This is a genomic window from Crocinitomix catalasitica ATCC 23190, assembly GCF_000621625.1.
Taxonomy (GTDB): Bacteria; Bacteroidota; Bacteroidia; order Flavobacteriales_D; family Crocinitomicaceae; genus Crocinitomix; species Crocinitomix catalasitica.
In genome coordinates this window covers 1-57,671 of sequence record NZ_JHXV01000025.1, presented here as the reverse complement: position 1 = coordinate 57,671, position 57,671 = coordinate 1, and the positions used below count along the sequence as shown (strand labels likewise).

Below are 57,671 nucleotides of genomic sequence, written 5' to 3'. Positions count from 1 at the left end.
CAGGGAAACGAATCTTGTTGGTCTCTGAAAAAAGAGCGGCGCTTGACGTGGTACATACAAGACTAAAGAAAATTGGGATTGATAAATCTATAGCCTTTTTCAACGCAGAAAAGGATGAGAAAAAAACATTCTACAGTCAATTGGGAAAAACGTATGAGACTGTCAAGAATGCTGACGCTTTCAGTCAGATAGATAGAGCTATTTCAGCTGATCGTCCTTTAGTTCAATATTATCCGGCTTTATTGCTGAATGAACGTGCAAAGCATGTCACATTAAACAAACTAATCACATTACTTCTAGATAGCTCATTGTCCCTAGAGAATTTAAAGGCAAAAGGCAAATTTCCAGACTATTCTACTTGGTTTAATGCATCGATTTTTTTAGAAGATTTTGAAACAAAAGTATTGCCAGTTTTTGCTGTAAATACTTTGAGTCAAACCCCCTTTTATAACCTCAATAAAGCTGTGTTTAATGAAGACGAACCGATTCAAAAATTGGAATCCTTTTTATTGCAACTGGAAGAGGTTTTAGAAAAAATAATTATAGTACAAAAGTCCTATAATTTAAATCATACGATATTAAGTCTGACAAGGGTTTCAATTACTGCAAGTGTTTTGAATATGGTAAATAAATTGCAGCTCGATTTATTGAATAAGGACCATAAATCTTACAAAAGTTTTAAAAATTGGGCCAAAAAATATCAGCTCACTGCGCAACAATTGAAGCGAGCGGAACAGGCGAATAAAGACTGGAAAAATAAACCGAGTCAGACTACTATTACTGTTTTGCTAGACCTCATTCAGAATAAACAGAAACATAAAAACCGGAAAGGCATCTTTTATTTACTAAAAAGGAATCCGGAACAATTGCGCACAGCTTTTACCGATTTCGACCCGAACATAAGTGACGAAGCTAAAATTTTATTGTTAGAAAAACTCAAGTTAGAATGGCAATTAAGGAGTGAATTAGAAGAGATTAAAATCAAATTGAAACACAATCTCAATATCAACGATCCAGAGAATGAGATCGATTTAATCTTTAGCATTCGTGCAAAACTCGATGATCATTCGACGGATGAGTATTTGGAGATTTTAGGCAGAGAAGATCATGAAAAACTGATCGTAGATTTGGCAAATCTTCATCCTGCAATTGATCGGTTTAATGCTATTTATCGATTTGTGTTTAGGGGAGATAAACAATTGAAAATCATTGATGTTCAGGAACAGATTGCCAATATTAAAAAGATGATTCCTGCTATTAATCATTGGTTACCAGAAATCAAACATTTCTATAAATTACCGAATGATTTACAAGAATTTATTGGTAATAATCCGTTGCCAATAAGGGAGTTAAAATATATTGTTGCTTATGAGAATTTATTAAAAGAGACGCGATTCGAGTCTGCTTTTAAGGATCTCAGTGGTTGGGCCCTTTCAACTGCGTTAAAAGAGGAATTACAAGCAGATAAATGGATCTTCAAATCGAATATTGAAACGATTAAGCAAGCGCAAAGAACGGTTTATCAATACAAAGAAAATTTATTGGCAACGCCTCAGCATAAACTGAATGAAGCAGAAAAGCTAGAGAAAAAGAATTACAAAATTCAAAAAAGGGTTTTATTACACGAAATCAATAAAAAGCAACAGCATTTACCAGTTAAAGATTTGGTTGCTCAAACGGGAGAGTACCTAATGGCGCTTCAACCTGTTTGGATGATGAATCCATTAGCTGTATCGGAATACTTGCCGAATACCCCCGATCTTTTTGATCTTATTATCTTTGATGAGTCGAGTCAGATTCCTTTAGAGGATGCTATTCCTGCAATTTATAGGGCAAAACAAGTGGTTATTGTGGGTGATAGCAAACAAATGCCGCCGAGTCAGTTTTTCACATCGAATTTGAGTAATAAAACGCTTTTAGACCAAGGGGAAATTAGTTTTCCTCAAGCGATGTTAAAATGGCATTATCGCAGTAGTCATCCTGATTTAATTCGTTTTTCAAATCAGGAATTCTACCAAAATGAATTGGTTTGTTTGCCGCCCGAAACGGAAGAAATACCAATCGAATTTGTCTTAGTAGATGGTAAATTCGATGATGGTAAAAACTGTATTGAGGCGGAGCGAATTGCAATGTATTGCGCAGCCATTACAGCTTCATTTAAAGGGACTATTGGCATTATCACATTTTCTAAAGAGCAAGAAAAAGAGATTGCAAAACAATTAGCAAATCATAAGGTTGATTCGATGGATCAAATTGTGATAAAGAATTTGGAGAATGCACAAGGTATTGAAAAGGATATCATTCTAATATCTATTGGCTATGGGTATAATTCTGCCGGTGATTTCCGAATGAATTTTGGGCCAGTTAACCAAATTAATGGTGCGAATAGATTGAATGTGATGTTCACGCGAGCGATTCAAAAAATGGTTGTATTCAGTTCTGTTACAGCTAAAGATTTTAAATTATCAGACAACCAAGGTGTGCAAGTTTTGAGTAGCTTTTTACAGTTTACTGAAGAGATCATAAAGAATGAGTATTTGCCAGTCGAGCTGCCAAAGGCGCATCAAATTGTTGCGGATATATTATCTAAAAATGACACAGTAAATACTTATTATTCATCTAAAAACGGCATTGCAATTTCTTGTTTTATTTTACATCAAAGTCGCACGATAATTTTGGTTGATCCATGCTTGGATAAAAATGACAACCAGGATCTGAAAAGTATGATGCGGATATTGACAACTAATTTTAAAACAGTTAAAATTGTTTTGGGTGTTGATATATGGTTACATCGTGATCGAGTTGAAGCAGAAATTGGGCAGTTGAATTAAATTAAAATCGGCAATAAGATAGTTTCTGAGGTGAAAAAAAGTATATAATCGGCTAACCTATTGGGGTTTATTTACGTGTTTGCATTTGAGTGCCTAACTTATTATGTGAATGAAAAAAAATATTAGAAACTTTCTCCTACTGTTTGTGTTCTTTTTGCAGTTCCCTTTAAGCTTGTTTTCGCAAGTGGAATTTACATCATCTAACCTTCCAATCATTGTAATAGAAACTGGTCCTCGAATTATTTTTGATAAAGTTCGTTCTGTGGTTGATATGGGTATTATCAATAATCTTAAGGGGGATAGAAATTATATTACTGATCCTTTTACCGATTATGCTGGCCAAATAAATATAGAATTTCGAGGTTCAATGTCGCAATCGTTTCCGAAAAAATCATACGGATTTGAAACGCAAGATGAGCAGGGGAATGCGTTGGATGTTTCTTTATTGGGGTTGCCTGCTGAAAATGATTGGGTATTATATGCTCCTTATTCTGATAAAACGTTGATAAGAAATGTGCTTTCCTACGAACTTTCAAGGAGGTTAGGCCATTATGCTCCGCGAACAAAGTTATGTGAATTGGTAATTGACGGTTCCTACCGTGGAGTTTTTGTTTTGATTGAGAAGATAAAGAAAGATGAAAATAGAGTAGATGTTTCTGGTCTAAATTCTGACGAATTAAATGGTGATGATTTAACTGGCGGATATATCCTTAAGATAGATAAAAATACGGGAAGTTTTGATACGATTTTTCGGTCGAATGTCGGAGATATTCCATTTCAATTTGTTTATCCTAAGTTTGATTCTATTGGTGCTGAGCAAATTGTTTATATTAATGATTATATCAATAGTTTTGAAGCCGCTTTAAGTTCAGATAGTTTTACTGATTTAGAAGACGGGTATCGAAAATATATTGACGTCAATTCCTTCATCGATTTTTTTATAATTAACGAAGTTTCTAAAAATATTGATGGTTATTTCTTAAGTACCTTTTTACATAAGGATAAGGACAGCAACGGTGGTAAACTTAAAATGGGGCCAGTTTGGGATTTTAATCTGACGTTTGGTATGGCCCATTATAGGGCTGGATTTAAATCAGACGATTTGCATATGAATAGTGAGCCTATACCCTGGTGGTGGGGCAGATTACTTGAAGATCGATTATTTAAAATCCAAATATGTAAGCGTTGGAGTGAAATAAGACAAGATCAGTTTAGTGATGAATCTATAATGGGAATGGTAGACTCATTAGCACATTTATTAAATGAATCTCAAATTAGAAATTTTGAAAGATGGGATATTCTTGGAGAAGATATTTGGCCCAATTTTTATATTGGTGATACTTATGAGGATGAAATAAATTATCTTAAAAATTGGACATTGGATAGGTTAGAATGGCTTGATGATACATTGTGTCATGACAATCAATTGGCAACTTTAAACGTTTATCCCAATCCTTTTATAAATAAATTGTATTGTAGTTTTTCATTAGAGAAGCAAGGAAGTGTTTCTTTAATGCTGTATGATGTGAATGGTGTAAAAGTTAAAAGTTTAATTGATGAGACCTATTATTCAGAAGGTGAATATGTTATCGATTTTAAGGTAGATGAATTGTCCGCTGGATTGTACTTTGCAGTACTCAAAGTGAATGATGAGATTGTAGAAAATAAAAAAATATTAAAAACGAATCAATAAGATTTTAAATGGGTGAAAGATTAAGTTGATTTTTTTAGTATTGCAAATGTCTCAATGTCAGTAAGTGACTGCTTTTAACACCTCTTTAACAAATCCTATGTTTTATTAACCTTATCTTTGCATTTAATTGGTCAAAATCTCTGTACGACTAGTAAACTAAAAAATATTGAATATGAAAAGAACACTACAAAACATTGGTATAGCATTGACTTTGCTTTTATCAGGAAATGCTTTCGGACAATCTTGTGAAATGACTGCAATTGAGGAAGATCTTTATAGTCCTTCTTTAATCATGACATGTGATTTTAACGGTGATGGATCTGAGGATATTGTATTTTTAGATTCTGTAAGCTTTAACGTTTTTTGGAAAAGAAATACGGGGAGTGATAATTTTGCTGCTGCAGTACCATTAATTGGTGGTGCTGAAATGAAGTTCTTAAAAGCGGCTGATATGAATGGTGATGGTTATGATGAAATCATTATTGCAACTTCTTCAACTATCTATTATATCGTTTATACAGGACCAACAACTATTGATTTTGCAGAATTATACACTGTTCCTGTTCTACATAATATCGATGCAATTGCCATTGGTGATTTTAATGTAGATGGAAGTGAAGGGATGGTTTTTGCGTATTCAAGACCTTCTACATTGAGAGCTTATGCAGATGTTATAGTGAGTGATGATGGTGACCTTTCTTTAGAGAATATTTTTGAATCTGTAGTCGGTGAAATTTCTGATTTAGCTGTGGGTGATATAACGGGGAATAGAAGACCTGACATTGCAATGGGTGGATACAATAATTTTTGGTTCAGAAATACAGGTATCGGCGCATTTACTGAAGCTAAAGTAATTAGTTCTGGTTCTGGTGATTTTGGTCATATTGCAATTCATGATTATGATGGTGATGATGATGCAGAATTGATTGTACTTGATTATGAAGGTGTTTTAAAAGCATATGGAATTGATTTATTAGATGAAGGTTGGAGATATGATCCAATTACATTGCGCACTGGTTTGCCAACAAATCCTCAAACGTGGGAACATACTTCGTTAAATGGTTCTGATGTGCTTTTATTATCTTCTGATGATGAGATTATCGGTCTTTCTCATATCGGTCGTGGATATACTGAGATTTCTTATTGTTCGGGTATTTCAGATTTAAATGGATTGGCCCTTTTTCATAGAGAAGACGGTTTAATTGAGTTCGTTTTGTCAAGAGAATCTGAAGGAACAATTGAGAAAATAAATGATGCTGAAACAAATAGCGTTGATGATATTGTTGTTAATCCTTGGGAGGTTTATCCAAATCCAACGCGTGATTTAGTCTATATTGTTGCTGAAAATAATGCGCCAATTGAAAATGTACAAGTGATCAATACATTTGGACAAATTTCTGGAATCAAAACTATGGGTAACAATCAATACTCAATTCAAGATTTAGCAAGCGGTTTATACCAATTGGTTATCACAGATACGGAAGGTAATGTATTTACGAAGTCGGTATTGAAAATCGACTAGTAGATTAGATTTTTATAATGTCCTGCCGAATTATTTTACAATAGTTCGGCAGGATTTTTTTTGCAAGAATATTTTACTTTACTTCCCACACTTTTCAGTTTCGCTAGCAAGAATAGCTTCGTAATCTTCTGCTGATATATACTGAGGTGTATATAATGCCTCAAGTTCATCAAGTTTTGAAACAAATGATCGCATATGGTTTCTTGATCCACAGCTCAAATTCTCGTAAACAAAAGTTAAATCGTATATACTTGTATGCGTCATTAAGGTATTGATGTCATGAATGTCTAAGTCCTCAATTGTTGCGCCAACTTTCAATGCTTCTACTAAAGAACTATCAACTAATACAATCAAATTATCATACAAAGTTTGCAATTCTATATTCTCAAAAACACCTTCATCATTGCCCTCATTAGGGTTGGGGATACTGTATTTAATTAATAATTCTTCCACCTTATCCATGTGCTTTTGTTCGCTCGATGATATATTATTAAATATGGCATCTCCATGTTTGTCAAAAGCATAGATATAGACATCTCTAGCCAATTTTTCTTCTTGAATTAAAAAGGTTAAATCATCCTGTTCTTCAACCGATAATTCTTCAAGTACAACTTCTTTTTCTTCCTTTTTACATGCGCTAACCGCTAATAAAATCATTGCTGCTGCTATTGCTATCTTTTTCATATCTGCTGTTTTTATTTAATCGTAAGGTAGGTATAGATTAACGAGTATACAGTAACATTGGTTACAGTTCTGCAAAGATCTTAAATACTATTATAAATTGTACCTAAGGCGTATTTGGTTTTAATCTCTGATTTTCTATTCGCTGTAATGCGATCGACGAGCTTTAATTGGGCTTCAATAAAGGATTTTTCGCGATTATTCACCATGAAGAGTGAGCTTTCTCCGGTTTGATAGAGCAGTTGTTCGCTTTCAAGCAAAGTGAGATAACTCTTGGTTGTTTGTTCCCAAATAACGATTTGTTTATAGGTTGTCGCCCATTCATTAATTGTTAAATCTACTTTATAATTGATCTGCTCGGTTTTAAAAGCCAAATCGGCTTGCATATTTTCAATTTTTAGTTGATTGATTTTTAAGTCACCCCGTTCTTTTCTCAAGAATAATGGGAACTTTAAATCAACGCCCCAAACGTAATTGTTGGGACTGTAATTGGTCAAAATATCGTTGTTGTCAGTATAGGATAAAGCATTGTATTTGAAGTTTAAATCGGGCTTCAAATTTTCTTTACTCAGTTGTAGATCAATTTTAAGTTGGTCGATTTTATAGCTGGTTTGCATCAATTCGGGATGTTGTGTTTTTATCGAGTCGATTTTAAAAATCAATAGGGGATCAATTTGCCTGAATTCAACTTCGGGGGAAAGTGGTGGTGTTAAATTTGTATCAAGTTCCATTGGTGCCATACCATTGTCCCATAAATATATTTCAAGTAGCGTAGTGCTGTTTAGGTATGCTAGTTCTGCATCTAAATAATTAAATAGTCTACTTTGCAATTGAATATTTGCTTCTAATGTGTCGATGGTTGGTTTATCGCCGAATGTAACACTTTGTTTAACGGCGTCAAGTCGATCTAAAGCATTGTTCACAGCATCTTGATAAATAATCATTTTATTGTAGGCTTTAAACCATTCCCAATAGGCCAATGATGATTGCAGATAGAGTTCGTTCAACATCTTGTGTTGTTCCTGAAGACTGCTTTCAATAAAAATCTTGGCTTTGCGGTATTCTGCTCTTCGTTGATCGATAATCAAACCTTTACCCAATGCAATATTTACACCAGCATACCATAATCCTTCGTCTGGTGTTAGGTTCTGAGGATTGAGTTGTGAACCAGTATTTAAGTCATATCCACCTTGAAACGAAACGCCGTACCAGGTCGGGATTTTTAAGCCAGCGCCTAGAATATTATAGTATTCTTTGTCTTTAAAATATTTTTGATTTAGTCCTCCAAATAGGTTGGGATCAAACGCTCCTTTGGATTTTAGGTAGTACACTTCACCTAATTCCATTTGGTTCTGCGCTTGTTTAGCAATCGGATGATGTTCTTTCACAATTTGCATGAACTGGTCATAGGTCATCTGCAAATTATCATTTTGAGACAAAGCGCTGCCAAAGGATAAAAAGAAGGTGGTAATAAATAAGATCTGCTTCATTTTTATTTGTTTTCGGCTGTTTTGGCTGCTGCCTTATCCATATAATAATTCGGTGGGAATCCGTTAATTTTTCGCCATAATTCGTACCAGATTGGTACGTCTTCTAATAAAATCATGGTATGCACGCCACCACCGAATCGCAAAGCATCTGGCCAAGGATAATCATCAGGATCTTGCTCCACCAATAAGCGGTATTTTCCATTCGGAGAAATGTATTGATCGATGGCATAAACTTTAGCGCCATATGTGCCTTGACTGATATTCGGCCAGCCTGAAAAAACGACTGCAGGCCAACCATCGAATTGTAAACGAAGTGGACTGCCAATTTTAACGAGTGGAAGATCGATAGGGTCTACATAAATTTCTGCGGCCATTTGATATTGCGTTGGCATGATATTCACAATTGCTGCTCCTTCTTTCACTGTCTCTCCAATTCCATTTGCGATTAATTTGGTGACATAACAATCTTGTGGGGCAAGAATATAATAGAACGAATTCCGCTTTTCATAATTCGAAAATTGATTTTCTAATTTTGATACATCTCCTTGTGATTGTAGTTTGCTTGATACGGCAGAGAATTTGTCTGACCGCGCTTTTGCAACGCTAGTTTCGTAATTCATTTGAATATTAGACAGTTCAATTTTAGCCGCAATTAAATCAGATTTTGAAGCAAGTAAATCGTTTTCTGCTTTGATGAGGTAGGAATAACTGTCTTGTAATTTGATGTTTCTGTTTTCAAGATCCGTTCTAGATTTTAATCCTTGATCAAATAATTCTTGAAGTCGATCATATTGCTTACGCGCAGTTTGGTAAGTCACATCAGCGGCATAAAAAACAATGCTGTCATTGGTTACTTTAAGTTTGGCTTGTTGTAATTTAATTTGACCTTGATCGAGCTTTAATTTTTTTTGTGTTGTTAAAGCTGTAATCTGTTTGTCGAGGTTATTGATCTTCTCTTCGTACGATGTTACGCTAAGTTTTTTAAACTCGGTTTGATCGGTTGTTCTGTTTAAAAGTTGGCTATCAAAATATTCGGCTTTCACTTCTGACATAAATGCAATGGTGTCACCTTTCTGTACAAAATCGCCCTCTTTTACATACCATTTTTCTATTCTACCTGGAATGACGGAATGAATGCTTTGTGGGCGTTGATCAGGGTTTAAAGTCGTAGTCGTCCCATTCGACCGTATGTTTTGAGTCCATGGAAGTAATAGGATTAATACACCAATCACAAAAGTTCCCGTCATTAACCTTAAGAGCACACGACTTGACTTTTTACTTTCTACTGAACTGAGTGTCTTCAAATCCTTCACTCGAATTTGATCACTAACGCTATAATCAGATATATTTAGCATATTAAACGAGTTTATCTTTCATTTTTTGATAATTACCTGTCTCCAAAATTGCCCCTTTTTCGAGTAGTGCAATACGGTCAACACTTTGTGCGATATAGTTATCGGAGGAGATAAAAACAACTGTCCATTTTTGGTCTTTATGCAATAAGAAATCGATGATTCTTTTCTTTTCAGCAGGTTGAATTGATTGAAAAATATCATTGATCAACAATAATTTTGGTCGTTCGGCAATACATCTGGCCAGAATTAATTTGTCAGTAATTCCTTTTGAGAATTTTATCCCCTCAGGATCGATGATGGTCTTATAGCCATTGGGTAATGATTTTATAAAATTGGACAAGCCTAAGCTTTCAATCGCCCACTGTACGTTTTGAAATGTTGCGTTTTTTCTTCCAATTGCAATGTTTTCTAAAACAGAACCTACAAATAATTGCCCGTCCATTAAACAATCGCCAATAACTGATCTTAAATTTTGCGGTTGAAGATTCCTGTGTGGGAATTCGTTATATGAAATATTGCCACGATTAGGCAAATAAACACTCGCCAATAAGTTGAGTAAAGTCGACTTGCCTGAACCGTTATGTCCTGTCAATAAAATACGTTCGCCTTCATTGATTTTTAAGTTCAATCCATCAATCACTAATTTATTTGTAGTAGGATAACTAAATGATACATTCGTCAATTCTACTGAAAGACCAGGAGTTGTGCAAAAGTTTGAAATTAAAGCACCTTCTTCCGATTCTAATTCGAGATCAGTTACTTGAGCAAGTTTTTCGAGTGATGTCAATACATCATAAATCGTTTCTAAACTAATTACCAATTTTTCAATCGCGCCAAGTACCATTAGAATGATGATTTCAGCGGCAACAAATTGGCCAATATTCATTTGTTGTTGAATGACAAGTAGACTTCCGATTATGAGTAAACCGGCAGCAACTATGACTTTAAATCCAACCATTAAACTGAATTGTTGAATGAGGACTTTAAAATGTTTTTCTCTAAATGTGATATAATCTGCAACCTCTTCGTCAACTCTTTCTAATGGGAGGTTGGTGTCTCCAGCTAATTTAAAAGTGACGTTGTTTCTTGCAATTTCTTCAAGCCATTGTGCGACTTTGTATTTGCTTTTCGATTCTAAAAGACTTGTGGTTAAACCACGGCGTGCTGTGATCTTGAAAATAAAGAAAATTAGTAGTACTAAAATAAAACTAAAGATGATGAAAAAAGGATGGTACAATGAAAGTAAAATCAATCCAAAAATGACTTGAATACTTGCTGAGGTAAATTCTAATAATATTTTTGAAAGCCCTTTTTGAACGGAAATAATATCGAAAAAACGATTCATCAATTCAGGTGCGTAATATTTGTATAGAGCTTCTAGCTTAATGCGTGGAATACGATAGGCAAATTCGAAAGCAGCACGGGTAAATATCTTCTTTTGTAAATTCTCTACAATATGCATTTGACTGATTGTCAAAACCCCGTTTATGATAAGGCCTAGCAGTACAAATACAACAAGAATAACCCAGGATGTACTGACCAATCCTCCCTGAATTAGGTTAATGATCGCTTGAACGCCAATTGGTAATGACAGGTAAACCATTCCGTTAAAAAGCGCGTAAAAATATACGTTTCTAATTTCTAGTTTGTCTGGTTTAAGTAGCAGCCAAAACCTTTTTAGGGGTTTGTTGATGTCAATTTTTTCCATTTTAATCTTTTAATTGGGTAAGGGCCATCTTTTGATAAAATGTGGTCACTGCGTCCTCACCATTTACTATATCTGTTAATCGCGGTAAATGTTTGGCGAAATAGCGCTGATGATGTGCGCCTTCAATGATGGTTGATACCAACATATGCGGGTATTTATAAGTTGGATTGATTTCTAAAATTATTTTAACGACTCTTTCTACCAGGCGTTTGTAGGCTAAGAAGAATCCTTCTGAATTCTCGTTATCAACACTTTTATTCAAATATATTTTTGAGGATTCGCGAATGACAATGCGGTGCAATTTTACTTTGTTGATATGGTTGAAATCTTTGTCTTCCTCAATGACTTCGGTCAAAGTTTTAACGGCTATTGTTAACCGCTCTTCTGCCGATTCAATATTCATTAATTTAAAAACAATACGGTATTCCATCCATCCCCAATACCATAATGTGATATAAACCAATAAATGATGTTTGCTGTCAAAGTACCGGTAAATTGAGGCTTCACTCGTTTTTATTTCTTTTGCTAATTTTTTGAACGTAAACTGCTCAAAACCGATCTCGTCAATTAAGCCGATTGTTCCTTGAACAATTCTTTTGCCTAATTCTGAAGATTCTGGATCTTTTATAAAAACTTTATCGTTGACCTTAATTTTAATATTTGATAGTAGATTGTCCATATAAAAATAATTGAATGCAAATATAGTAGTTTTACTATCATATATGTTTGTTTTGCTCCAAATATTTTTTAAAACAGCATATTAAATAATGTTAATTAACGGTTTGTCAGGTGGTTGTGTCGGTGTTATTTTGTTTGGTAATTCATTTTATTTCTGTCTTTTCTACTTAAGATCATTGTTTTACCCAAAAAAAACGGACAACTTTTTAAAAAAAGTCATCCGTAAATCAAATATTAAAGCTGATTTGAGTTGGGAAAATGAGGAAGGTTCTGGATAATTATTCAATCACAATTCTTTCATTTAATGAGATATCTTCACCGGCAATATGCAAGATGTATAAGCCTGGAGCCATTTCTTCAAGGTTAATTGAATTGGAGCCTTGGTTTAAATGGCCCGAACGAATTTCTTTTCCGCTCAGATCATGTAAGCTAAATTGATCTGCTTTTTGCTCAATCTCTATCGTTAAAAATTCCTTTGCTGGATTGGGATAGATTTGATAATTAATTACCGTTGAGCTTGTTGCTGTTAAAGTATTGCAATTCTCTCTAAACGATACAATTTCGTCTACCTCTGTCCAGGCATTTTCCGAATAAGTTGGGTTGTCAACAGCGATGCAATAAAGATTAGGATTGTCTCGAATGAAAAAATCGAATTCGGATTCAATATTTTCGTTGTTTCCATTGCGAATGCTCAGTGAGTTTAACTCTGTGCCGACCGACTTAACAACGTCAAGTTTCGAGTTGTGATCGAGATTTAAGGTCGTGATATCTGAGTGTGAGCAGTTGATAAATCTCAAGGCTAAATTTTGGCTTAAATCTAAACTTGATAATGGGTTGTGCGAACAGTTTAAAAACTCAAGGTTTGGCGTGATCGTAAGGTCGAGTTCGTTGATATAATTGTTTTCGCATTCTAAACTGGTTAAAAGTGCATTATTGGATAAGTCTAGCGCGGATATTTCATTAAATCTGCAGGATAAAAGGAGTAAATGAGATTGCGAACTTACATCAAGTCCTCGTAAATAATTTTTACCACATTTTAATTTGTGCAAATTAGGGTTAGCGCTTATATCTATACTCGTAAATAAATTAGAGGAACATTGTAGATAGTATAAGTTTTCACAACCAGAAAGATCTATAAAGGATAGTTGATTGTCTGAACAAATTAATTTAAGCAGATTTGGGTTATGCCCAAGATCAATTCTGTCTATATAATTAAACGAACAAGTGAGGTAGATTAGATTTGTATTGCTTGTGAGGTTCAAATAGTCCAAATAATTGATCTCGCAATTGAGGTTTTCTAAAGCTGTAAAATCTTCAATGCCACTTAATGAAGCAATCGCCATTCTCGGAACATGCAAAGTTTTTAATGTGTCTATATTTTCAGTCAATACCAACCCATCAATTTCGTCGTCTAAATCAAGATAGATTAATGCTTGCTCAAAATTATTGTCTGGAATACTTGTGTATTGACAGTACAATGATCCCGATATAAACGTGAGAACAAAAAAACATATTTTATCAATCATATGGAGGAGCTTTGATAATAAAGTTATCGTTTTTATCCTTTTCTATCAGGTGGTTATCAGTGAAATAATCACTAAATTATAGCAGTCTAAACGTTTCTTCGTCAAATGAATTGTTTGAGAACGTGTTTATTTTGGTGTTGAATTATTCTAAAAACTACGTATCATTTCACTATTCATAGTTTATAGTGAATCAAAAAAAACGGACAACTTTAAAAAAGTCATCCGAATTTTAAATTATAAAACAAGGGTAATCGGCAATTTTATTAGCGGTCATTCAATTATAATTTTTTCAGTTATGGCTAAATCACCCGCAACGATATTTAACATGTAAATACCTGGCGAAAATTCATCAAGTTCTATTGTATTTGAACCTTGGTTTAGTTTTCCTGTTCGAATTTGTTTTCCGCTTAAGTCGTAAAAGTTATATTGGTCCGCTGCTTGATCAGTTGCTATTGTCAAATAACTTTTCGCTGGATTGGGATAAATGGTAAAGTCAATAAATATCGAAGGCAATATGTTTAATGGATGACAATTTTCACTAAAACTTATGGACTCATCTATTTCCGTCCAAGTGGAAGTCGCATAATCAACATTGTCTACGGAAACACAAAATAAATTGGGGTTTTCGCGGATGTTAAAATTTTCTGACGTTTCAATGCGGTAATTGTTGCTGTTGCGAATGCTAAGTGTTTCTAATTTACCATTGTATGCGTTGAATAACATTAGAGATGTATTGTCGTCAAGGTTTAAATTTTTGATGTCAGTTTGCCCGCATTTTAATTCCCGCAAATTTGTATTGTTCGTAACATTTAGTTCGCGAATGGGGTTGAGTTCACATTCTAAAAATCTAATATTGAGTTGTCTGTCTAGAATAAGGTTAGTCAGGTTGTTGTTATTGCATTTTAGGATAATTAATTCGGTGTTAATCGTTAAATCAAGGCTGGTTATTAAATTATTATCACAAATTAGCACCTGTAATTCTGGACAACCTGTAATATCGAATGTGGTTAATTCATTGGCTGAACAGTTCATGATTTTTAAGTTTTCATTGATACCAATTTCTATACGATTAATCGTATTATTTGAACACGAAAAATTGATAAGATTTAGGTTGGCAGAAAGGTCGATTAAATTCAAATTGTTTTCGCTACAATCTAAGATTTCCAAGTATATAAAATCTTCAATTCCTTCCAAAGAAGTGATTGCTTTTCGTGAAATGAATAAGGCGGTGAGCGTATCAATGTTTGAGGTTAAAACATAATCGTCAAGTTCATCATCTAAACCAAGATCAATTAACGCTTGTTCAAAATTGTCATCTGGCACGAATGTAGTTTGTCCTAATATTGTGCCTATAGATAATGTAATGCTAATAAAAAGTATGGCATATTTCATAATAAAAGGTTTTAGACTGTTTGTAATAGTTTGTAATGTAGGGAATTAAACTTCTCTTGAAAAGTGCTTCTTTTTCAATTAATTTATTTTTTATAGTAGTCTAATTGTTGCATTTAGGTCGGTAATACTTATATTCGAATGGAATTAATAGTGTTGAATAATTAATGGTTAGCCTTCTCAAGTATTTGCATCAACATCCTGAAAAACTATTCGTTTTAGATGGTGTAGGAGCTTTGTTATCCGCTTTTTTATTAGGTGTCGTTTTGGTGCCGTTCGAAGCGGTGTTCGGTATACCTAAATCGAGCTTGTATTTCCTCGCTTTTCTACCTATTCTTTTTACATTGTTTGATTTTTGGGCCTATAGAAATAACTCCGGCAATACAAAATCATTGCTCACTATCATCGCTATTATGAATATGATATATTGCTGTATTTCGATAGGTTTTGCAATGTTTCATTACAAATCGATTACTATTTGGGGGTATTTATACATTTTTGCTGAAATATTGGTCGTTTTGTCAATCGTGCAGCTCGAATTGAAAGTCGCGAAAAATAAGGTGAGTTAAATTATTGTTAAACAACAATGATTGATATATCAATAAATTAATATATATTTGTGCAATGCAAAAAATTGAAGAGGTCATTTTATTCCAAATTGAGCAAACGAGTAAATTGTCTAAACAATATTCGCAAAGAGAGTTTGATGAAAAGAAATTGGGGATTACAGTTGATCAATGGGTGATCATGAAAATTGTGCAAGAATCGACGGATCTCACGCAACGTGAACTCGCTAAAAAATCTCGTCGCGATCCTGCTTCAATTACGCGCACAATTGATTTATTAGAAAAGAAGAACCTGCTGACAAGAGTGGACGTGCCAGATAGTCGACGGACTTATCATATTGAATTGACACAAACTGGGCAGGATTTTATTGCTAAGCATCTGCCAATGGTAAAAGCACAAAGGAAGAATAGTGTTAAAGGATTAAGTAAAGAAGAATTAGAGATGATGAGCAAAATGCTCGCAAAAATGAGAGAAAATATGTCATAATATTTTTTTGAATTATAAATTGATATATCAACAATTGATGTTATGAAGTATTTGATTTTTTTTACCCTGTTAGGGTTCGGTCATATTGAAAAGAATAAAATGAAAGTAGATTGGTCGCATGCTGACAAACTAATCCATTTCACAATATCTGCACCTGCTGATGGTTGGGTAGCCATTGGTTTAAATAACAAACAAGGTATTACAGGAACCTATTTATTAATGGGGCGCGTTAAAAATGGGGTAGCAGAGGTCGTAGAACATTCAACTTTATCACCCGGAAATTATAAATCGTTTAAAAAAATAGGTGTCTCCGATAATGTTTTGAACATAAGTGGAACCGAAGATGCTGCCGGAACAAGAATTCAATTTTCATTGCCTGTAGAAATAAGAAATAAATATCAAAAATCCTTAGAGAATGGCAAGCAATATTATCTCACAATTGCCTACAGTCAATCTGATGATTTTCAACACCACTCAATAATGCGAACACAAGAAAAAATCACACTTTAAGTTGGCAAGATGAAAGAACTAGAATTTTATTAATAAAGTGTGAATCACTCATAAATCAGTTAAAAATTAATTAAAACAAACAAATATGAAATATTCAAAAATTATTGCATTGGTTTTTACGGTTTTCCTATCGATAGGAGCAAATGCACAAAATGGAGATATGCAAAAAGTTGAAGCAACAATTAAAGCCTTTGTGCTGGCAGGCGATAAAAATAAGGCAGATGAAATAGGTAATTATTTGGATGATAATTACCGTATTGTAATGAACCGGCTTTTTGGAAGTGAATCAGTTTCTACAATGGACAAGGCGACTTATGTGGAGAAAATTAGAAGTAAAGAATATGGTGGTGACACACGTAAAATTACTATCCTAAATCTAAGTTCGAACGGGAATTCGGTGAGTGCAACGGTAAAATTAGTGGGAGAAAAAATGACCGCAACGTCCATTTTTATACTGCTTCAAGACGCTAAAGGCAATTGGAAAATTGTGAGTGACACCGTAATGATAGAATAGTAGCTTATGGCGTAGAGGAAAGAATGCATCACTTAATGGGGTGCATTTTTTTTGTGAAATTTTTTATTTATGTGTTTCGCAACATAGAATAGCGTACCTTACTAAAAAAGCAAATGTCAATTGAGTTGAAAGTGCGGGAAGTGGAGCAGTTATTTCGCGATTTAGATAGTGAAATAGGGGTTTTTCAAGTGAAAACAGGATTGAGTTGTGCGCCAGGATGCGGAAAATGTTGTACTCATAATCAAATTGATGCTTCACCGCTCGAATTCTTGCCTTGGGCTTTTCATCTTTACCTCAATGGAGAATGTGAAGCGATGTTGGAACAGCTCTCAGATAAATCGGATAAAACCTGTCATATTTATCGCCCAATTGGATTGTTAGAAGAGGGGAAAGGGTCTTGCAGCAGTTATATCCATCGCGGTTTAATCTGTCGACTTTTTGGTTATGGTGCCAATACAGATAAATATGGTCAGTTGCGTTTGGCAACTTGCAGTCTTATTAAAGCCGATCAGCCTTTGGCATTTATTAATGCTCAGAAGATGATTGATGCCAATTTACCTGTGCCTGTTTTTACCCATTATTATATGCGTCTTTCACAAATTGATTATCAAATGGGTAGTACAATTGTACCAATTAATACGGCTTTAAAAATGGCGATCGAAGCAGTTTTTCGTTATTATACTTATCATCCTTTGGGAGATGTTGTTAAAGGTGTAGCCTAAATTAATCGCTTTTTATTTTCTAATTATTTGCTGCTTAATTTCTTGTCGTGCTATATGAACGCTATATTATTAAAATGACGTGTTTGTTAAAATATAGCTAACGTTATCTTGACAATCGCTTTGGTTTTTCTTAATTCAATTCGCCTGATTTCGCTTTTTTCTCTCCGTAGCTTTGCAGAAAATTTAAAAAAAGCAAAATGAAAAAAACTTTACTCGCACTCATTTTATTGAGTTCATTCCAAATTTTCGCACAGGTCTTGATAACGGATCCTGCCGAAATTTATACCCAAAACTTTAATTTGTTATCTCCTGTTACTTTAGAAAATAGTCATGAAACTTTACCATTGGGTTGGGAATGTACCGAGTATGGTACCAATGCTAATGATGAGTATCGTGCAGCTGAAGGTGAGTTTGCTGGTGGTGATTTATATAGTTTTGGTGATGCCTTAGGTGCTGACAGTACTGAACGTGCTTTGGGAAGTATCGGTACTGGTTCGTTACACAATATCCATTATGGTGCCTCTTTTGTTAATACTTCTGATGAAACAATCAACGCAGTGACTTTGTCATATAGCGGTGAATTGTGGAGAGTAGGGAATGCAGAGCGCGCTACAGGCCCTGATACTTTGCATTTCTTTTATAGTGTGAATGCTGACAGTATTGATAATCCTGAATTTACTGCTTTAACTGATCTTAATTTTATCAGTCCGGCAACTCCTGGTGATCCACGGAATCAAATAATGGTTGATGGTAATGCTGAAGAAAATACTGTGATTATTGAATATACTTTTGATGTTACTATCGCTCCAAATGATACACTTTGGTTAAAATGGTTCGATGTTAACTCTTCTAGTTTTGACGATGCTTTAGGTATTGATGATCTTTCAATGACTTTCCATCCTGAACCGGCAGAGGTTTCTCATTTTGGTGTATTCTCAATGATGGATGTTTATAATTATGAGGATTTTAATTTACTTGGAAATGAATACAACGAATTTTACGGATTCTCTTCGCTTCCTATCGCTTGGTTTGCTAAAGAATATGGCGTAAATGCAAACGAAACTTATCATGCGCTGCCTGGTGACAATGCCAACGGTAATATTTATAGTTTCGGTGAAACTTTAAGTGATGAAAGAGCTTTAGGTTCTATCGGTTCTGGTGGATTATCAACCGCTATTTATGGTTCTGCTTGGATCAATAATACAGCCGAAACTGTTGAGAATGTTGAAGTGAATTTTACTGGTGAAATGTGGCGTCAAGGTCGACCGTTAAGAGCGACTGGACCAGATACTTTATTCTTTAGCTATGCAAAAAATGCTGAGAACATTGGTGAAGGTGATTATAATGGATTTGGTTTATTGGATTTTTATTCTCCCGTTGAGGAAGGTACATTAGGAATTCCAACTGATGGAAATGATGAAATGTATCGTACAGAAAAATCTGCAGTAATTGGTGCACTTAATTTAGCGCCTGGTGATACACTTTGGATTCGTTGGACGGATCACAACTCGAATAGTTTTGATGATGGTTTGGCAATTGATGATTTTAGTATCGCGCCTTTGAGTACTGCGGATATCTTAACTGTTTCTTTTCAAGATGAGCATACTTACTTTAACGAAGATGACGGTATTGTTGCTTTGCCAATTGTTTTGGCTAATGGAAACGAGTTCTTAACGCAAGTTGAGGTGCAAATCGAATCTTTAGGAACGGTTGAATTAGGGGTTGATGTAAATGTTGTTCCAGCAGTAGTTTCTTTTGCTGAAGGTCTTGCGGATGAAACGAGTTATTTCTATTTCGAAATTATCAATAGTGAACCTTTAGAGGGTGATGAGTATTTTGTATTGAAATTAACGAATCCTGCGAATGCATTTTTAGGAGAGATTGTTTATGATACGATTCATATCGCTAACTATATCTATCCTTCAACGCCTATCGAAGATTTACGTGGTGTAGATGCAGATGGAATTGCTGATGAAATTGGTGCAAATGTACTAATTGAAGGTATTGTTCATGGTGTGAATTTTAACTATACTGGTGGTGTTGATTTTTATGTAATCGACGGCGAATTCGGTATGGATGTTTACAATGCTGAAGGAACAATGGGATACGATGTACAAGAAGGTGATGCCGTAAAAGTTTGGGGTAAAGTAGGTCAATTTAGAGGGCTAACAAGATTGGAAAATTTAGATGCAATTGAATTTGTATCTGCTGATAACGACTTAGCAACTGCCATCGAATTGAATACAGTTGAAGAGGAGAATGAAGCGGCTTATATCGTTTTAGATTCTTTAAAATTATATCCTGCAATTACTTATTGGCCATCTAATATTGCGGTACAAGCAGTGAATATTGCAACGGAAGACACGATCGCCATTTATATTTCATCGAATGGTACTTTGTCAGGCGAATTAGCACCAACTGGACCATTTAGATTATATGGTTTAGGATCTCAAAAAAGTGAATTTACTTTTGCACCGTTCAACGATGGGTATAGAATAATGGGATTGTCAACAGAGAATCAAAGTTTTGCTAGCATTAATGTCGATGAAGACAATGGTTTTAATGTCTTCCCTAATCCAGTATCGAATCAATTAACGGTAACTGGTGATATTGAAGGTGGATCTTTAAAATTAATGAGCATCACAGGGCAAACAATCAGTACAGTTAACAACTTAACCAATAATATGGTGAAATTGAATGTAGCTGATTTAGTACCTGGAATTTACTTTGTTTCTATCACAAAAGCAGGTACTGTACAAACAGTTAAAATCATTAAAAAATGAGAGAAATAATCAAGACAATTTTATTGGCGATACTTTTCGTGCAAGTGAATATTTCTTTTGCCCAACTGTCGTTTACACATGGACCGGGTGAGGAGATAGAACCAGAATATTTTAACCCAGAGCTGGCGCCGTTTTACCACGGTGTTGCTTCTGGGGATCCATTACAAGACCGCGTAATTATTTGGACGCGTGTCACACCAGTTTCTGATACGATTGTCCCTGTAAAATGGGTAATGGCAAAGGATACTGCTTTTACTTATATTGTTGCAGAAGGCGAATTAACAACGGATTATACGAAAGATTATACCGTAAAAGTTGATGTTACTGATTTGGAACCGAATGTAACCTATTACTATTATTTCACCGCTTTAGAGAAGAATAGTATTGTTGGTCGAACGCATACTTTGCAAGGTGCTACGGCTTCACATTTACGATTTGCAGTGGGTTCTTGTAGTAATTATCAAATGGGTTATTTTAATTCTTATAAGCAGATTTCAAAACACAACGATTTGGATGCTGTTTTACATTTGGGTGATTACTTATACGAATATCCAACTTATGACTATGGTTATTCTGTTGAGGTTGATCGTCAACACCGTCCAAACGATGAGATTATTAGTTTGGATGATTACCGTATTCGCCATAGTTTTTACAAGTTAGATCAGGATTTGATGGCGGCACATCAACAACATCCTTTCATTTGTGTTTGGGATGATCATGAGATCGCGAACAATACATACGAAACTGGCGCAGCAAATCATTCTGAAGAAACAGAAGGTGACTTCATCACCCGTAAAGAAAGTGCGATTCGTGCTTATATGGAGTGGATGCCGATTCGAATGCCAGAATATGTCGGTGGAAAGCCTCAAATTTACCGTTCGTTTGAGATTGGTGATCTGGCAGATATCATTATGGTGGATACGAGAGTTGAAGATCGTGATAAGCAAGCATACAGTGCAATTGATCCTTTATTTGCTGATACTACAAGAGAGATTTTAGGAGAAGAACAACGTGAGTGGTTATTCGATAAGATTGATGCGTCTAACGCTACTTGGAAAATATATGGCAATCAAGTGATGATGTCGGAAGAGGGAGAAGATAGTCCTGATGTTGATGCTTGGACAGGTTATCCTTTTGAAAGAGAAAAAGTGATTGATAAATTGATTGATACGGGTGATAAAAACCATGTTGTTCTTACTGGTGATACACACCGTTCTTGGGCTTTTGATTTAACAAAACATCCTTTTGATACGGCTTATTATCAACCACTAACTGGTCGTGGAACTTATGGGGTTGAATTGGCAGCACCGAGTTTAGCGTCTCCAAATAGAAATGAAAGCAGCCCTGGAACATCACCTTTGCCTTTTCAAGCTGAATTGTTAGTCGAGAATCCTCATTTAAGATATTCTGATTTGGACAACCACGGTTATTTTATCATGGACATCACACAGCTAAAAGTACAAGCGGATTATCATTATGTCGACACGAAATTCAGATCGGATAGAGACAGCATTGCACAAGGTTGGTTTACTTTAAAAGATCAAGGTTTTTTGCAACAAGCACTCAGTCCGTCTATTGGAAAAAATTTGCAAGCCATTCCTGCTCCAATCAACCCAAGGGTTTATGTTGAGGAAGAAGATCATACAGGTGTCATCAATGAAAATAATAACTTATTCATCAGTGGTGTTTACCCGAATCCAACTTCAGATTATTTGACAATCGGTATGTCTTTAAATCAAGTTGAGAATGTATCTATTCAATTATTAGATTTCACCGGCAAAGTCTGCCATGAATTGTCAATTGAAATGATGCCAGGTAACCAAAAACTAACGGTTGATTTGCCTGCTGGTTTAGCGACAGGTATTTATCATTTGAATATTCATACCGATAATAATTTGCGACCAATTTCAAAGCGCATTAGCATTCTAAAGTAGTTTAGATTTATACAGAAAAAAGCGTTCATCATTCATTTGGTGAGCGCTTTTTTTGGTTTGGGAAAATTTTCATAAATTAGACTGTTAATTAAGCACTTAACCCAAATAATGTGTTTTGAGAAAAATTAGACAAGTAAACAATAAGCCCGGACTCAAGCAGTATCGTAAAGATCTGCGCAATGGTGCAACACCAGCAGAGGTTCATTTATGGCAATTCTTAAAAGGTAAACAATTGGAAGGGCGAAAGTTTAGACGCCAATTCAGCGTTCATAATTTTATAATTGATTTCTATTGCCATTCCGAAAAATTAGGAGTTGAATTAGATGGTCAAGCTCATTTCACGCCAGAAGGCCAAGCCGCCGATAAAATTCGAACAGAAATAATTGAAGCCGAAGGCATCAAAATAATCAGATTTGAAAACAAATTAGTTTTTCAAAACCTTTCACACGTCCTACAAGAAATAAAAAACAATTTCAAAACCCTCCCCCCAAACATAAAAACACCCAAATAAAACACCCTCCCCTCCCAGGGGAGGTGCCGCAGGCGGAGGGGTCAACCTACAAAATACATACCCCTTAATACCCCAACAGCCGAAGGCAAAATGCCGAAGGCGTTCCAACCCCAACAGCCGAAGGCAAAATGCCGAAGGCGTTCCAACCCCAACAGCCGAAGGCAAAATGCCGAAGGCGTTCCAACCCCAACAGCCGAAGGCAAAATGCCGAAGGCGTTCCAACCCCAACAGCCGAAGGCAAAATGCCGAAGGCGTTCCAATCCCAACAGCCGAAGGCAAAAAAACACCGAAGGTGTTCCAATCCACAAAAGCCGTAGGCGTTTACCTTACTCCACAATAAACCAATTAAATACAAACATGTTTCAAGAAAATTAAATTAAAAAATTTTAGTTTTATTTATATTAAGCGTAATATCCCAGGATCACCCCCATCCCCTCCTAAAAGGAGGGGCTATGGGTGGTGGTAATTAATTTATAACCAATCTATTTTAACCCCAAATCCCCTAAAATTTAAAATAATAAATTATCTTGTCGAATCAAACGTATAACCCATACGTGCTCATAATAAACGTGTTCCAACAAATAATCCCGTGCATTTAATCTTTTATGCAAATAATTAATCGACTTATAGATTGTGGTGTTCGACCAGAAATGGAAGAATTTAAAGCGGAACGAAAGAGAACTTATAACCGGGTGTCTTTGGTTTTGTTGGGGACTTATTTACTGACCTTTATAATGGGCGTAATTATTAGCTCTCCGTTTCTATCTATTATTGTTGCGGTAAGTTTTGGCTTGGGATTACTCAGCTTTTATTTTTGCTCGAAAGATCGGATGATATTGTCACGTGCTGCGCTGACTGTTAGCCCTTGGATTGTGCTCACGGGATTGTCCATTTATTTCGGAAAGGGATCAGGGGCAGCGTTTGCACTTTTTACAACAGCGATTCTCTGGTTCATCATTTTTAATCGACTGAAGTCCATTATTGTTATTGAGGTATTGAATTCTGCGGTGTTTGTAGCGAATCTTTATATACAAGAATTCCATGTACCCATGTTTACGGGGGACGAATTTATTGTTGATTGTTTACAGATCTTTATCGTACTCGCCTCCATCTTTGTTGTGATGATTGTGATGGTGATGTTCAAAAGAAATAGTTATAAGTTTCTGTCTATGGTCAGGAATCAGAAAGTGGAGATTGAGGAGCGTCAGAGTGAGATTGAAGCCAGTATTCGTTATGCAAAGAATATTCAGGCGAGTTTAATGCCAAGTGAGGAAACAATAGCATCAATTATTAAAGATTATTTCATTTTATTTAAACCTAAGGAAGAGGTTTCAGGGGATATGTATTGGGTAGGTGAGCAAGATGAACGGACATTTATCGTCTTGGGCGATTGTACTGGTCATGGCATTCCTGGTGCGATGATTTCTATTTTGGGTTTAGCAAGTATTGATCATTTTTTCACGAAGAAGAAAATCAATTCTCCGGCGATGTTCTTAGAAGAATTGAATGAGGAATTCCGTTTAAAATTGTCTCAATCTAATTTGAATGATGGAATAGACATGTCTGTTGTGATGTTTGATTCAGCTACCAAGAAATGGAGTTTTAGCGGAGCGAATAATTGTTTGGTGACCGTGAGTGAGGATGTGTATACTATTTTGCGTGGGGATAAAAAACCAATCGGTTTAAATAGTCGGCATACAGATCCTTATTCAAATATGCATGTGGAAGTAGCAAAGGGGGATTCGATTTATTTATTCTCTGATGGCTACCGCGATCAATTCGGTGGTGAAAGAGGGAAGAAGTTTGGTTTCAAACCTTTTAAACGATTGTTGCAAAAAAATGCAAGTTTAAAATTCGAGGAGCGAATGCCGCATTTAATTGAGGAGTTTAATAAATGGAAAGGTTGCCAAGAACAGATTGATGATGTTTCAGTAATTGGAATTAAGTTGTCTTAGGTTCCTCGTCCGATTTGTCTTCGTTCAACTTCGCATACATCGCTTTTAACTTCTGTTTTCGAGCGACCTCTTTATCTACAATTTTTTGCTTCTTCTGACCAATCAATTTGCTGTGCAATTTTTTGTTCTTTCCGTCACGTAACTTTTTACTCATATTGCAAAATTAGGGGAAAGATTAGGTTTTTGTTGCAGTGTCATCGTACCGATTTCTATCGTAATTCTCACGTTGGTAGGTTTCGTGCGTTGCGGTTACTTGTTCTGGGTTTTAAATTCCGTCTCGGGCAAATGAATTGTTATAGTTAAGATTAAAGTTTAACAAATTTAAAATGAAAGATTTGCTCTTTTTGATACAATTGAATTAGGTAAGTGCCAGAATTGAGTTGGTCAATTTTGATCATTGATGTATTGTTACTGTGCCTACCCTGCACTATTTCAGAACCTGCTGCATTAAAAATTTTATAAGTGAATTCATTTTCAGCATTTATATATAGCAAATCTTGTGCTGGGTTAGGATAAATTAAAATTTCAGGATCGTCTGAGCCTGTTAAGGATAGAAAACTCAATACTTCATAAGAATCTGAATTGATACAACCTAGATTATCCTTTATTCTAACAGTATAAAGTCCTTCAGTTAAGTCGGTTAAGTCTTCTGTGTCATCAAAGTCATCAATTTCGTCTCTATCCCAATCGAATGTATACGGTGGGTTACCTCCTTCACCTCTGATATCTATTGAACCATCTTCACCCATTAACTCATGTGATATAACAGGATCTACTATTCGCGGCAATTCGTGTGTATTGATAAAAATAGTATCTCTATTGCTACACCCGTAATCATCGATGCCTGTTAAGATAAATCTTTCGTCGCCAACTTCATCAGGTTGGTGATAGGTATCAGAGATGTATTCTGGTTCCCACAAATAAGTTGTAGCACCGGTTGGGTTCAATATTAATGAATCTCCAATACAAATGTCTTCGCTTAAAACATGAATAGCTACATCAGGAAAATTGTGCACTTCCACGTTAATTGAAACCTCGTCCTGACATCCCAATGAGTCATAAGCAATAAGTGAATATGAATACGATCCAATAGTGTCTGGTCTGAAAGTTAGACTATCAGTCATATCTACAGGTAGCCATGAATAATCGATTGCAAACGTTGTGTCAAATTCCAGTCTAACTGTGTCACCAATACATATATCTGAGATCTCTGCAGAAAGCTCAGCAACTGGATAATCTGGTATGGCATCTTGAAGACGAATGAGCATTGCTTCGGTATGCATACCTCCTCCTATACCGGTAAATCTAATACTGCCAAAGCTACAACTACCAGAATAATAACCAGCGGCATATGCGGCTCCATTATTGTCAACAGTCACACCAATGAATTGATCTGAAAAAATGGTTCCTCCTCCATGGCCTAACCATGTCGGTGTACCAACACTATCTGTTTTAACAATAAATGCATCACCTCTATTGCCTGCGTCTGCCGAGCTCTCTCTAAAAAAGAAATCTCCAAATCTAGTACGGTCCTCAGTCCTGCCAACTAAATAATAATTACCTCTGCAATCTTCCGCTATATCAGCAATGCTAAGCTCTGTAAATTGGCAAGGTTCATATTCGCGATAATAAAACGCTATCCAATCAATTTCAAAATCGTCTGTGAGGCCTGCAAAAATGAATTTACCACAGTCAGTTGCATAACTGGTATCACCAAGAATTGGTTCATCTTCAACCAAAGCGGATGATTTTCCAGCAACTAGAACATTGTTATCATTGTTATACTCTACAATTAATGTATATAAAGAATTGGGAATTGAATTTAAAAGTACCGTACCATCAGGGCTTATTTCAAATATTCCAGAATAATCAATTAAACCTGGATATGTAGAGTATAATATATTGCCGTTGACCACAAGGTTCATGGGAGTTTGAGCTGCCAATAAAATATTTCCATCTGATGATATATCAAAATCCTGAATTAGTAAACTGCCCACATGACAATAGATATGATACAGATCTAGAAGTTCATTGTCGTAACTTATTTTTGTGATATAATAATCGCTGCTACCAATTGTTGGCAAAATGCCACCAAAAGGATTTTCAATATCTTCTCTAAAATCAATCATCACGTAAAGTGCGCCATTGGCTATTTGCATTTGCCTTGTGTCTTTTATCATGGTATCATCTAATACACGTTTCCAGACGATTTCACCAAATTTGTTGATTTTAATAATATATGTTTTAGCTGTTAAGTTAGGAGCATATAATGTATCGTTATTGAGTACGAATGGATCGCGATTAGCACCAGTAAAACGCACGTATGAATTATCTTCTTCATCCACAACGACTTCGCAGATATCCATATTGTCATTCCCTTTAAAGGTGACGAACCATTCTACATCAGTAAGTTTATTGTTAAAACAAATAATAGATTTAGTTCCTGAATAATCTACATGAGAACCATAGCCAACAGGCAGCTCAATTCCGATGTTGTCCCATTCCGTATTAAACGTGGTAACTATATTGCCATTGGATAATGCTTCAACCGAATTAAAAATTTCATTTTGACTAGAATGCATACTTGCGCCTTGTCGAAATGATTGTCCAAATACATTTTGTACATTTACGAAAAGTAAATAGAGAATAAATAAATAGCTTAAAATCTTCATTGTACAATTAATTTTTGGGTATAAATTATTTCGTTAGCCAAAGCAACCTCTATAAAGTAAATGCCACTCGCAATATCTAATTCGATGTTTTGATCAGGACCAATAATGGTTGATTTAATGGTTTTACCCATAATGTTTTTTATATAAATAGTACTGTTAACATAGTCGCCGGGTGGACTCTTAATGTGGAATAAGCCTTGCGATGGATTTGGGTAAATTTGATATTGCCTGTTTGGGATACTTTCTGTTGAAAGTCCAGCGATCTCAAAACAAGCCGAAGTATCAGTACAAACACCATCAGATATGATAACAGCATATGAACCATTTGTAGTTGGCGTATAGTTTGGATCAGTTTCGTCTATAACTTCGGCATAACTTGCATTGCAATCCACCCATTGGTAGGTTAGTCCGCTAGCGACGGCTGTTAATGTGAAGTCTGTTTGGTTTACTTCTGTACCTAACGCATCGTTAATTTCAAAATTGGTGATGATAATGCTGTCACAACCGTAAATATTGGTTAAAGTGTCTGCGTGTACGCCTGATTCAAAATAGGTCGTGTCTGCACCTTCTGGTGTATATGAAATACATTCATTGATAGCTATTGAGGTAGACTCATTTGATCTAATCTCTAGTTCGATCGTTAGGAATAGATCGCAACCACCGTCACCTAAAATGGTGTCATTATAAATACCGCTTTCATAATAGGTCTCATCTCCGCTATCCACTGTATATGAATAGCAAGCAGTATCTCTTCTTGTGTATTCTGAAATTCCACAATCGGATAACTTTAAAATGAAACTTGAGGTACCAGCTGTCGTATTAAAATGTTCACGGGGACCGGTATCGTAATCGTGCGTACCGTTCGTTGTACCTGTAAAATAAATATTACCGTCATCATCTCTATAAGTATCATTTACAGTTGTGCCTGCGAAATTGTATATTTTTGACCAAATTAAATTTCCATAAGTGTCGAGTTTTTCAAAATACCCACCGCTTATAGATTCCCTTCCAGTGTCATAATAATCTGCTATAATAGGACTAGGATGGACATCTGCTAAACCTCTAAAATATCCCCCGAAAAAGACATTGCCAGCATCGTCAATTTCTACGGTGTTCGCTACATCCCTACTTTCTCCACCGAGTCTGCGCGCCCATGCTAATATACCGTCTGCATCTAGTTTGAAAATAAATGCGTCTCTTTCTCCTGCAGGAAACAATGTATAATCAAAAATACCATAGTCAAAAAAGATAAACCCATCAAAGTACCCCGTTACAAATACTTCACCATCATTATTTACGGCAATATTTGTTGCAATATCATCTCCACCTCCACCAAAAGATTTTGCCCAGATCAAATCACCACTATTGGTGAGTTTTGATACAAAAATATCTTTACCTCCTACTACTGTTAATAGATGTTCGTCAACTCCTGGATCAAAATCATAGGTCCAACTAAAGGACCCTGTTAGTATGATGTTATTTTCCGAATCAAACGTAAATTTTGGATAAGGAACGCTACTGGCGATGATTCGGGCATCAATAAATTCAGCGTCCGAAGTGATTTTAAGCAGAAAAAGATTACCGTTTGAATTGTCCAAAATAAATTCGTCTGGTCCCATATCCATGTCTACTTCACTTAATAAAGTGCCAATCATATTTACTACGCCAAAAGCATCTATATTAACATCGTACGCTATGTCGTTGCGAAATCCTCCCACTGTATAAACCCACAAAAATTCACCGGCAGGACTGAGTTTGAGAACATAAGCGTCACGATCATGGACTGCTGTCCTATTTTCAATGCCATCCCCCGGATCAAAATCAATCGTTCCTGTAAAAAATCCGCAGATGTAAATATTGTTTTCTGTATCGGTTTCAATTCCGTAAACCCAGTCATGTTCGGAGTTTCCGTATGAAATTCCCCATACAAAATCTCCTTCATTTGTTGTTTTTTGTACAAAAACATCATCTTCTCCATTAGACGTTACTATCGTTTCTCCAGGTCCGTCTTCGATATCTTTTGTTCCGGAAAAAATTCCAATTACAATAACATCACCATTACCATCCACGGCTATCCTATCTCCTCTCGAAGCAGAGCCTTCTTGCTGGGAGGTTATCCACTCGAGATGTTGTGCGTAAAGTTGACCTGAAAAAATAAGTAATAGCAATAGTGGTGTTAGGCGTTGCATTATGGATAATATTTTTAGTTACAACGCTAGTTATTTACTATTGGTTGGCGCTGTAGGTTTTAAAAATAACCTTTTTTATAAATATTAATGGTTTTATCATGATGAAAAAGTATTTTTAGTGCTATTCCTCAATCTCATCATCATTCCGCTTCGTTCTCGACTTTAGCCGCTTATTCTGTTTGAGGCTCTGCGTAATCATCCATTCCAATTGTCCATTCACACTACGGAATTCATCATCAGCCCATTTCTCAATTTGCTTAAATGTGTCTGGATCAATCCGCAATACAAACGACTTCTTTTTACTCATACTATCCGTTTAACGTTCCTGCATTTACAACAGGTGTTACTTCTTTATCACTGCACAAAACTACCATTAAATTACTAATCATCGATGCCTTTTTGTCGTCATCAAAATCAATAATTCCATCATTCGATAATTGTGCTAATGCATCCTCAACCATTCCAACGGCTCCTTCTACAATTTTTTTACGCGCTGCAACAATCGCAACGGCTTGTTGTCTTTTTAACATCGAACTGGCAATCTCCGGAGCATAAGCCAAATAGCCTATTCGCGCTTCCATCACCTCAAGCCCGGCCATCGATAATCGCTCCGTGATTTCATGCTCTAATGCCGTGTTGACCTCGTCCATACCCGAACGCAATGTGATGTCTGCTTGCTCGTCATCAAAACTATCATAAGGATAAATACCCGCTAATTTTCGAACGGCTGCATCTGTTTGTACACGAACAAATTCTTCGTAATTGTCCACATCAAAAGCGGCTTTAAATGTGTCACTCACTTTCCAAACCAAAATCACATTAATCATTATCGGATTGCCGATTTTGTCGTTCACTTTTAAACGATCACTGTCAAAATTCCTTGCTCTCAATGAGATTTTTGTCCGTGAGAAAAAAGGATTCGCCCAAAAGAAACCGTTCTCTTTTACTGTGCCTTTATAAGCACCGAATAAAACCATGACTTTAGAACTGTTAGGGTTAACTGTAAAGAATCCCCTGGCTAAAAATAACAATGCCAATATAAGGACTAAAAATATAGGATTGTCGAAAATGGCAATGCCACCAATAATCACCACCAAAGTGATGAAGAATAAAAGGAGAAAAACATATCCATTGCTCGCCTTTCTTGTTGTTTCGTTTTTCATAATAGTATCATTTTGATATCACAATGATAAGTATAATTTATTGATTTTGTGGTGCGATAGCGAAGTTTTTATATATTCGAACTCTGAATTTTAAATTTTCACACTTATGAAACTACGCTTTGTTTCCCTATTTTTTTTAATCTCACTTTTATCGAATACTGCACTTTCTAGTGAGGATACGACCATTGTTTTTTGTAATGGTTTGTGGGAAACACAGGAAGAAGATGTTGCCAATTATTATATACAATCTTATTCGAATGCGGACGAATCATTTCAGGTTGAAAAATTCAAACGACCGAATAGAATGAAGGAATCTATTTCCTATCAATCTAAAAAGCAAGAGGTGAAACATGGGTTGTATCAGCGTTTTGGTAGAAATGGGAAACTTGATTTAACAGGACGGTATGAAGAGGGTGAGCGCATTGGTGAATGGGAATATTTCCATGCCAATGGGGAAACGAGTGCTAAAGGCAGTTATAAAAACGGCGTTAGGGAAGGGGTTTGGCAAAGTTGGGATGAAAAAGGAAAACTAGATGAGGAAAAATTCTATGTAGCTGGGAATTTAGAGGGTGAGTATAAGGAATGGAAAAACAAAAAATTGATTCAATCTGGGCAATATAAAGCAGATGAAATGAATGGTGAGTGGACAAGATATTGGGAAAATGGTAAGGTAGACGAAAAAGGAACCTATGAGAACGGTAATAAAGTGGGGGAATGGAATTACTATTTTAAGTCTGGTCAATTGGCAGCGCAAGAACTTTATGTAGAAGGGGAAATTCCTACAACCTTGTGGTGGAATGAAGATGGAACGACAAAGGCTTTTGATGCAAGTATAAGTGCCGATCCTCAGTTTCCCGGAGGACAAGATGCAATGATAAGATTCATTCAGAAAAAATTAGTCTATCCACCCGTTTCAATTGATTCGGATGAACGTGGAAAGGTTTTTATAAAGTTCACTGTCGAAATTAACGGAAATATCAATGATGTCGATATCGTAAGAAGTGTCACTGAAGATTTAGACGACGAAACAATTCGGATTATTAAAGCCATGCCTAAATGGACGCCCGGAACGGATCATAACCGCGTTAAACCAACATTGTTTGTTTTACCAATTAGCTTCAGGTTGGGGTAGCGTTGTCGGTGGCTTCGTTGACGGTGCCTTTGAGTCCCGTGCTTTGCACGCCTCAGTCACCTATGTTTTGTTCTAAATTGTCAAAAAAATGTTGTCGGTGGCTTCGATCCGGTGCTTTGCACGCCTCAGTCACCTATGTTTTGTTCTAAATTGTCAAAAAAATGTTAGCGGTGGCTTCGTTGCCGGTGCCTTCGAGTCCCGTGCTTTGCACGCCTCAGTCACCTACGTTTTGTTCTAAATTGTCAAAAAAATGTTAGCGGTAGCTTCGATCCGGTGCCTTTGAGTCCCGTGCTTTGCACGCCTCAGTCACCTATGTTTTGTTCTAGATTGTCAAAAAAATGTTAGCGGTGGCTTCGATCCGGTGCTTTGCACGCCTCAGTCACCTATGTTTTGTTCTAAATTGTCAAAAAAATGTTGTCGGTGGCTTCGAGTCCCGTGCTTTGCACGCCTCAGTCACCTATGTTTTGTTCTAAATAATCTAAAATATGTTAGCGGTGGCTTCGATCCGGTGCCTTCGCGTCCCGTGCTTTGCACGCCTCAGTCACCTATGTTTTGTTCTAAATAATCTAAAAAATGTTAGCGGTGGCTTCGATCCGGTGCCTTCGAGTCCCGTGCTTTGCACGCCTCAGTCACCTATGATTTGTTCTAAATTGTCAAAAAAATGTTAGCGGTGGCTGAGGCGCGCTTTTGCGCGGGACTCGAAGTCACAAGCGGAATGTCTAGCGGTGCCTTCGTGTAAAGAAAAGTCATTTTTCTATATGTATTGTTTATAACGTGTAAAGAAAAAGCGAAAATCTTTACATGAAAAAGGAATGTGTTGGTCCTTCACTTCTGCAGGTTCAGTACATCGCAGTTAAACACATCATAGTTGTATAAACTTCTAAACAGATTATGCAGACACTGTATGCACTTTTCAAATCATCAAAAAACCAAAAACAGGGGGTAGTGTCCCACGAATTGAAAATGACCTCGTCAAGTTTTAGCTGGCTTACGATGTGAGCGTGTCCGCATTCATGACGTGGCAAGTCTCTTAGTTAATCTCATTACTTACCCAGTTTTCCAATTCAGCTGAAATAATTACCTGTTTTCTCATGCAATTACCCATTTTTCAAGCACTAAACATTAAGTCATTTTCACCTATCTTGTATTTTATTAAGCTTTTTTCACCCGAATTAAGTAAAATTCACCTATCTTGTATTAAATAAATTTCATCAATAAGCATGAGTATTAAATGTTATTCACCTGAATTAAGTGTTTTTCACGGCAGAAAGGTACCTGCAGAAGGTGTTATTGTGGGGTATGGCGCAATCATTGAAGCGTATCAATTGCAAGTACCAATTCCGAAGCAATTATCATTTGTGAGTCATAAAAAAAGACGCGCTAAAACTGAATATTGGCAAGTGTTTGAAGCAAGATATTTACCAGAAGAAAACTTATATAAACAACTCATTTTTGCACTCAAATATGAAGGTGTGAATCTGCTAGTTTTAAAAAAATTATTCGAACAAGTTTCCACAATTGAATTAGAACAAATGATCCAGCAGGAGATGCTCGGGCAATACAGCCGTAGAATCTGGTTCTTATACGAATGGTTAATGTCGGATAAATTAGATATTCCTGATTTGAAAACAGGGAACTTAGTGCCTGTTGTAGTCGAAAAATTACAATATGCCATTAAAGGCGAAAGTTCGCCACGGCATAAAGTCATCAATAATTTACCAGGCACAAGAAACTTCTGTCCATTAATTCGAAAAACAGAAAAATTAGAGAAATATATCCTATCAGATATCCGAAAACAAAAGAACACCTACCTTAATAGCGTTCGTAAAGATTTATTACAAAGAGCGTCGGCTTATCTCTTATTGAAAGATTCAAAAGCTTCATTTACTATTGAGGGCGAAAAGCCACGTAGTAATCGAGCGGCCAGATGGGGAAAAGCGATCGGGCAAGCGGGCATAAATGAATTAGATGTAAACGAACTCAATCGCTTACAACAAATTGTGATAGAGAACACACGTTTCACAAGAATGGGAATTCGCGAACAGCAAGGATTTGTTGGAGAACGAGATGAAGTAAGTCAGGAACCAATTCCAGATCATATTTCGGCCAAATTTGAAGATCTCTCCACCCTTTTGGAAGGATGGATTGATACCAAGAATTTATTGATGGAGAAAGAAATGGATCCTGTATTAGTCGCTGCAGAAATAGCTTTTGGGTTTGTATTTATTCACCCTTTTGTAGATGGCAATGGTCGTCTTCACAGATATATCATACATCATATATTGGCCAAAATGAATTATACCCAGCAAGGTGTAATTTTTCCTGTTTCAGCTTCAATTTTAGACCATGTTAAAGATTATGGTGAAATACTTGAACAGTATTCGCATCCAATATTGGAACACATTAATTGGAAGCCTACTCCGGATAATAATGTTGAAGTCCTCAACGATACTATTGATTACTATCGCTATTTTGACGCAACCGTACAAGCCGAGTTCTTGTATGACTGTGTGCAAGATACAATAGAAAACATCATTCCGAATGAAGTCAATTATTTGGAAAAATATGAAGCGTTCAAAAGATACATTGATGATGTATACGAAATGCCTGATAAAGAACTTTCCTTACTTGCAAGTTTTTTGAGACAAGGACAAGGTGTTTTATCAAAATGCGCGATAACAAAAGAATTTACGGTTCTTGAAGAAAAAGAAGTTAAGGATATTGAGTCAAAATATAAAGACATTTTTGAGATTAAATAATGACAACCCAACCAGAAGTCACAAGCGGGATGTCTAGCAATACTTTCGTTCTCACTGCCTAACATGTGCCTATTTTACGCAATAATGTAGAATTCTTTTACATCTTTTTAATACGGTTGTTTTTAGGTTTTTCATGAAAAAAGATCCAAAAACAGCAATAAAATAGGTGAATTGAACATTATTGGTCTGAAAAAGCCAGTTTTGGAATAGTTTTAGTTGAATCAGAACTATTATTAATTAAAAACCAAAGCCATGACTTTTCAAAATACTTTAGCAGTACTTTTTACATGTATATCTTTCAATTTAGGTGCCCAAAACTTACCGGAAGAAGAAAATATTAACCCCAAAATAAAACTGAGAGCTGTCGCAGAAATTGGTTTTCTGGGTGTGCTCGATCACAAAGTGCAATTCAGTAATAGCGGTACTTATTTCGACTATAAACGCGATGGTGGTCAAGATGTTTTGTTTCCTATCATTCGACCGTCACTCGAATTGGATATCAACCCAAGAAATACATTTATTCTATTGTATCAACCATTGGCCATTGAAACGAAAGTTGTTTTAACAGACGATTTGATTGTAGATGATTTGCTTTTTCCTGCGGGATCGGGAGTGAAGATGTTGTATAATTTCCCCTTTTATCGATTCAGTTATTTAAGAGAATTATTGCCGAATAACCCTAAGCTGAAATTCGCAATTGGTCCAACAGTGCAGTTTAGAAATGCCACCATTTCATTCGAATCATTGGACGGTGATAAATTCAGAACAAACCGAGATTTAGGTATCGTTCCAGCCTTGAAAATTCGTGCCCGCCACAATATCACCAACCGCTTTTATACCGAATTAGAAGCCGATGGAATTTATGCACCAGTGAGTTATTTAAATGGCAGCGACACAGAAATTGTCGGTGCGATTTTAGATGCCAGCCTAAGAGCAGGCTACCAATTAACCACCCCAATCAGTGCCTTTTTTAATGTGCGTTATTTAGGCGGCGGAGCTGTCGGAACTTCAAACGATAATGTCGGCCCGGGTGATGGTTATGTGAGAAACTGGTTGCATTTTGGAACTGTTTCCGCTGGGTTTGTTTATTCTTTGTAGGGTGGGGTTTCGGTGCCTTCGTTTCCGGTGCCTTCGATCCGGTGCCTTCGAGTCCCGTGCTTTGCACGCCTCAGTCACCTTACATCTTCATTATCTATCAGTGCATGCTCAAAATTATTAATAGAAATTAGCGGTGGCTTTGTTTCGGTGCCTTCGAGTCCCGTGCTTTGCACGCCTCAGTCACCTATGTTTTGTTCTAAATAATCTAAAAAATGTTAGCGCAATCCTCATTCACCTACAATTACTATTTCAATCCTTCTTAAAAGTTAGAACAATTATTAGCGGTGGCTGAGGATTTGCAAGTCGATAGACGAGCAAATGGACTCGAAGCCACAAGCGGTCTTCGTAGCCGGTGCCTTCGAGTCCCGTGCTTTGCACGCCTCAGTCACCTACGTCTTGTTCTAAATAATCTAAAAAATGTTAGCGGTGCCTTCGTTTCCGGTGCCTTCGAGTCCCGTGTTTTGCACGCCTCAGTCACCTACGTCTTGTTCTGGATAATCTAAAAAATGTTAGCGGAAGCCTCAGTCACCTACAATTACTATTTCAGTCCTTCTTAAAAGTTAGAACAATTATTAGCGGTGGCTGAGGATTTGCAAGTCGATAGACGAGCAAATGGACTCGAAGCCACAAGCGGTCATCGTTTCCGGTGCCTTCGAGTCCCGTGCTTTGCACGCCTCAGTCACCTATGTTTTGTTCTAAATAATCTAAAAAATGTTAGCGCAATCCTCATTCACCTACAATTACTATTTCAATCCTTCTTAAAAGTTAGAACAATTATTAGCGGTGGCTGAGGATTTGCAAGTCGATAGACGAGCAAATGGACTCGAAGCCACAAGCGGTCTTCGTTTCCGGTGCCTTGGTCCCAGATATCTATATAATGTTTGGATAAACCACTAATAAATAGTGCAGACACTGTCTGCACTATTTATTTCTAGAAAAAACAAATCGTGGGACACTGTCCCTCGAATTCGATAAATCCATTTTGTCATACAGGAAAAACCCTGTTTTTCACTCTCCTATGAGAAACCTTGAGAGGTATTTGCTATATTTAGGTTTTCCTAACTAAAATACCCCATGGCAAAAACTAAAGCTGATATTGATTTTGAAAATGAATTGTGGAAAGCTGCCAACGAATTACGTGGAGCAGTGGCTGAAAATCAATACAAAGACTACGTCCTTTCTCTAATTTTTTTAAAGCATATGTCTGAGCGTTTTGAAGCAAGACGTGATGAATTAAAAGGTTTAGTAAGAGAAAAAGGTTCTGATTATTACGGTATCTCAGATGATGAATTGCAGTATGTTTTAGATGATCCAGACGAATATCTTTCGCAGAATACTTATATCCTGCCAAAGGAAGCGACTTGGGAATATTTAAAAGACAATGCCGAGCAAGATGATATTAAAGTAAAAGTAGATGATGCTTTTGATTTAATGGATCAAGCCATTTCTCAATACAGAGATGATTTAAAAGGAATTTTACCAAGAATTTTCGTAAAAAGCCAATTGTCTGCCGTGCAGGTAAGGGGAATTATTAATTTATTTTCACACAAAAAATTCTCGGCACGCGAAAACCCTGAAAGTGATATTTTAGGTAGAATTTACGAATACTATATTGGCAAATTTGCCATTGCCGAAGGTTCGGGTGCAGGACAGTTCTTTACCCCTGGCAGTATTGTTAGGTTATTGGTAGAAATGTTAGAACCTTATTCAGGTAAAATATTTGATGCCGCTTGTGGTTCTGGAGGAATGTTTGTCCAATCCTTAAAGTTTTTAGAATCTCATGGAGGGGACAAAAAGAACATCTCAATTTATGGGCAAGAGCGCTATGACGGCACCTTGCGTTTGTGCAAAATGAATTTGGCTTTAAGAGATTTGTCTTTTGATGTGCGCATAGGTGATTCCTTGCTGAATGATCGTTTTCCTGATTTAAAAGCAGATTATATCATTGCCAACCCGCCTTTTAATGTGAGCAATTGGCATCCTGAAGAGTTACCAGAACACGACCCCCGTTTATTTGGACCAAGAGAAGAATTTACGACTGATGGTTCTGCCAATTATATGTGGATGCAAACTTTTTGGAGTCATTTATCTGACAAAGGAACGGCTGGAATTGTAATGGCCAATGGCGCCATGACTTCCAATAATAAAGGAGAAAAAAATGTGCGACAATACATGGTGGACAATAATATGATTGACTGTATTGTCCGATTACCTGATAAGTTGTTTTTAACCACAGGAATTCCCGCTTGTATTTTCTTTTTAAGTAAAAACAGAGATGGAAAAGATGGCGAACACTGCAAACGATTAGATGAAATTTTATTCATTGATGCCTCTAAATTAGGCGAAATGGCGAGCCGTAAATTAAGAGTGTTTGAAGACGATACCATTAATAAAATTACAGACACCTACCACAATTGGAGAAACTCACCCGACCGGACCCTGAGGACTCGATCTGGTGACAGTCGAGTGGACTCGAAGGGTGAGGGAGGAGATATGCCCAAGTATGAAAACGAACTAGGTTTCTGCTATGCAGCTCCATTAGCTGAGGTACAAAAACAAGATTACAAACTCACCCCAGGTATATATGTAGGTACAGAAGCTGAAGAAGATGACGGCATTCCATTTGAGGATAAAATGGCTGACCTAAAAAAGACTTTAGTGCAACAATTTGAAAAATCAAATGAATTGCAGAAAGTTATTGTTGAGAATTTTGATAAAATATGAGTTTCGAGCAGAGAGTTATAGAATTAGAAAAACCGGAAGAACTACATAAAGTAGAAATTGGAGAAGGATTCGAAACAGTCAGAGTGACCGCAGTGAATATACATTCAGATGAGCTAGATCCAAAAAGAATTTCTATCATAATCAAATATTTCCTTTCATATAAAAATGGAGAGATTAGAAATGGACCAGTAATAATAATTAAAGAAGCAATAAATGGTATTCAAAAGTTAACTGAGGATTTGAACTTGAAAATCAAAGATGTTAATGCTTTACACTTTTCATATGATACATTGATTACAGTGCCTAAGGGGGCAGATAAAACTAATGAACAGCCTAAAGTTAGCATTACTTATAATTTGCTCACCGAAGATGAAGAGAGTAAAAATATTGAATATGATGATACTGTGCAATATGACAGTGAAGAGCGCTATGATTCCGATATTGTTGCAAAAATAAATCAAGATGTGCTCATTGAAGGGGATGAAATGTCAAATAGAACAGTGGTCATGCCTCTTTCTGAACTAAATACCATTGCCGATCAAATTCATGCGGAAGGGAGAATGGTTTATGCAGTAGGTTCAACATGGGGTTCGGAAGATCAAACTGCACGATTTCTAGAAAATAATATTTGGGAAAATGGAGATGATACCAAGCGAGGGAATATCGTAAATCAAGTTGAAATTGATGATGTCCTAATTATTAAATCAACCTTTCAAAGAAATGGAGTTGGAATTTTTAGAGTGAAAGCATTAGGTAGAGTTTTAAAAAATTATAATAATGGTTCAAAGTTAGATGTTGATTGGTTTTACAGAGTTAATAACCTCGATTTTGAAGGAGAATTAAGTAAGTTTAGGTACCGAATATCCAGTCTTAATTTAGACAAATATTCAGAAATTTTCAATGGCCTTGATCAGATTAAACTTGGTGAAATTTTTAACCAATCCGTAAAAAAATCTCCACCTAGCAACATTGGAAAACTGACTATAACTAATGAAGAAGAAGTTGATAAAAGTGAAATCATAAACAATCAAATCAAACTCTCTTCCTATAGGGCGGATGATTCAAATGGTGCAGATCTTTTAGGAATTAATAATGATATTCGATCTTTTGCCACTTTAATTGCTCACAAGGAAATCAACCCTCCTATTGCAATTGCTCTGCTGGGAGAGTGGGGAAGTGGTAAAAGTTTTTTCATGAACAAGCTCGAAGCATCAATAAATTCCTTTCCAAAAGAAAACGATACTGTTGCTAGGGATTCACAAGTAAAGGGTATCGCGCATATTAAATTCAATGCATGGTCTTATATGGATTCCAACTTATGGGCGGGATTTGCAGACAGTTTATTTGAGAAACTAAATGAATACATTAATAACCATACAAAAGGAGATTTAGCAAGACTTAAAGTTAAAGTCAAAATTCATAATAATATTAAATTATTAAACTCAAAAATTACAGGTTTTGAAACAAGATCTAAAGATTTTAAGAATTTAAAACAAGATCTTGTAAAAGAAAAAAAGCATAAAATACTAAGATATTTTAGGAATGAATATAATGAAGACGTTCAAGGTTTTTTAAAAATAAACGGCTGGACTGAAGATAAAATTAAGACAAAAACACCGCAAGAACTGAAACGAGCGGTGAATTCAGGAATTAATATATCTAATTATATTCGTTCAAATTCATACCAAATTACAGCAATAATATTATCACTAATTGTTGCAGGAATAGTATTTCAAGGAGTTTTTACTGGATTAATCAATACTTTTAATTGGAAGATTTTTAATTGGGTAAAATCAATTTATACAAGTATAATAATAGCTTTAAGCCCCATTTTATTTTTTATACTTAAATATTGGAAGAAAGGAATAAAGGCTACTAAAAAACTTGATGAATTAATCCAATCTTTAAAAAAACCTGATTCAGTTGAAAAAATTGATGAAAAACTAAAAGCATTAAACAAAGAACTTAAAGAAATTGATGAGCTCATAGCTGAAGTTAATAAGACTATTAGAAAAAACGTTATCGACATAGAGCAAGCAAATGAAATTGCTATTTCTAATTTGATAGAAAATGTAAATGAAAATGAGGACTACTCAAAACATTTAGGAATTATTTCTACAATCCGAAAAGATTTTGAAACATTAAGCTCATTATTTCTGCGTACGAATGTAAATGTTGCCACAATGACTATGCAGTCTTCAAACGAAGAAAATACAATAGAAAAAGACAGAAAAGAAATAGAAAATATTTTTGAAAAAGAAAAACAGAGTAAACTTGAAAGAATTGTACTCTATATTGATGATCTTGACCGTTGTTCAGATGAAAAAGTAGTTGAGGTTTTGGAGGCGGTAAATCTTCTTATGGCTTTTCCTTTATTTGTTGTGGTCGTTGGTGTTGACCCTAGATGGGTGAATAACGCACTTTTAAAAAAACATGCATTGCACTTCAACGGAAATACAGAAAATGAGCAATATAAAACAAGACTTCAAAAAATTGGAGTTTCAGATTATCTTGAGAAAATATTCCAAATTCCTTTTCAATTAAAGAAGCCAACAAATGAGGATGCAAAAAATATGATAGATCATATTTTTAAAGATGAAATTGAGGATAAACCAAATGTTTATTCTAATAAAATAGCTGAAATGACGCTTAATACTAGTGAGGAAGATGCAATGCGAGCAGAATATGATGCTGAAATTCAAGATCAAAAAAGAGAGGTGGAAGCTGGTTACCAAGATGATTATCAGGAGTTAGAGCGAGGAAAAAATAAAAGTGAAGAGTTCCAAAAATTAAAATTATCGAAAGAAGAGTTCAATTATTTAAAAGAAATGATTTGGTTGATTGATAATTCACCTCGCTCAATAAAACGTTTCACAAATATCTACCGTATTGTACGAAGTCACGAGAATTTAACATATTCCAAAGCGTCAAAAAACAGGGATTTTTTAATGGTTATGTTTGTTTTAGGGCTCAATTTGGGTAGCTATAAGGAATCTGCGTCTGAACTATTTGAAACACTAAGTAATTATCCTGAAAAATCTTTAGGTAAAATTCTTCAATCGTCAGAAAATGAATTATTAAAAATGGTATTCGATAAGGTGAAAAGTGTTAAATTGATAGATGAATTGCTAGATTTTAAAGGAGGTGAATTTCTAAAACATATACCATTCATTAAAAGGTTTTCTTTTGACAATCAAATTTGATTCTTTTTTCAAAAACAATATTTAAAAAATTATTAGCAGCTACTAATTAAATGAACACTTTACAAAATATAGAATCCTTTACTGACCTAACCAAACAAGTCATTAATGATTTCAAATTGGTTAGCCTTAAAGTTACTAGCGGTAATTCAAGTACAAATAGGGGAAGTTATAGGTTTACACTTATGGATCAACCCGATAATTGTTTTGTTGATATTATAGAAAAAAGACCTGAAGACCGAGGAACGCTGGCAAAAACATTTAACAATAAAGCGCGCATTGTTAAAAGTAGCAATGTTACAATTTATAGCTTCTATATTGTTTTTAATTATACACTTACAGCAAATGATCGTCAATATTATGAAAGTAAAATAAAATCCAGAGGAAATTGTAAATTCTATATTTGGGACAAATCAACTATACTAAAAATGGCAAAAGACAAGGGTTTTATCGAAAAATCAACTTCAGAACGCATTTCCGAAATGAATACTGCTATGAGCAAACAATATAAAAATGAAAAAAGTGGAATTGTTGAGGGTAAAATATTCATTAGCCATTCTGAAAAAGATGAACTGCTAGCGAAAGAATTAATCCAATTATTCACTAGTGTTTCAAATTTAGGGCCTGAAGATTTCATTTGTTCAAGCGTTGAAGGTTCAAAAATTGAGCCTGCTTCTGATTGGGTAAGTTTTATAGAAGAAGGAATTGATAACGCTCCTTTAATTATTTTTCTTTTAACATCTAGTTTTATGGAATCTAAAGCAAGTTATTGGGAGTTCGGATTAACAATGGGTAAAAAAAGAAATTACTTTATTTTAATGGATAATGAATTAGCTTATGATTCCATTGGTTTTTTGTCTAAGTATCAAGTTGAAATACTTAATGAAAATGGAGCGCTAGATCGGTTAAAAGATGAAGTAGAGGAATGTAAAAATCTTAAAAAAATCAAAACGGATGCTTGGAATGATAGGAAGAAAGATTTTTTAAATAAACTGAAAAAATAAATGCCACAAAACTGGAAAACATATATGCTTAATGAAGTTGCTCAAGTTATTGACTCACTTCATAAAACTCCTGAATATTCTGAAGATGGCTACCCCATGGTCAGAGCACAAGAAATTACTGGTGGTGTGTTAAGCCTTTCTGATACTGCCAAAGTATCAGAAAAAGTTTATTTGGATTTTTCGAAAAATCATAAATCCGGACCAGGTGATCTAGTTTATTCTAGAGTTGGAGCACATTGTGGGAAAGTTTCATATGTTAAAACTGATATTCCTTTTTGCTTAGGTCAAAATACCGTCTTCATTTTGCCTAAAAATGTCGAGAATAAATTTCTTTATTACTTTTTAGATTCACCAATCTCAAAAGATCAAATTGAGAGAAATGCTGTGGTGTCCAGTTACAAGACAATTAGTTTAAAAACAATTCGAGAACTAGAAATCAATCTCCCCCCCCTCCCAGAACAACGCGCAATCGCATCCATCCTTACCGCATTAGACGATAAAATTGAACTCAACCTCCAAATGAATAAAACATTAGAGGAAATGGCCATGACCCTCTACAAGCATTGGTTTGTTGATTTTGGTCCTTTTCAAAATGGAAAATTCGTGGAATCTGAATTGGGAATGATTCCTGAAGGTTGGGAGGTGAAGAGGCTAGATGAGTTCTTAACAGTGAAAAGAGGTGGTTCACCAAGACCTATTAGAGATTTTATGGCAGAAGAGGGATACCCTTGGTTAAAAATTTCAGATGCAACGGCTTCAATCTCTCCTTTTCTATATTCAACGAAGGAATTTATTAAGAAGGAAGGACTCAGAAAAACTGTTCTGATGAAACCTGGAAGCATAATTCTATCAAATAGTGCAACACCAGGCTTACCACGTTTGCTAGAATTTGAGACTTGTATTCATGATGGATGGTTACATTTTCCTGAGATTAAAAGACTTAATAGATATATTCTATATCTGCTATTTTTGGATATCAAAGCACATTTAATTCAGCAGGGTAACGGGAGTGTATTTACCAATTTAAAAACTGATATTTTAAAAAGCCAAATGTTCAATTTGCCTCCAATAGAAATTGAGAGTGAATTCTCAAATATAATTACTCCTTGGTTTGAAAAAATTAAAATGAACACTGAAGAAAACCTGACTCTTTCAAAAAAAAGAGACACCCTTCTCCCAAAACTCATTTCAGGAGAAGTTCGTGTCAAACAAGCGGAAGAAATAATTAAAAGTATAACTTGACTTCGGCTCCGCTCAGCCTGCGTCACAATGCGATATAAATGTTAAAAGAACTCAACATAGAAAATGCAGCCATTGATTGGTTAAAAGAACAGGATTACGAATACCTGCATGGTAACGAAATTGAGCGTGACATTAAAAAAGTAGTCCTTGAAAGTCAATTGGCAGCCCATATTGCAAAAGCATATCCTGAATTACCGGCATTGGCTCAAAAAGAAGTGGTGGCGGAATTCATTTCAAACGAAGGGGCAGATGTTTATTACCGCAACCATAATTTTCACCTTAAATTAGCAAAGGGCATTGAGGTGTCTTGGAAAGATGCGCAAGGCAACGAAAAAGCAACCCATGTTTATGCCATAGATTATGAAAACCCTAGCAATAACCATTTTTTAGCCGTCAACCAATTCGTTATTGAGGGCAAAAACAAACGCATTCCAGATTTAATTATTTTCGTAAATGGTTTGCCATTGGTGGTATTTGAATTTAAAAATTGGTTTTCAGAAGATGCTACCATAGCCAATGCCCACCAACAAATAGAACATTATATCAAAGATATTCCGGCTTTGTTTGAGTACAATGCCATTACCATTATTTCAGACGGAGACATTACCCAACATGGTATGTTTTCTTCAAATATGGAATGGTTTGCCCCTTGGAAATCTATAGATGGAAAAACCACTTTAGAAGGAGACTTTCAGTTAGACACCATGCTCAAAGGTTTGTTTCCAAAAGACCGCTTACTCAACTATATTAAACACTTTATTTTTCATGAAGACCATAACGGTCAACTCATTAAAAAAGGCGCAAAATACCACCAGTTTTTTGGGGTTAATTTTGCCGTTGAAGCCGCTAAAAAAGCCATAAAACCTATTGGTGATGGTCGTATTGGTGTCATTTGGCATACCCAAGGGTCGGGTAAAAGTATTTCCATGGCCATGTATGCTGGTATATTGCGTCAGTTGCCAGAACTGAAAAATCCAACCATTGTAGTACAAGTAGACAGGTCAGATTTAGACGAACAATTGCACGATAATTTTGTATTGGCTAAAGATTTGGTTGGCCAAGTACAACATGCCACATCAACAGATGAATTAAGGCAGTTATTGTCGGCAGATTCAGGTGGTGTAATTTTTACCACTATTGAAAAATTCCGCTTAAAAGGCGGAGAAGAGGGATTAGGAGAAACAGAACACCCCATACTTTCAGATAGAGAAAATATTATAGTAATGGCAGATGAGGCGCACCGTACCCAGTATGGTTTGTTAGATGGCTATGCCGCCAATTTAAGAACAGCTTTACCCAATGCCTCATTTATTGGTTTTACAGGCACGCCTGTAGATTCAAAAGATTCAGATACTGTAGAGGTATTTGGAAATGTCATTCATACCTATGATATAAAACAAGCCGTTTCAGATAAAGCTACGGTAGAAATATTTTATGAGCCCCGTTTAGCCAAACTGCATTTAGCCAACGAAGATATTGATGAGGATGTAGATGAATTAGATGAAGGCGGAGAAGGCGACCAGTTTTTAAAATGGGCGGCCATTGAAGATGCAGCAGGTTCGCAAGATCGTGTAAATAAAATTGCAGCTGATATTTTACGACACTTTAAAAACCGAACGGCAACATTGCCAGGCAAAGCCATGGTAGTTGCCATGTCTCGTCGCAATTGCGTTAAAATGTATGATGCCTTAACTGCTTTAGAAGGTTGTCCTGAAGTGGCGGTAATCATGACTGGGAATATTTCAAAAGACCCTATTGCTTGGAATCCACACATCCGCACAAAAGATGCCATGGAAGCTGTTAAAAAGCGTTTTAAAAAACCAGACGATCCTTTAGAAATTGTGATTGTGCGTGACATGTGGTTAACAGGTTTTGATGCCCCTTGTATTCATACCATGTATGTAGATAAGGTAATGAAAGGTCATAATTTAATGCAAGCCATTACCCGTACCAATCGGGTGTTTAAAGATAAAAATTCAGGCTTAATTGTAGATTATATTGGCATTGGCGATCAGTTAAAAGATGCCACCAATAAATATACGGGGAGTGGTGGAGCTGGTAAACCAACCATAGACATTGCCGAAGCCTTGGAAATGTTTTATACTCAAATAGAATTGTGTAAAACCTATTTTACGGAGGATATTGATTATGCCAATTGGCGTGCTTTAAATGATGGGGAAAAAATGTTGCTCGTAAAAGGAGCATCCAACCATATTTTAAAAGATGACGATACAGCCAATTCTTTTTTAATAGAAGAAAAAAAGATGACAGGTTTATTGTCTATTGTAAAGAATCAGCCAGAAAACATAGCAGATTATGTGGTAGATGTCTTGTTTGCGCAACACATTGCCAGTGCTGTCCGTAAATTAAAGTCGGTCAAGTCAACCCGAAACCAACAACGCGAACAAATCAAAGACATTATTTCTCGCAGTATAGAATCGGAAGATATTATAGATGTATTTGCAATGGCAGGAATTGACAAACCAGATATTTCCATCTTAAATGATGAGTTTTTAATGGGCGCCAAAGAAGACAAATCTGGTCAGGCTATTAAAATTGAAATGTTGCGGAATATCTTAAAAGACGAAATCAAATTACGTCTACGCAAGAACATTAAATTTTACACCTCATTAAAAGAAGAAATTGAAAAAGTAATAGACAAATACCACAGCAACGCCATAGATTCTTACACCACCATTTTAGAATTGGTAGAAAGGGCAAAAGCAATGCAAACGGCAGATGTCAGAACCAAAGAATTGGGCTTGTCAGACGAAGAACTCGCCTTTTACGACATTCTATTTGCCAAGCAAGACATCATTAAAGAATCAGGCAAAATACAAGACATAGTCCACGCAGTAGTAAAGGCCGTTAAAAACAATCTCCAATTAGATTGGACCAAAAAAGAAAACGCCAAAGCCGCCATTCGTTTGGCCGTCAAAAAAGAATTGCGTGGCAAAGTAACAATAACAGAACTAAATAAAATCCTAGCCGAGATCATGGATCAAGCCGAAGGTCAATATTCGACTTGGCCAGTTGTTGGGTAGGGGATAAACATATAAATTAATAAAAAATGGCAGAATTTTTAGATACGACGGGTATATCATATCATCTAGAGCAAATAATTAAGAAGGCGAATAAACAATTGATTATAATAAGTCCTTTTTTGAAGATAAATAACCGCATAAAGCAATTACTTGAAGATAAGAATATTCTTAAAATTGATATTAGAGTAATTTACGGTAAAAATGAACTCCAACCACAAGAAAATAATTGGTTGAAAAGCATGACAAGCATAAGGACAAGTTATTGTGAAAACTTACATGCAAAGTGTTATATGAATGAGTCAGAAGCTTTAATAACTTCTATGAACTTGTATGAGTTTTCCCAGTCTAATAATAATGAAATGGGAATTTATATAAAGCGAGAAGATGATCCAGGTTTGTTCAATGATGTAGATGAAGAAGCTTCAAGATTAATTCGTATAAGCGATGAAATTCAAGTTTCAGTTCAACAAGTACCTAAAGAAGATCGAAAACTTGATGTTGATAAAGGAAAAGAAATTGTAAAGAAATCAAATAGTGGATTTTGTATTAGGTGTAGTGATGATATTAAATTGAATATCAATGCACCATTATGCAAGAGTTGTTTTAAATCGTGGGATAAATTTGGAGATGTTGATTATCAGGAATCTTATTGTCTTATTTGTGGTAAGGATCATAATGGTTCTTTTGCGAAACCAGTTTGTTACACATGTTATAAGAAAAATAAAGCGATTGTGTTAGAACAGGAATTACCGCGTTAATATTAAATTTAAGTTAGAACATGATCCCTAAAAATATTGGTAAAGAACATATTGTCCAAGCAATTGAAAAAGTAAAAACCGAAGGTATACCCAATGATAAACGGCAGTCAAAAAAGTATGTTTTAATTTTTGAGAGAAGAGAGTTTCCACCAAAATATATTATTTCTCTAGCGAATGAGTTTGCTAATAATAGTTTTTTAGGGCATGACGAGTTTACTTCACAAGCGGCGAATAGTTTATTAAATAAATTAGGTTTTGAAGTGCGTATATCATCTATTAATCAGGGAGAAACACCTGTTTTTTATAAGCTTCAAATAAAGGATGATCAAAATAATATAAACAGAGTTGATGAAGTGTTATTAGAGAATAGAATTACCTCTAACTTAGATTTTGCCGGTCGCATATTTGATAATTTACAGTTGAACGATATAGTATTGGTACATAAGGGTAATGCAGCTTTTGCTTTAGTTAAAATAATGAATAAGCTTAATAGTAAGGAAATTGAGCATAGTGGTAAAATTACATTTGGTGTTGATTATCGAGTCAAAATTTTGAGTCAATTTAAAGAAGTTGATAAATTTGAACATTATGAATTTGGGGTAAATAAAATAGGTTTTTCCAATACGTTTTCACCAATACGCGATCAAACAAAAAAAACATATCAGTTTATAAAAAATTGGTTAAAAGCAATAGAATCAGGATTTAGTATGGATCAACTTAAAACGCTATTAAAAAATAAAAAACAAATTATTCTTCAAGGTCCTCCTGGTACTGGAAAAACAAGGTTAGCTAAACAGATTGCCGAAAGTATCACCAAACCTCAAGAAAAAATATCAATTTTTGAATATGTAGAACAAGTTGTACAGCAGTTTGAAATAGATGATTTTAGTAATAAGTTAAATGAAGAGGCAAACAGTCTGCTTACTAGTTTTAGGCGAGAGTTTCCAGTAACCAAGATAAAACAAATAACGGTTCAAGAATATGCTATAGGAACTGGTGAAACTGACAACTTTTGTTACTGGTTAGAGAAAAGGCTAGCAGCAACTTGTCGATTCTCACCAGGAGCAGCTGGTTCAACAGTTTATGGGATATCATATATTAAAGATTCAGGTAATTTACGAGTAGACAATAACGAAGACCCTGAAGATTTTATGTTAAAACTTCGATTTGCATTAACAGAGCTCATTGAAAAAGAAAAATATCAAGCACTGAGAGATCTTAAGTTTTGGTATAGTCTTATATTGAAGATATTACATTCATATTATCCTGAAAAGTATTTCTCTGTTTTGTCTAAAGATCATTTACGGATTTTTGCACAAATTTTTAAAATCGATACAAAGGATAAAAATGAAATTGAACTAAATCAGGCAATAAATAGTGCGTTTCTGACAATAAAGAATAAATACAATAGCGACATGACGGCAATTGTATTAATGCGGCATTTATACAATAAGTTTGATCTTAAGGAGAAAGGTTTTCCAGAATCAATTTTTAAAGATGAAACCGTAAATCATATAGGAGAATATAAGGTGGTTCAATTTCATCCTAGTTACACATACGAAGATTTTGTTAGAAGTATTCAGGTTGAATCTGCAGGGAATTCAGTGGCGTATAAAGTTGAGAATAAAGTATTGGCTGTATTTGCAAAAAAAGCTGTTGCAAATCCAAAAGAAAACTATGTTCTTGTCATTGATGAAATCAATAGAGCAAATCTATCAAGTGTTTTGGGTGAATTAATTTATGCTTTAGAGTATCGAGGAGAGGTAGTAAAAAGTATGTATGCTACCGAAGAAGATGGGAATGATTTGGTATTGCCTCCAAACTTATTCATCATAGGAACAATGAACACTGCGGATAGAAGTGTTGGTCAAATAGATTATGCCATTCGAAGACGATTTGCCTTTGTAGATGTTTTACCAAAGATGCTTGAAAACTCAGAATTAATTGAAGATAAAAAACAATTTGCGACTGAATCATTTACTAAAGTGTCCAAGCTTTTTGTAAAAAATGAAATAGACTTTTTAAGTGAAGGAATTCTTCTAGAATCTTCAGATCATTTATCAGAAGAATTTGAACCAAAAGACGTGTGGTTAGGTCACAGTTATTTTATCTATGATATTGATGGCGATTTTGAAATTAATTTAGAATATGAAATCAAGCCAATTTTAAGAGAGTATGTTACTGATGGCATTTTAAAAAAGCCAGCGCTTAAAATTATTGAATCATTATAAATGATTGTTTTAGGAGAACATTTCGGATTTGAAAAGAAAACCAATAGGTATTTCCTAGCTTCTTCTAATTGGGGTTTTTGTAATTCACTAGGTTCTCAAAAACGTGTAGTAAAGCATTTTAATAATAATGAAGATACTTTTTGTTTCACATTTAACAAAAATGAAGATGAATATCAGTTTGAAACAAGTTATTTCATTGGGGTTGATTGGATAGGTGATAGCGGTGTTCCCATCAATGTACAACCAAAGCTAAATTCAGAAAGTCTCGAGGTAGATTATTTAGGTATGTTGTTTGAGGCTTTGCAAGAATCTGAAAACTTCAATCATTTAAATGCTTTATATACGATAGATTTTAATGCACCATTAATTGAAATTGAGCAGAAACAAGATAAACTTACTCCATTAATTTTCATTGAATTTCTACAATTACTAAAGACGATTGTTCGGAGAGGTTTAAAGAAATCTTATTACAAAGTAACCGAGAATTTAAATTCAAGAGTAAAAGGAAAAATCTTGATCAATGCGACAGTAAAGCAAAATCATGCGAAGCAAAAAATGCTTTACAATGTTTGTGAATATCAAGAATTCGGGTTTAATTCAATTGAAAACAGGTTGCTAAAAAAAGCATTGCTTTTTGTTAAATCGGCACTGAGTTCATTCAAATCATCTAAACAAATGGATTTAAGTCATGTTTTGGATTATATATTGCCCGCATTTCAGCATGTAGATGAAAATATAGATATTAGAACAGTAAAGCATATCAAACCAAATCCTCTATTTAAAGAATACGGCCAAGCTTTAAAACTAGCAAAGCTTATTCTTAAAAAATATAGCTACAACATATCCAAAACTACTGAAACCAAAATCAAAACACCACCTTTTTGGATTGACATGACAAAGTTATTTGAGTTATATGTTTTCAAAAAAATGAGGGAGGTTTTTCCTTTGAATAACGAAGTGATTCATCATTTTACAACAAATCGTCAGGAGCTAGATTATATCATTAAGTCAAAGGATGGTTTAACTAAAATGGTGGTTGATGCTAAATATAAAATTCGGTATCAAAATGGAAATATTGGCATTGATGATGCAAGACAAGTTAGTGGTTATTCACGATTAAAGTCTGTTTATAAGGAGTTGGGCTTAACAGGTTCAGATGGTTTGATAGATTGCCTGATAATCTATCCTGATCAATCACTTTCAGAAGATGTTAAAATGGTAAATGCATTTGAAAATGATAAAGTTGAAGATCGTAATTATGTTCAAGTTTTTAAATTAGGGGTGAGATTGCCTGAGATTGTTGGTGATTAGAAAAGAAATACTAAATTTTTGAGTCTAGTTAGTCAAACAACGAATATCCAAAAACAATACCTAGCCATGGTCTTCCTTGAAAAGTCCATTTATCGGCTCCAAAACCATGGGCATAATCTAACCCTCCTGTAAGTCCGAAATTTATTTTGTCGTAAGAGTACGTTATACCTATCCCTATTGAAGTGGCAACTGTTTCTCTCGTGTTTTCGTTTCCTAAATCTATCTCAATTCCTTGAAAACTAAATAAACCTCCAACGGTTATTTCATGACTTCTTTCAAAATTTTCTATTTTATTTCGATGTGTAAATTTGGTCCATCCCCATGAATGTCCACCAAAACCTCCCAGTGAAATGCCTGCGGCAAATTTTGTAACGTTATCATTTCCAAACTGGACCTTTAAAGGTATTGTTATAGGACTAACAGTCCATTGTCTATATCTAATTCTTAGTTGTCTACGATTTACTAATTGGTAATAAATTTGAGACTCTCGATTTGTTAGAACCGTAGGTGTTGAAAAATTTGTTTTATAAAGCCAAGGGTTTATCCACACTTTATTGTTCTCGAATTTTACATTTGCTCTGAATTCACCACTAAAAAAAAATGCAGTATCTTTTTTATTGATTCTAGTTATCTTTTTTGTAATTATTGTGTCCTCGTATTTTATTTTGTTTCCTTCAGTATCAAATTTTTGCTTTTCAACTATCTTTATAATAGTATCTATTTTTTTTTGAGTTGCATTATTTACAACCATTAAATGAAGGGTATCGCTTATTTTTATGTTATCACATGTTTTACGTGTTTTGTTTTCTATAAACTTTTGATCTTTATATTCATAATATGTTATCGATCCTTTTACAAAATATTTTTTTCTAAAAGCAGATTGAGCGTTTAATGGTGAACTAATAGTGAATATTATAATTCCTATTATAATTAGTTTTAAATTTTTCATAATCTGATAATTTATACTTTACAAGTCGCAATGATTTACAATAGTGTATGCATATTGATCAAAATGTTCAATTAGCGTTTCTAGTTCTATCATTCTAGTCTCTAAATAATTTATATTAATTCCATTTTTGTTTTCAAGCTTGTGACCTCTCAGGAAAAGATGTAACATAAATTCAATTACTTCCCCTTCTTTATGATGTTCTAAAATTCTTTCTAAATTTTTTTTGAAAGGTTGTCCATAGTATTGATCAACAAAACAAAAAGCATGTTTAATTCCAATTTTAGCGTAAGCATCCCTCTGAAATGAAGCGTTGTCTGGACCAGTATTTCTGAAAATTTTTAACATTGTGCTAGCTTTTCCTGTCCATGGAGTTAAAAAATCAGACAATGTTTCTAGTCCTTCTTTAACTGCGGGCAAAAGACGTGCCCCGTCATATTTGTAATACTTTAAACCGGATTTAGACCAGCTAAAAGGTGAGCGGGTAGGAATGTTAAATTTGTTAGTCATCAATTCTTGTCGTAATTCCAATTGTACATTAAAAAAATCAGGATGTAAATTCCATAAATTATGATGCATGTTTATATGGTCAATAAATTGATATCCACCTAGCCAATTTGCTAGTTTGTCTATTTGTTCTTGTAAACAGATTTTTAACTCATTCAAATCGACAATTTTTAGATTTACATCTCTTTTTGTAGCGAATTTGTTAGAATTTGCTACCATTAAAGTTTCGTAAAGTTCTGGATTGTCGCCGTATCCACTTGTAATACTTAAATGAAGTCCAAGTTTAAATTTACCCTTTATTTCTTCATTGCTTAATAAGTTAGCTATGCGTTGGTACGAATCAGGAAAATTAACAAACGTGGATACAGAATTTACAACGCCTGCTTTGATTCCCGCAATTATTCCTTGATCGATCCCATCCATTGCACCAAAGTCATCTGCATTTAAAATTATTTTTGGTTTCATGTTTTTTAGAATATTTGATTAGTTATCATCTATATCACCCAAATCTAAACCAAAACAAAAGCAACTTTTTCCCCAAATTTTGGTATTTTTACCTCCCTGTAAACGGTTAGGAAATAGTGTTCTAACTTATTAAAAATCAGTTGAAAACATAGGTAATGCTCCACCTCCTCACCATACCGCTCCCAAAGGACAAGTCCCACATTTTCTGGGAGCATGCCATGAAAACCGTATTTGCTATAGTTGGCACATTTGCTTTGATGTTTTTTGGGCCTATGTTTATAGCCGCAGGGAGCAGTAAAACACGTGCTAATGACGATTTAGCGCTTAATTTTGTAGGTTTTTTTTCTAGAACGACCAGCACTTCAATTCTCTATTTGTTTTATTGTGGCCATCATTTACAATATCCTTGTTTATAGAAAAAACAAAAAGGCCAACAAATTAAGCCCCTCCATCATGGAGTCCGCTTTTAAGTAGTTGTAATCCTTGCGAATCATGGTGACTTCTCAAAAATCAGAATAAATTCCAGCGGTGACTTCGCAATCGGTGCCTTCGAGTCCATTTTTCGAATTGAATTCGAAAAATCCTCAGTCACCTTTCATCTTCGTATCATCAACTTCTCAAAAATCAGAACATATTCCAGCGGTGGTTTCTTACCGGTGCCTTATTGGTAATTAGAACAAATACGAGCGGTGGCTTGGTAATCGGTGCCTTCACGGTAATCAGAACAATTACTAGCGGTGGCTGCCCCGCGCTGAGCCTGCCGAAGTGAGGCGCGCTTTTGCGCGGGACTCGAAGTCACAAGCGGCGATCCTCAGTCACCTTTCATCTATGTTATATTTTTCGGAACCTTCTATATATTCAGAACAAATACGAGCGGTGGCTGAGGATCAAATCGATGCAATCGATTTGGTGGACTCGAAGTCACAAGCATCTTTCTCAAATATTGCATATCGCGATATGCAATATTAAGTCTAAAAACGTATAAATTAAGCAGAGGTTCCGTATAATGACTGATTTATAAGTCTTTAAGGTTGAGTATGTTTGGGTCTATAATTTAAAACCCCAAAAGAAATGATTTTATCGACAAAATGCAATTTATGTGGCCGTGAGTTGACCCAAAATTATTATGTTATAGATAGGGTTAAATTGGCTCAAAAATACGGTGACGAAATAATCTTTGATTGCAGTTCTTGTGGGCTCGAAGACGAGTATCATGTAGATCACATAAGGGCAATAAGGAATGAACGAGTTTACACCATTGTGAATATTGTGAAATGGATTTATGTAGGAATAATGTCAGTTTTTTTCCTTTTAGTTTTACGTAATTACTTAGTGTTTTTATTCCTTGCTACTTTTACTTTTATTGGTGCGCCTTTGTTTATTTTGTTTAAAGTTCAGGAAAGTTTTAAAGAGAAGCGCAGGTATTTTAATTCAATTAAATTAAAGGGCGGTGGCTATAGTTCAACTATTAAAAGTCCAATAAGTAAAGTTCGAATTGCATCTGTAAGTAATACGAATAGTTCATTAGGTGGTTTGCGTAAAGTAAATAAGAATGCCCTTCGAAGTAAGAGAAGGTAATTTATCATTTCCAAGATACGCGAACAGTTTCAATATGAAAATCTCTATGCGGAAAATCAGAATAAATTCCAGCGGTGACTTCGCAATCGGTGCCTTCGAGTCCATTTTTCGAATTGAATTCGAAAAATCCTCAGTCACCTTTCATCTTCGTATCATCAACTTCTCAAAAATCAGAACATGTTCCAGCGGTGGTTTCTTACCGGTGCCTTATTGGTAATTAGAACAAATACGAGCGGTGCTTTCCAGGTTTTAAAAAATTACTAGCGGTGGCTGCCCCGCGCTGAGCCTGCCGAAGTGAGGCGCGCTTTTGCGCGGGACTCGAAGTCACAAGCGGGACTCGAAGTCACAAGCATCATCTAAACCTCCAATTTCCCTCTCCTAAAAGCCAAATAGCGTTCTCCAAATGCGCGTTCAACACAATATTCGTTTGTGTCATCATATTGTAAACATTTCAAATTAAAAAGCATGAATGTTCCTTTGTCTATGGCATAGCCGAAACTTTCTTGCGGGCGATTGTCAGCAAACTTGAGGGTTATCATATCCACATCAAGACCTGCATCAAAATAATCGGTTAGGAATTCATAACCTGTAATCGAGTCGAGCCCGATGATGGTTCCGTTCGCTAAAAATTGAATTTCAGTGTCCTCTAAAAAGAATTCTCCACGAAGAATATTGGCATTGATGGTATGCGAATAATCATCCGATTGGTCATTGCTATTTATTCTACTTAATTCGTATTGATCATCTGCATTTGACAAGGTTATTTTATTCGGAATTGACAAGTCAATTTCAAAGATCGGCGTATCATTACCATCCTCCACAATCATTCCTCTGTCTGGCGCAATCATGGTGATTTCTGCTATCGGTCCACCCTCATGAAAATTCCATGTATTTGCAAACATGATTTTATTTCCAGCTTTATAAAGCACCGCCGAACTCATTTCAGCGACCTCTTGCGCTTTTTTAGTCGATCCATGTTCTTGCAAAGCTTGAATATAGGGGGTGCTGACATAAGCTCCTAATACCTCGACTTTAAATGGGAATTCCGTTTTTTCTTCATCCCTTTCAACCCCATCCTTTTGGTCAGTTGAATTCGAACAAGCCACCAAAAAGGACAAGCCAATGAATAAGAATATATTTTTCATAAGAAGGAATATTTATTTCGCTATAAAAATAGCATAATAGACCAGATAATTACTGTTCCGCCTCACCAATCAAATCATACTTATGCGCTACCGGTGCCTTCGAGTCCATTGCTGCGCAATCCTCAGTCACCTTGCCTTTTGGAATATCTATCGGTACCTTCTCGAAATTCAGAGCAAATACTAGCGGTGACTGAGGAATTGCAAGTTGCTAGACGAGCAATTGGACTCGAAGTCACAAGCCGAACCCAAAATAATTCCGATTTAACTCGAGCGTAAGGTTAACTTTGTACTTTTTTATACAAAATGCCAATTGTCTCAATGCAAAATCAACCCAAAGCAAAGTCAGAATTAGAATTTATTGCATTAATGGCATTTTTAATGGCGAATGCTGCATTGTCGATTGATGCTATTTTACCGGGCTTAAATGGTATAGGTACGAGTTTAAATGTAGTAGCGGATAATGATTTGCAATTAATCATTACCATGATTTTAGTAGGTCTTGGTGTTGGTCAATTGTTTTTCGGAACCTTATCGGACAGTTTCGGTCGAAAACCAATGATTTACGCGGGTATGATTACTTTTATTTGCGCAAGTTTTATTTGTGTAACGGCTGAGTCATTAACAGTAATGTTGATTGGACGCGTATTGCAAGGGGTTGGATTGTCGGCCCCGAGAAGTATTAGTGTATCGATTATACGAGATGCTTATAGCGGGAACGATATGGCACGTATTATGTCGTTTATTACCGTTGTTTTTATTCTTGTTCCAATGGTTGCGCCATTAATCGGGCAATTTATTTTAGATTATTATTCTTGGCAATACATATTTGGCTTTCAAATTGGTTTTATTTTATTAGTCATGCTTTGGTTTGGAATTCGCCAAGAGGAAACTTTGAAAATTGAGAATAAAAAAAAGTTTTCAATAGGATTGTTTAGTGATGGTGTTAAAATCTTTTTTGGAATAAAAAAAACAGTTATTTATACGATTATTTCTGGTTTAATTGGCGGTAGTTTTTTTGTTTATCTCAGCGCATCGAAGCAGGTTTTTCAGGATCAATATGGACTCGCTGAAAATTTCGGATATGTATTTGCCGCTTTGGCATTCTCAATGGGGGTGGCTAGTTTCTTAAATAGTGCATTGGTTTTGAGGTTTGGCATGAAAAAGTTAGCTACTTTCTTCTTGTTTTTATTCTTTGGATCATCAATACTTTATTCCTTTATTTACTTCAGTTCAGGTAATCCATGCTTACCAGTAATAATGGCGTTTTTTACAGTCCAGTTTTTGGCTTTAGGTTTTATTTTTGGAAATGTAAGGTCATTAGCGATGGAACCTATTGGTCATATCGCTGGGATAGGTGCTGCTATTAATGGGTTCGTTTCAACCTTGTTGTCAGTTTCAATAGCGATTTTTATCGGTTCATTTATGACAGATTCGGCACTGCCCATTTTCCTAGGATTTTTAGTTTGCAGCCTGTTATCACTGCTATTATTGCTTTTCATCAATAAGGAACAACCAGCGGTTGCTTCGTAGTCGGCTGCCTTCGCAATCAGTGCCTTCTAAAAAATCAGCACAAATTCCAGCGGTGGCTGAGGATCAAATCGATGCAATCGATTTGGTGGACTCGAAGTCACAAGCGGCAATCGAAGTC

Annotated in this window: 41 protein-coding genes (1 of these 41 running past the window's edge); 26 read left to right on the top strand and 15 right to left on the bottom strand. The window is 35.4% G+C overall.

Annotation, left to right across the window (positions count from 1 at the left end; all coding sequences use genetic code 11):
• The 3 genes from T367_RS0114220 to T367_RS0114210 all read left to right on the top strand — a co-directional run.
• Positions 1 to 2,831 carry the 3' portion of a DEAD/DEAH box helicase gene (locus T367_RS0114220; RefSeq protein ID WP_027420455.1) on the top strand. 805 nt of this gene lie to the left of the window's left edge, so 2,831 of the gene's 3,636 nt are visible here — the last part of the coding sequence; its start codon lies beyond the left edge, outside the window; it ends in the stop codon at positions 2,829 to 2,831.
• Positions 2,832 to 2,940: 109 nt separating this feature from the next.
• Entirely contained in the window at positions 2,941 to 4,524 is a 1,584-nt protein-coding gene (locus T367_RS0114215; RefSeq protein WP_084274435.1) for a CotH kinase family protein, read from the top strand.
• Positions 4,525 to 4,696: 172 nt separating this feature from the next.
• The gene (locus tag T367_RS0114210) at positions 4,697 to 6,046 is read left to right on the top strand and encodes a T9SS type A sorting domain-containing protein (RefSeq protein WP_027420453.1); all 1,350 of its coding nucleotides are present in this window, start codon (positions 4,697 to 4,699) and stop codon (positions 6,044 to 6,046) included.
• Positions 6,047 to 6,124: 78 nt separating this feature from the next.
• On the opposite strand, the gene T367_RS0114205 is transcribed toward T367_RS0114210, so the two are convergent.
• From T367_RS0114205 to T367_RS0114185, 5 genes are all read right to left on the bottom strand, one after another.
• On the bottom strand, positions 6,125 to 6,730 hold the full coding sequence (locus T367_RS0114205) for a DUF2202 domain-containing protein (RefSeq protein WP_027420452.1): 606 nt from the start codon (positions 6,728 to 6,730) through the stop codon (positions 6,125 to 6,127).
• An 80-nt stretch (positions 6,731 to 6,810) separates the two neighbouring features.
• Entirely contained in the window at positions 6,811 to 8,217 is a 1,407-nt protein-coding gene (locus tag T367_RS0114200; RefSeq protein WP_084274434.1) for a TolC family protein, read from the bottom strand.
• Between the two features lie 2 nt (positions 8,218 to 8,219).
• Positions 8,220 to 9,572, bottom strand: a complete 1,353-nt coding sequence (locus T367_RS0114195) for an HlyD family secretion protein (RefSeq protein ID WP_027420450.1) — start codon at positions 9,570 to 9,572, stop codon at positions 8,220 to 8,222.
• Position 9,573: 1 nt separating this feature from the next.
• Complete coding sequence (locus T367_RS0114190; RefSeq protein ID WP_027420449.1) at positions 9,574 to 11,280, bottom strand: peptidase domain-containing ABC transporter; 1,707 nt, start codon at positions 11,278 to 11,280, stop codon at positions 9,574 to 9,576.
• Position 11,281: 1 nt separating this feature from the next.
• Complete coding sequence (locus T367_RS0114185; protein WP_027420448.1) at positions 11,282 to 11,959, bottom strand: TetR/AcrR family transcriptional regulator; 678 nt, start codon at positions 11,957 to 11,959, stop codon at positions 11,282 to 11,284.
• Positions 11,960 to 12,047: 88 nt separating this feature from the next.
• Here T367_RS0114185 and T367_RS0114180 point away from each other — a divergent pair, with 88 nt between their 5' ends.
• Positions 12,048 to 12,236, top strand: coding sequence for a hypothetical protein (locus T367_RS0114180; RefSeq protein ID WP_027420447.1), 189 nt, complete (start codon positions 12,048 to 12,050; stop codon positions 12,234 to 12,236).
• Here T367_RS0114180 and T367_RS0114175 read toward each other — a convergent pair whose 3' ends face one another.
• Complete coding sequence (locus T367_RS0114175) at positions 12,237 to 13,484, bottom strand: T9SS type A sorting domain-containing protein (RefSeq protein ID WP_084274433.1); 1,248 nt, start codon at positions 13,482 to 13,484, stop codon at positions 12,237 to 12,239.
• Between the two features lie 270 nt (positions 13,485 to 13,754).
• Positions 13,755 to 14,876, bottom strand: a complete 1,122-nt coding sequence (locus tag T367_RS0114170; protein WP_027420445.1) for a T9SS type A sorting domain-containing protein — start codon at positions 14,874 to 14,876, stop codon at positions 13,755 to 13,757.
• Between the two features lie 164 nt (positions 14,877 to 15,040).
• Between T367_RS0114170 and T367_RS0114165 the strand changes: the two genes are divergently transcribed.
• From T367_RS0114165 to T367_RS0114120, 9 genes are all read left to right on the top strand, one after another.
• A complete protein-coding gene (locus tag T367_RS0114165) occupies positions 15,041 to 15,442 on the top strand; it encodes a hypothetical protein (protein ID WP_027420444.1) in 402 nt (133 codons plus the stop codon).
• Between the two features lie 55 nt (positions 15,443 to 15,497).
• Complete coding sequence (locus T367_RS0114160) at positions 15,498 to 15,926, top strand: MarR family winged helix-turn-helix transcriptional regulator (RefSeq protein ID WP_027420443.1); 429 nt, start codon at positions 15,498 to 15,500, stop codon at positions 15,924 to 15,926.
• A 42-nt stretch (positions 15,927 to 15,968) separates the two neighbouring features.
• Positions 15,969 to 16,436: a DOMON domain-containing protein gene (locus T367_RS0114155; protein ID WP_027420442.1), complete on the top strand. Its 468-nt coding sequence runs from the start codon at positions 15,969 to 15,971 to the stop codon at positions 16,434 to 16,436.
• Between the two features lie 85 nt (positions 16,437 to 16,521).
• Entirely contained in the window at positions 16,522 to 16,950 is a 429-nt protein-coding gene (locus tag T367_RS0114150) for a nuclear transport factor 2 family protein (protein ID WP_027420441.1), read from the top strand.
• Positions 16,951 to 17,090: 140 nt separating this feature from the next.
• Complete coding sequence (locus tag T367_RS0114145; RefSeq protein ID WP_316930868.1) at positions 17,091 to 17,672, top strand: YkgJ family cysteine cluster protein; 582 nt, start codon at positions 17,091 to 17,093, stop codon at positions 17,670 to 17,672.
• Between the two features lie 197 nt (positions 17,673 to 17,869).
• The gene (locus T367_RS0114140) at positions 17,870 to 20,455 is read left to right on the top strand and encodes a T9SS type A sorting domain-containing protein (protein ID WP_027420439.1); all 2,586 of its coding nucleotides are present in this window, start codon (positions 17,870 to 17,872) and stop codon (positions 20,453 to 20,455) included.
• Positions 20,452 to 22,389 (top strand): alkaline phosphatase D family protein, encoded by a 1,938-nt coding sequence (locus T367_RS22465; protein ID WP_035844145.1) that lies wholly within the window; start codon positions 20,452 to 20,454, stop codon positions 22,387 to 22,389. The genes T367_RS0114140 and T367_RS22465 overlap by 4 nt, the downstream gene beginning before the upstream one ends.
• A gap of 115 nt (positions 22,390 to 22,504) precedes the next feature.
• Positions 22,505 to 22,900, top strand: a complete 396-nt coding sequence (locus T367_RS0114130) for an endonuclease domain-containing protein (protein WP_027420438.1) — start codon at positions 22,505 to 22,507, stop codon at positions 22,898 to 22,900.
• 605 nt (positions 22,901 to 23,505) lie between these two features.
• Positions 23,506 to 24,855: a PP2C family protein-serine/threonine phosphatase gene (locus T367_RS0114120; RefSeq protein ID WP_084274432.1), complete on the top strand. Its 1,350-nt coding sequence runs from the start codon at positions 23,506 to 23,508 to the stop codon at positions 24,853 to 24,855.
• Here T367_RS0114120 and T367_RS25045 read toward each other — a convergent pair.
• From T367_RS25045 to T367_RS0114095, 5 genes are all read right to left on the bottom strand, one after another.
• Positions 24,842 to 25,009, bottom strand: a complete 168-nt coding sequence (locus tag T367_RS25045) for a hypothetical protein (protein WP_169736071.1) — start codon at positions 25,007 to 25,009, stop codon at positions 24,842 to 24,844. The genes T367_RS0114120 and T367_RS25045 overlap by 14 nt on opposite strands.
• 151 nt (positions 25,010 to 25,160) lie before the next feature.
• Positions 25,161 to 27,527, bottom strand: coding sequence for a T9SS type A sorting domain-containing protein (locus tag T367_RS0114110; RefSeq protein ID WP_027420435.1), 2,367 nt, complete (start codon positions 27,525 to 27,527; stop codon positions 25,161 to 25,163).
• Positions 27,524 to 29,716, bottom strand: coding sequence for a T9SS type A sorting domain-containing protein (locus T367_RS0114105; RefSeq protein WP_027420434.1), 2,193 nt, complete (start codon positions 29,714 to 29,716; stop codon positions 27,524 to 27,526). The genes T367_RS0114110 and T367_RS0114105 overlap by 4 nt, the downstream gene beginning before the upstream one ends.
• Before the next feature lie 121 nt (positions 29,717 to 29,837).
• Entirely contained in the window at positions 29,838 to 30,023 is a 186-nt protein-coding gene (locus T367_RS0114100; protein ID WP_027420433.1) for an Arc family DNA-binding protein, read from the bottom strand.
• Position 30,024: 1 nt separating this feature from the next.
• Positions 30,025 to 30,879 (bottom strand): SPFH domain-containing protein, encoded by an 855-nt coding sequence (locus tag T367_RS0114095; protein ID WP_027420432.1) that lies wholly within the window; start codon positions 30,877 to 30,879, stop codon positions 30,025 to 30,027.
• Between the two features lie 106 nt (positions 30,880 to 30,985).
• Between T367_RS0114095 and T367_RS24060 the strand changes: the two genes are divergently transcribed.
• From T367_RS24060 to T367_RS22450, 11 genes are all read left to right on the top strand, one after another.
• On the top strand, positions 30,986 to 32,011 hold the full coding sequence (locus T367_RS24060) for a TonB family protein (RefSeq protein ID WP_051568562.1): 1,026 nt from the start codon (positions 30,986 to 30,988) through the stop codon (positions 32,009 to 32,011).
• A gap of 1,220 nt (positions 32,012 to 33,231) precedes the next feature.
• A complete protein-coding gene (locus T367_RS0114085; RefSeq protein WP_027420431.1) occupies positions 33,232 to 34,770 on the top strand; it encodes a Fic family protein in 1,539 nt (512 codons plus the stop codon).
• A 252-nt stretch (positions 34,771 to 35,022) separates the two neighbouring features.
• Positions 35,023 to 35,868, top strand: coding sequence for a hypothetical protein (locus tag T367_RS0114080; RefSeq protein ID WP_027420430.1), 846 nt, complete (start codon positions 35,023 to 35,025; stop codon positions 35,866 to 35,868).
• 1,074 nt (positions 35,869 to 36,942) lie between these two features.
• Complete coding sequence (locus tag T367_RS0114070) at positions 36,943 to 38,592, top strand: type I restriction-modification system subunit M (protein WP_027420429.1); 1,650 nt, start codon at positions 36,943 to 36,945, stop codon at positions 38,590 to 38,592.
• Positions 38,589 to 41,795 carry a P-loop NTPase fold protein gene (locus T367_RS0114065; RefSeq protein WP_027420428.1) on the top strand — a complete coding sequence of 1,069 codons (3,207 nt, stop codon included), beginning with the start codon at positions 38,589 to 38,591 and terminating at the stop codon, positions 41,793 to 41,795. The genes T367_RS0114070 and T367_RS0114065 overlap by 4 nt, the downstream gene beginning before the upstream one ends.
• 50 nt (positions 41,796 to 41,845) lie before the next feature.
• Positions 41,846 to 42,796, top strand: coding sequence for a toll/interleukin-1 receptor domain-containing protein (locus T367_RS0114060; protein ID WP_027420427.1), 951 nt, complete (start codon positions 41,846 to 41,848; stop codon positions 42,794 to 42,796).
• Positions 42,797 to 44,038, top strand: a complete 1,242-nt coding sequence (locus T367_RS0114055) for a restriction endonuclease subunit S (RefSeq protein WP_027420426.1) — start codon at positions 42,797 to 42,799, stop codon at positions 44,036 to 44,038.
• Positions 44,039 to 44,076: 38 nt separating this feature from the next.
• Positions 44,077 to 47,082 (top strand): type I restriction endonuclease subunit R, encoded by a 3,006-nt coding sequence (locus T367_RS0114050; protein WP_027420425.1) that lies wholly within the window; start codon positions 44,077 to 44,079, stop codon positions 47,080 to 47,082.
• A gap of 26 nt (positions 47,083 to 47,108) precedes the next feature.
• A complete protein-coding gene (locus T367_RS0114045) occupies positions 47,109 to 47,840 on the top strand; it encodes a phospholipase D family protein (protein ID WP_027420424.1) in 732 nt (243 codons plus the stop codon).
• A 20-nt stretch (positions 47,841 to 47,860) separates the two neighbouring features.
• Positions 47,861 to 50,071, top strand: coding sequence for an McrB family protein (locus T367_RS25390; protein WP_027420423.1), 2,211 nt, complete (start codon positions 47,861 to 47,863; stop codon positions 50,069 to 50,071).
• Positions 50,072 to 51,382, top strand: a complete 1,311-nt coding sequence (locus T367_RS22450; RefSeq protein ID WP_051568561.1) for a 5-methylcytosine restriction system specificity protein McrC — start codon at positions 50,072 to 50,074, stop codon at positions 51,380 to 51,382.
• 28 nt (positions 51,383 to 51,410) lie between these two features.
• Here the strand turns inward: T367_RS22450 and T367_RS0114030 are convergent, their stop codons facing one another.
• Both T367_RS0114030 and T367_RS0114025 read right to left on the bottom strand, forming a co-directional pair.
• Positions 51,411 to 52,331: a hypothetical protein gene (locus T367_RS0114030; RefSeq protein WP_027420422.1), complete on the bottom strand. Its 921-nt coding sequence runs from the start codon at positions 52,329 to 52,331 to the stop codon at positions 51,411 to 51,413.
• An 18-nt stretch (positions 52,332 to 52,349) separates the two neighbouring features.
• On the bottom strand, positions 52,350 to 53,300 hold the full coding sequence (locus T367_RS0114025; RefSeq protein ID WP_027420421.1) for a ChbG/HpnK family deacetylase: 951 nt from the start codon (positions 53,298 to 53,300) through the stop codon (positions 52,350 to 52,352).
• A 1,071-nt stretch (positions 53,301 to 54,371) separates the two neighbouring features.
• Between T367_RS0114025 and T367_RS0114010 the strand changes: the two genes are divergently transcribed.
• Positions 54,372 to 54,878 (top strand): hypothetical protein, encoded by a 507-nt coding sequence (locus tag T367_RS0114010; protein ID WP_027420419.1) that lies wholly within the window; start codon positions 54,372 to 54,374, stop codon positions 54,876 to 54,878.
• 356 nt (positions 54,879 to 55,234) lie between these two features.
• Here the strand turns inward: T367_RS0114010 and T367_RS0114005 are convergent, their stop codons facing one another.
• Complete coding sequence (locus tag T367_RS0114005) at positions 55,235 to 56,023, bottom strand: hypothetical protein (protein ID WP_027420418.1); 789 nt, start codon at positions 56,021 to 56,023, stop codon at positions 55,235 to 55,237.
• 303 nt (positions 56,024 to 56,326) lie between these two features.
• Between T367_RS0114005 and T367_RS0114000 the strand changes: the two genes are divergently transcribed.
• Entirely contained in the window at positions 56,327 to 57,553 is a 1,227-nt protein-coding gene (locus T367_RS0114000) for a multidrug effflux MFS transporter (RefSeq protein WP_027420417.1), read from the top strand.
• Positions 57,554 to 57,671 lie beyond the last annotated feature (118 nt).

Coding starts and splice junctions, on each gene's coding strand:
- T367_RS0114215 (WP_084274435.1), top strand. CDS start 2,941: ATGAAAAAAAATATTAGAAACTTTCTCCTACTGTTTGTGTTCTTTTTG.
- T367_RS0114210 (WP_027420453.1), top strand. CDS start 4,697: ATGAAAAGAACACTACAAAACATTGGTATAGCATTGACTTTGCTTTTA.
- T367_RS0114205 (WP_027420452.1), bottom strand. CDS start 6,730: ATGAAAAAGATAGCAATAGCAGCAGCAATGATTTTATTAGCGGTTAGC.
- T367_RS0114200 (WP_084274434.1), bottom strand. CDS start 8,217: ATGAAGCAGATCTTATTTATTACCACCTTCTTTTTATCCTTTGGCAGC.
- T367_RS0114195 (WP_027420450.1), bottom strand. CDS start 9,572: ATGCTAAATATATCTGATTATAGCGTTAGTGATCAAATTCGAGTGAAG.
- T367_RS0114190 (WP_027420449.1), bottom strand. CDS start 11,280: ATGGAAAAAATTGACATCAACAAACCCCTAAAAAGGTTTTGGCTGCTA.
- T367_RS0114185 (WP_027420448.1), bottom strand. CDS start 11,959: ATGGACAATCTACTATCAAATATTAAAATTAAGGTCAACGATAAAGTT.
- T367_RS0114180 (WP_027420447.1), top strand. CDS start 12,048: ATGTTAATTAACGGTTTGTCAGGTGGTTGTGTCGGTGTTATTTTGTTT.
- T367_RS0114175 (WP_084274433.1), bottom strand. CDS start 13,484: ATGATTGATAAAATATGTTTTTTTGTTCTCACGTTTATATCGGGATCA.
- T367_RS0114170 (WP_027420445.1), bottom strand. CDS start 14,876: ATGAAATATGCCATACTTTTTATTAGCATTACATTATCTATAGGCACA.
- T367_RS0114165 (WP_027420444.1), top strand. CDS start 15,041: ATGGTTAGCCTTCTCAAGTATTTGCATCAACATCCTGAAAAACTATTC.
- T367_RS0114160 (WP_027420443.1), top strand. CDS start 15,498: ATGCAAAAAATTGAAGAGGTCATTTTATTCCAAATTGAGCAAACGAGT.
- T367_RS0114155 (WP_027420442.1), top strand. CDS start 15,969: ATGAAGTATTTGATTTTTTTTACCCTGTTAGGGTTCGGTCATATTGAA.
- T367_RS0114150 (WP_027420441.1), top strand. CDS start 16,522: ATGAAATATTCAAAAATTATTGCATTGGTTTTTACGGTTTTCCTATCG.
- T367_RS0114140 (WP_027420439.1), top strand. CDS start 17,870: ATGAAAAAAACTTTACTCGCACTCATTTTATTGAGTTCATTCCAAATT.
- T367_RS22465 (WP_035844145.1), top strand. CDS start 20,452: ATGAGAGAAATAATCAAGACAATTTTATTGGCGATACTTTTCGTGCAA.
- T367_RS0114120 (WP_084274432.1), top strand. CDS start 23,506: ATGCAAATAATTAATCGACTTATAGATTGTGGTGTTCGACCAGAAATG.
- T367_RS25045 (WP_169736071.1), bottom strand. CDS start 25,009: ATGAGTAAAAAGTTACGTGACGGAAAGAACAAAAAATTGCACAGCAAA.
- T367_RS0114110 (WP_027420435.1), bottom strand. CDS start 27,527: ATGAAGATTTTAAGCTATTTATTTATTCTCTATTTACTTTTCGTAAAT.
- T367_RS0114105 (WP_027420434.1), bottom strand. CDS start 29,716: ATGCAACGCCTAACACCACTATTGCTATTACTTATTTTTTCAGGTCAA.
- T367_RS0114100 (WP_027420433.1), bottom strand. CDS start 30,023: ATGAGTAAAAAGAAGTCGTTTGTATTGCGGATTGATCCAGACACATTT.
- T367_RS0114095 (WP_027420432.1), bottom strand. CDS start 30,879: ATGAAAAACGAAACAACAAGAAAGGCGAGCAATGGATATGTTTTTCTC.
- T367_RS24060 (WP_051568562.1), top strand. CDS start 30,986: ATGAAACTACGCTTTGTTTCCCTATTTTTTTTAATCTCACTTTTATCG.
- T367_RS0114085 (WP_027420431.1), top strand. CDS start 33,232: ATGAGTATTAAATGTTATTCACCTGAATTAAGTGTTTTTCACGGCAGA.
- T367_RS0114080 (WP_027420430.1), top strand. CDS start 35,023: ATGACTTTTCAAAATACTTTAGCAGTACTTTTTACATGTATATCTTTC.
- T367_RS0114070 (WP_027420429.1), top strand. CDS start 36,943: ATGGCAAAAACTAAAGCTGATATTGATTTTGAAAATGAATTGTGGAAA.
- T367_RS0114065 (WP_027420428.1), top strand. CDS start 38,589: ATGAGTTTCGAGCAGAGAGTTATAGAATTAGAAAAACCGGAAGAACTA.
- T367_RS0114060 (WP_027420427.1), top strand. CDS start 41,846: ATGAACACTTTACAAAATATAGAATCCTTTACTGACCTAACCAAACAA.
- T367_RS0114055 (WP_027420426.1), top strand. CDS start 42,797: ATGCCACAAAACTGGAAAACATATATGCTTAATGAAGTTGCTCAAGTT.
- T367_RS0114050 (WP_027420425.1), top strand. CDS start 44,077: ATGTTAAAAGAACTCAACATAGAAAATGCAGCCATTGATTGGTTAAAA.
- T367_RS0114045 (WP_027420424.1), top strand. CDS start 47,109: ATGGCAGAATTTTTAGATACGACGGGTATATCATATCATCTAGAGCAA.
- T367_RS25390 (WP_027420423.1), top strand. CDS start 47,861: ATGATCCCTAAAAATATTGGTAAAGAACATATTGTCCAAGCAATTGAA.
- T367_RS22450 (WP_051568561.1), top strand. CDS start 50,072: ATGATTGTTTTAGGAGAACATTTCGGATTTGAAAAGAAAACCAATAGG.
- T367_RS0114030 (WP_027420422.1), bottom strand. CDS start 52,331: ATGAAAAATTTAAAACTAATTATAATAGGAATTATAATATTCACTATT.
- T367_RS0114025 (WP_027420421.1), bottom strand. CDS start 53,300: ATGAAACCAAAAATAATTTTAAATGCAGATGACTTTGGTGCAATGGAT.
- T367_RS0114010 (WP_027420419.1), top strand. CDS start 54,372: ATGATTTTATCGACAAAATGCAATTTATGTGGCCGTGAGTTGACCCAA.
- T367_RS0114005 (WP_027420418.1), bottom strand. CDS start 56,023: ATGAAAAATATATTCTTATTCATTGGCTTGTCCTTTTTGGTGGCTTGT.
- T367_RS0114000 (WP_027420417.1), top strand. CDS start 56,327: ATGCCAATTGTCTCAATGCAAAATCAACCCAAAGCAAAGTCAGAATTA.